This is a genomic window from Ornithinibacillus californiensis (assembly GCF_001038485.1).
Lineage (GTDB): Bacteria > Bacillota > Bacilli > Bacillales > Amphibacillaceae > Ornithinibacillus > Ornithinibacillus californiensis.
In genome coordinates, this window is the sequence record NZ_LDUE01000067.1 from 1 (window position 1) to 57671 (window position 57671).

63 protein-coding genes and 1 tRNA gene (1 of these 64 running past the window's edge) are annotated in these 57671 nt (G+C 38.3%); 9 read left to right on the top strand and 55 right to left on the bottom strand.

The window, feature by feature from the left end; genetic code table 11:
- Positions 1-511: 511 nt before the first annotated feature.
- The 17 genes from lysS to TE34_RS18245 all read right to left on the bottom strand — a co-directional run bounded on the left by lysS (position 512) and on the right by TE34_RS18245 (position 18769).
- Positions 512-1993 carry a lysine--tRNA ligase gene (lysS, locus tag TE34_RS18165; RefSeq protein ID WP_047986234.1) on the bottom strand — a complete coding sequence of 494 codons (1482 nt, stop codon included), beginning with the start codon at positions 1991-1993 and terminating at the stop codon, positions 512-514.
- Positions 1994-2137: 144 nt separating this feature from the next.
- Positions 2138-3127, bottom strand: a complete 990-nt coding sequence (gene dusB, locus TE34_RS18170; RefSeq protein WP_047986235.1) for a tRNA dihydrouridine synthase DusB — start codon at positions 3125-3127, stop codon at positions 2138-2140.
- Positions 3128-3130: 3 nt separating this feature from the next.
- Positions 3131-3343 (bottom strand): helix-turn-helix domain-containing protein, encoded by a 213-nt coding sequence (locus TE34_RS18175; RefSeq protein ID WP_047986236.1) that lies wholly within the window; start codon positions 3341-3343, stop codon positions 3131-3133.
- Positions 3313-3825, bottom strand: a complete 513-nt coding sequence (gene folK, locus TE34_RS18180) for a 2-amino-4-hydroxy-6-hydroxymethyldihydropteridine diphosphokinase (RefSeq protein WP_047986237.1) — start codon at positions 3823-3825, stop codon at positions 3313-3315. Before folK ends, TE34_RS18175 begins: the two co-directional genes overlap by 31 nt.
- A complete protein-coding gene (folB, locus tag TE34_RS18185; RefSeq protein ID WP_047986238.1) occupies positions 3822-4187 on the bottom strand; it encodes a dihydroneopterin aldolase in 366 nt (121 codons plus the stop codon). The genes folK and folB overlap by 4 nt, the downstream gene beginning before the upstream one ends.
- Positions 4187-5008 (bottom strand): dihydropteroate synthase, encoded by an 822-nt coding sequence (folP, locus tag TE34_RS18190; RefSeq protein ID WP_047986239.1) that lies wholly within the window; start codon positions 5006-5008, stop codon positions 4187-4189. The genes folB and folP overlap by 1 nt, the downstream gene beginning before the upstream one ends.
- A 336-nt stretch (positions 5009-5344) precedes the next feature.
- The gene (gene cysK / locus TE34_RS18195) at positions 5345-6271 is read right to left on the bottom strand and encodes a cysteine synthase A (protein ID WP_047986240.1); all 927 of its coding nucleotides are present in this window, start codon (positions 6269-6271) and stop codon (positions 5345-5347) included.
- A 219-nt stretch (positions 6272-6490) separates the two neighbouring features.
- On the bottom strand, positions 6491-7390 hold the full coding sequence (locus TE34_RS18200) for a peptidylprolyl isomerase (RefSeq protein WP_047986241.1): 900 nt from the start codon (positions 7388-7390) through the stop codon (positions 6491-6493).
- A 26-nt stretch (positions 7391-7416) separates the two neighbouring features.
- Positions 7417-8292 (bottom strand): Hsp33 family molecular chaperone HslO, encoded by an 876-nt coding sequence (gene hslO / locus TE34_RS18205; RefSeq protein ID WP_047986242.1) that lies wholly within the window; start codon positions 8290-8292, stop codon positions 7417-7419.
- 25 nt (positions 8293-8317) lie between these two features.
- Positions 8318-9088: a type III pantothenate kinase gene (locus tag TE34_RS18210; protein WP_047986243.1), complete on the bottom strand. Its 771-nt coding sequence runs from the start codon at positions 9086-9088 to the stop codon at positions 8318-8320.
- A gap of 397 nt (positions 9089-9485) precedes the next feature.
- Positions 9486-11468 carry an ATP-dependent zinc metalloprotease FtsH gene (gene ftsH / locus TE34_RS18215; protein ID WP_047986244.1) on the bottom strand — a complete coding sequence of 661 codons (1983 nt, stop codon included), beginning with the start codon at positions 11466-11468 and terminating at the stop codon, positions 9486-9488.
- A gap of 110 nt (positions 11469-11578) precedes the next feature.
- A complete protein-coding gene (gene hpt, locus TE34_RS18220; RefSeq protein WP_047986245.1) occupies positions 11579-12127 on the bottom strand; it encodes a hypoxanthine phosphoribosyltransferase in 549 nt (182 codons plus the stop codon).
- Between the two features lie 10 nt (positions 12128-12137).
- Complete coding sequence (gene tilS, locus TE34_RS18225; RefSeq protein WP_047986246.1) at positions 12138-13535, bottom strand: tRNA lysidine(34) synthetase TilS; 1398 nt, start codon at positions 13533-13535, stop codon at positions 12138-12140.
- Positions 13536-13596: 61 nt separating this feature from the next.
- On the bottom strand, positions 13597-14523 hold the full coding sequence (locus TE34_RS18230) for a protein kinase domain-containing protein (RefSeq protein ID WP_047986247.1): 927 nt from the start codon (positions 14521-14523) through the stop codon (positions 13597-13599).
- The gene (locus tag TE34_RS18235; RefSeq protein ID WP_047986248.1) at positions 14498-15232 is read right to left on the bottom strand and encodes a VWA domain-containing protein; all 735 of its coding nucleotides are present in this window, start codon (positions 15230-15232) and stop codon (positions 14498-14500) included. The genes TE34_RS18230 and TE34_RS18235 overlap by 26 nt, the downstream gene beginning before the upstream one ends.
- Before the next feature lie 85 nt (positions 15233-15317).
- Entirely contained in the window at positions 15318-17768 is a 2451-nt protein-coding gene (spoIIE, locus tag TE34_RS18240; RefSeq protein WP_047986249.1) for a stage II sporulation protein E, read from the bottom strand.
- Positions 17769-18292: 524 nt separating this feature from the next.
- Positions 18293-18769 carry a DinB family protein gene (locus TE34_RS18245; protein ID WP_047986250.1) on the bottom strand — a complete coding sequence of 159 codons (477 nt, stop codon included), beginning with the start codon at positions 18767-18769 and terminating at the stop codon, positions 18293-18295.
- Positions 18770-18920: 151 nt separating this feature from the next.
- Between TE34_RS18245 and TE34_RS18250 the strand changes: the two genes are divergently transcribed.
- Positions 18921-18994, top strand: a tRNA-Met gene (locus TE34_RS18250).
- Between the two features lie 640 nt (positions 18995-19634).
- Here TE34_RS18250 and TE34_RS18255 read toward each other — a convergent pair.
- From TE34_RS18255 to metG, 26 genes are all read right to left on the bottom strand, one after another.
- The gene (locus TE34_RS18255; protein ID WP_047986251.1) at positions 19635-20018 is read right to left on the bottom strand and encodes a S1 domain-containing RNA-binding protein; all 384 of its coding nucleotides are present in this window, start codon (positions 20016-20018) and stop codon (positions 19635-19637) included.
- A gap of 71 nt (positions 20019-20089) precedes the next feature.
- On the bottom strand, positions 20090-20467 hold the full coding sequence (locus tag TE34_RS18260; protein WP_047986252.1) for an FtsB family cell division protein: 378 nt from the start codon (positions 20465-20467) through the stop codon (positions 20090-20092).
- A 4-nt stretch (positions 20468-20471) separates the two neighbouring features.
- Entirely contained in the window at positions 20472-21071 is a 600-nt protein-coding gene (gene yabQ, locus TE34_RS18265) for a spore cortex biosynthesis protein YabQ (protein ID WP_047986253.1), read from the bottom strand.
- The gene (yabP, locus tag TE34_RS18270) at positions 21068-21370 is read right to left on the bottom strand and encodes a sporulation protein YabP (RefSeq protein WP_047986254.1); all 303 of its coding nucleotides are present in this window, start codon (positions 21368-21370) and stop codon (positions 21068-21070) included. The genes yabQ and yabP overlap by 4 nt, the downstream gene beginning before the upstream one ends.
- A 53-nt stretch (positions 21371-21423) precedes the next feature.
- Positions 21424-21687, bottom strand: coding sequence for an RNA-binding S4 domain-containing protein (locus TE34_RS18275; RefSeq protein WP_047986255.1), 264 nt, complete (start codon positions 21685-21687; stop codon positions 21424-21426).
- Positions 21688-21691: 4 nt separating this feature from the next.
- Entirely contained in the window at positions 21692-23140 is a 1449-nt protein-coding gene (yabN, locus tag TE34_RS18280; RefSeq protein WP_047986256.1) for a bifunctional methyltransferase/pyrophosphohydrolase YabN, read from the bottom strand.
- An 11-nt stretch (positions 23141-23151) separates the two neighbouring features.
- A complete protein-coding gene (locus TE34_RS18285; RefSeq protein ID WP_047986300.1) occupies positions 23152-24690 on the bottom strand; it encodes a putative polysaccharide biosynthesis protein in 1539 nt (512 codons plus the stop codon).
- A 141-nt stretch (positions 24691-24831) separates the two neighbouring features.
- Positions 24832-25368: a stage V sporulation protein T gene (gene spoVT / locus TE34_RS18290; protein WP_047986257.1), complete on the bottom strand. Its 537-nt coding sequence runs from the start codon at positions 25366-25368 to the stop codon at positions 24832-24834.
- A gap of 214 nt (positions 25369-25582) precedes the next feature.
- A complete protein-coding gene (gene mfd, locus TE34_RS18295) occupies positions 25583-29101 on the bottom strand; it encodes a transcription-repair coupling factor (protein WP_047986258.1) in 3519 nt (1172 codons plus the stop codon).
- Between the two features lie 413 nt (positions 29102-29514).
- Positions 29515-29745: an anti-sigma-F factor Fin family protein gene (locus TE34_RS18300; protein ID WP_047986259.1), complete on the bottom strand. Its 231-nt coding sequence runs from the start codon at positions 29743-29745 to the stop codon at positions 29515-29517.
- Positions 29746-29842: 97 nt separating this feature from the next.
- Positions 29843-30403 carry an aminoacyl-tRNA hydrolase gene (gene pth / locus TE34_RS18305; RefSeq protein ID WP_047986260.1) on the bottom strand — a complete coding sequence of 187 codons (561 nt, stop codon included), beginning with the start codon at positions 30401-30403 and terminating at the stop codon, positions 29843-29845.
- Positions 30404-30693: 290 nt separating this feature from the next.
- Positions 30694-31317, bottom strand: a complete 624-nt coding sequence (locus tag TE34_RS18310) for a 50S ribosomal protein L25/general stress protein Ctc (protein ID WP_047986261.1) — start codon at positions 31315-31317, stop codon at positions 30694-30696.
- A 130-nt stretch (positions 31318-31447) separates the two neighbouring features.
- On the bottom strand, positions 31448-32398 hold the full coding sequence (locus TE34_RS18315; protein WP_047986262.1) for a ribose-phosphate diphosphokinase: 951 nt from the start codon (positions 32396-32398) through the stop codon (positions 31448-31450).
- A gap of 15 nt (positions 32399-32413) precedes the next feature.
- Positions 32414-33799 (bottom strand): bifunctional UDP-N-acetylglucosamine diphosphorylase/glucosamine-1-phosphate N-acetyltransferase GlmU, encoded by a 1386-nt coding sequence (gene glmU / locus TE34_RS18320; RefSeq protein WP_047986263.1) that lies wholly within the window; start codon positions 33797-33799, stop codon positions 32414-32416.
- Positions 33800-34078: 279 nt separating this feature from the next.
- Positions 34079-34366 carry a septation regulator SpoVG gene (gene spoVG, locus TE34_RS18325; protein WP_047986264.1) on the bottom strand — a complete coding sequence of 96 codons (288 nt, stop codon included), beginning with the start codon at positions 34364-34366 and terminating at the stop codon, positions 34079-34081.
- A gap of 420 nt (positions 34367-34786) precedes the next feature.
- Positions 34787-35596, bottom strand: a complete 810-nt coding sequence (gene purR / locus TE34_RS18330) for a pur operon repressor (RefSeq protein ID WP_047986265.1) — start codon at positions 35594-35596, stop codon at positions 34787-34789.
- Positions 35597-35662: 66 nt separating this feature from the next.
- On the bottom strand, positions 35663-36514 hold the full coding sequence (gene ispE, locus TE34_RS18335) for a 4-(cytidine 5'-diphospho)-2-C-methyl-D-erythritol kinase (RefSeq protein ID WP_047986266.1): 852 nt from the start codon (positions 36512-36514) through the stop codon (positions 35663-35665).
- A gap of 393 nt (positions 36515-36907) precedes the next feature.
- Positions 36908-37081 (bottom strand): small, acid-soluble spore protein, alpha/beta type, encoded by a 174-nt coding sequence (locus TE34_RS18340; protein WP_047986267.1) that lies wholly within the window; start codon positions 37079-37081, stop codon positions 36908-36910.
- Between the two features lie 105 nt (positions 37082-37186).
- Positions 37187-37534, bottom strand: a complete 348-nt coding sequence (locus TE34_RS18345; RefSeq protein WP_047986268.1) for an SCP2 sterol-binding domain-containing protein — start codon at positions 37532-37534, stop codon at positions 37187-37189.
- Between the two features lie 362 nt (positions 37535-37896).
- Positions 37897-38163, bottom strand: a complete 267-nt coding sequence (gene veg / locus TE34_RS18350) for a biofilm formation stimulator Veg (RefSeq protein ID WP_047986269.1) — start codon at positions 38161-38163, stop codon at positions 37897-37899.
- 214 nt (positions 38164-38377) lie between these two features.
- The gene (gene yabG / locus TE34_RS18355; RefSeq protein WP_047986270.1) at positions 38378-39271 is read right to left on the bottom strand and encodes a sporulation peptidase YabG; all 894 of its coding nucleotides are present in this window, start codon (positions 39269-39271) and stop codon (positions 38378-38380) included.
- A 119-nt stretch (positions 39272-39390) separates the two neighbouring features.
- Positions 39391-40272 carry a 16S rRNA (adenine(1518)-N(6)/adenine(1519)-N(6))-dimethyltransferase RsmA gene (gene rsmA, locus TE34_RS18360; protein WP_047986271.1) on the bottom strand — a complete coding sequence of 294 codons (882 nt, stop codon included), beginning with the start codon at positions 40270-40272 and terminating at the stop codon, positions 39391-39393.
- A complete protein-coding gene (rnmV, locus tag TE34_RS18365; RefSeq protein WP_047986272.1) occupies positions 40265-40831 on the bottom strand; it encodes a ribonuclease M5 in 567 nt (188 codons plus the stop codon). The genes rsmA and rnmV overlap by 8 nt, the downstream gene beginning before the upstream one ends.
- 512 nt (positions 40832-41343) lie before the next feature.
- Positions 41344-42525, bottom strand: a complete 1182-nt coding sequence (locus TE34_RS18370) for a G5 and 3D domain-containing protein (protein WP_047986273.1) — start codon at positions 42523-42525, stop codon at positions 41344-41346.
- A gap of 248 nt (positions 42526-42773) precedes the next feature.
- Positions 42774-43544 carry a TatD family hydrolase gene (locus TE34_RS18375; RefSeq protein WP_047986274.1) on the bottom strand — a complete coding sequence of 257 codons (771 nt, stop codon included), beginning with the start codon at positions 43542-43544 and terminating at the stop codon, positions 42774-42776.
- A 266-nt stretch (positions 43545-43810) separates the two neighbouring features.
- Positions 43811-45763 carry a methionine--tRNA ligase gene (gene metG, locus TE34_RS18380; RefSeq protein ID WP_047986275.1) on the bottom strand — a complete coding sequence of 651 codons (1953 nt, stop codon included), beginning with the start codon at positions 45761-45763 and terminating at the stop codon, positions 43811-43813.
- A 365-nt stretch (positions 45764-46128) separates the two neighbouring features.
- Here metG and TE34_RS18385 point away from each other — a divergent pair, with 365 nt between their 5' ends.
- The gene (locus TE34_RS18385) at positions 46129-46404 is read left to right on the top strand and encodes an AbrB/MazE/SpoVT family DNA-binding domain-containing protein (protein WP_047986276.1); all 276 of its coding nucleotides are present in this window, start codon (positions 46129-46131) and stop codon (positions 46402-46404) included.
- 66 nt (positions 46405-46470) lie between these two features.
- On the opposite strand, the gene rsmI is transcribed toward TE34_RS18385, so the two are convergent.
- From rsmI to TE34_RS18445, 12 genes are all read right to left on the bottom strand, one after another.
- A complete protein-coding gene (gene rsmI / locus TE34_RS18390; RefSeq protein ID WP_047986277.1) occupies positions 46471-47340 on the bottom strand; it encodes a 16S rRNA (cytidine(1402)-2'-O)-methyltransferase in 870 nt (289 codons plus the stop codon).
- Complete coding sequence (locus tag TE34_RS18395; RefSeq protein WP_047986278.1) at positions 47318-47611, bottom strand: GIY-YIG nuclease family protein; 294 nt, start codon at positions 47609-47611, stop codon at positions 47318-47320. The genes rsmI and TE34_RS18395 overlap by 23 nt, the downstream gene beginning before the upstream one ends.
- Complete coding sequence (locus TE34_RS18400; protein ID WP_047986279.1) at positions 47604-48344, bottom strand: tRNA1(Val) (adenine(37)-N6)-methyltransferase; 741 nt, start codon at positions 48342-48344, stop codon at positions 47604-47606. The genes TE34_RS18395 and TE34_RS18400 overlap by 8 nt, the downstream gene beginning before the upstream one ends.
- Positions 48345-48610: 266 nt before the next feature.
- Positions 48611-48949: a DNA replication initiation control protein YabA gene (gene yabA, locus TE34_RS18405; protein WP_084710780.1), complete on the bottom strand. Its 339-nt coding sequence runs from the start codon at positions 48947-48949 to the stop codon at positions 48611-48613.
- A gap of 15 nt (positions 48950-48964) precedes the next feature.
- Positions 48965-49792 carry a PSP1 domain-containing protein gene (locus tag TE34_RS18410; RefSeq protein ID WP_047986280.1) on the bottom strand — a complete coding sequence of 276 codons (828 nt, stop codon included), beginning with the start codon at positions 49790-49792 and terminating at the stop codon, positions 48965-48967.
- 4 nt (positions 49793-49796) lie between these two features.
- Complete coding sequence (holB, locus tag TE34_RS18415; RefSeq protein WP_047986281.1) at positions 49797-50783, bottom strand: DNA polymerase III subunit delta'; 987 nt, start codon at positions 50781-50783, stop codon at positions 49797-49799.
- Positions 50784-51003: 220 nt separating this feature from the next.
- Positions 51004-51444 (bottom strand): YaaR family protein, encoded by a 441-nt coding sequence (locus tag TE34_RS18420; protein ID WP_047986282.1) that lies wholly within the window; start codon positions 51442-51444, stop codon positions 51004-51006.
- Positions 51445-51471: 27 nt separating this feature from the next.
- On the bottom strand, positions 51472-51801 hold the full coding sequence (locus tag TE34_RS18425) for a cyclic-di-AMP receptor (protein WP_047986283.1): 330 nt from the start codon (positions 51799-51801) through the stop codon (positions 51472-51474).
- A 13-nt stretch (positions 51802-51814) separates the two neighbouring features.
- Positions 51815-52450, bottom strand: coding sequence for a dTMP kinase (gene tmk / locus TE34_RS18430; RefSeq protein ID WP_047986284.1), 636 nt, complete (start codon positions 52448-52450; stop codon positions 51815-51817).
- Positions 52447-53874, bottom strand: a complete 1428-nt coding sequence (locus TE34_RS18435) for an aminotransferase class I/II-fold pyridoxal phosphate-dependent enzyme (protein ID WP_053075136.1) — start codon at positions 53872-53874, stop codon at positions 52447-52449. The genes tmk and TE34_RS18435 overlap by 4 nt, the downstream gene beginning before the upstream one ends.
- An 85-nt stretch (positions 53875-53959) precedes the next feature.
- Complete coding sequence (locus tag TE34_RS18440; protein WP_047986286.1) at positions 53960-54154, bottom strand: sigma factor G inhibitor Gin; 195 nt, start codon at positions 54152-54154, stop codon at positions 53960-53962.
- Positions 54155-54233: 79 nt separating this feature from the next.
- Complete coding sequence (locus TE34_RS18445) at positions 54234-54500, bottom strand: pro-sigmaK processing inhibitor BofA family protein (protein ID WP_047986287.1); 267 nt, start codon at positions 54498-54500, stop codon at positions 54234-54236.
- Positions 54501-54813: 313 nt separating this feature from the next.
- Between TE34_RS18445 and TE34_RS18450 the strand changes: the two genes are divergently transcribed.
- The 7 genes from TE34_RS18450 to TE34_RS18475 form a co-directional block, all read left to right on the top strand.
- The gene (locus tag TE34_RS18450; RefSeq protein WP_047986288.1) at positions 54814-55338 is read left to right on the top strand and encodes a hypothetical protein; all 525 of its coding nucleotides are present in this window, start codon (positions 54814-54816) and stop codon (positions 55336-55338) included.
- Between the two features lie 31 nt (positions 55339-55369).
- Positions 55370-55549: a hypothetical protein gene (locus tag TE34_RS18455; protein ID WP_047986289.1), complete on the top strand. Its 180-nt coding sequence runs from the start codon at positions 55370-55372 to the stop codon at positions 55547-55549.
- A 131-nt stretch (positions 55550-55680) separates the two neighbouring features.
- On the top strand, positions 55681-55812 hold the full coding sequence (locus TE34_RS21645; protein WP_269083199.1) for a hypothetical protein: 132 nt from the start codon (positions 55681-55683) through the stop codon (positions 55810-55812).
- A gap of 126 nt (positions 55813-55938) precedes the next feature.
- Positions 55939-56226 carry a hypothetical protein gene (locus TE34_RS18460; RefSeq protein WP_047986290.1) on the top strand — a complete coding sequence of 96 codons (288 nt, stop codon included), beginning with the start codon at positions 55939-55941 and terminating at the stop codon, positions 56224-56226.
- Entirely contained in the window at positions 56219-57031 is an 813-nt protein-coding gene (locus tag TE34_RS18465) for a nucleotidyltransferase domain-containing protein (protein ID WP_236687187.1), read from the top strand. The genes TE34_RS18460 and TE34_RS18465 overlap by 8 nt, the downstream gene beginning before the upstream one ends.
- Positions 57032-57105: 74 nt before the next feature.
- Entirely contained in the window at positions 57106-57486 is a 381-nt protein-coding gene (locus tag TE34_RS18470; RefSeq protein ID WP_047986291.1) for a hypothetical protein, read from the top strand.
- Positions 57487-57553: 67 nt separating this feature from the next.
- A protein-coding gene (locus TE34_RS18475) for a phosphotransferase enzyme family protein (RefSeq protein WP_047986292.1) crosses the window boundary here: on the top strand, positions 57554-57671 show its 5' end (the start). The gene runs 851 nt beyond the window's last position; 118 of the gene's 969 nt are visible here — the first part of the coding sequence; its start codon is at positions 57554-57556; the stop codon falls past the right edge of the window.

A 57671-nucleotide genomic window follows, 5' to 3' on the forward strand; every position in this document is an offset into this window, starting at 1 on the left:
GCACGCCGCCAGCGTTCGTCCTGAGCCAAGATCAAACTCTCCAAAAAAGTTTGTCTATGAATGACACCAATCATTCATAGGAAAGTTCTTAGCAAAGAAGCTGCTAGCTTCTGTATTTCATAATTTAAGAAAAAACAGGGTATGTTTCTTCTTGACATACTGGTTGTTTTGTTCAGTTTTCAAGGAGCAAATTCTTTGTTAGCTTTTTTTCGCGCCAACTCTTATATTATACTATTTTACATTTTTGATGTCAACAGTTTTTTATAAAAGATTTTTGCGATGTTTTGTCGTCTTTAAATCAGCGACTTTATTAATATAGCATGTTGAGATATGTAAGTCAACAACTTTCTTCTCAACTTTTTAAGTTCGTTTCATTCGATGTCACTCGCTTGAGCAACGTTTATTAATTTACCATGATTTTGCCCGTTAATCAAGAGAATATACTAGGAAATTTCTGGATGTAAAAAGAAGATGAATCCATCTGTAGGGACTCATCTTCTCGTTTCTTCTTTTACTTATTACGCATTTGCGGGAATAGTAATACGTCGCGAATAGATGGTGCATTGGTTAATAGCATTACCAAGCGATCGATACCAATTCCTAGTCCGCCTGTTGGAGGCATACCATACTCAAGTGCTTCTAGGAAGTCATCATCCATTAGATGGGCTTCGTCGTTACCTTCTTCTCTTTCTTTCACTTGCGCTTCAAAACGTTCACGTTGATCGATTGGGTCGTTGAGCTCACTAAATGCATTTGCATGTTCTCTGGCTACAATAAATAACTCAAAGCGATCTGTGAAACGCCCATCTTCTTCGTTCTTCTTCGCTAACGGTGAAATCTCTACTGGATGACCAAAGACAAATGTTGGTTGGATTAGTTTTTCTTCTACTTTTTGTTCAAAGAATTCATTAACAATATGACCAAATGTCATACTATCTTTAATCTCTACACCGTTCTCTTTAGCTAGTTCCTTAGCTTTCTCATCACTCATGTTTTCCCAGAAGTCTACACCCGTGTACTCTTTTACGGCATCAACCATGTGTAGTCTTTTCCATTTTGGCTTCAGATCTATCTCGTGTTCACCATAAGTTACAGTAGTTGTACCTAGTACTTCTTCTGCGATGTGTGCAACTAAGTTCTCGGTAAGTTCCATAATGTCATTGTAATCAGCGTATGCTTCATATAATTCTATCATTGTGAACTCTGGGTTGTGTCTTGTAGATACTCCTTCATTACGGAATACTCGTCCAATTTCATAAACCTTTTCCAGTCCACCTACTATTAAACGCTTCAAATGGAGCTCAATAGCAATACGCATATAAAGAGGAATATCTAGAGCATTATGATGCGTAATAAATGGTCTAGCTGATGCTCCACCAGGAATGCTATGCATCATCGGTGTTTCTACTTCAAGGAATCCTTGATTATCTAAATAGTTACGCATCGCACGAATAATCTTACTACGCGTTACAAATGTTTCTCTACTTTCCATATTAGTAATTAAGTCTAAGTAACGTTGACGATAACGTTGTTCAACATCTTTTAAACCATGGTATTTCTCTGGAAGTGGTCTTAATGACTTAGTTAATAGGTGGAATTCTGTTACTTTTATAGATAACTCGCCAACGTTCGTTTTAAACATGACACCTGTTACCCCAACAATATCCCCTAAATCTACTGTATTAAAGATTTCATAAGCTTCTTCTCCAATTGCATCTTTACGTACATACAATTGAATTTGCCCACTTAAATCTTGTATATGTGCGAAACCAGCTTTACCTTTGCCGCGTTTCGTCATTACTCTACCTGCAATCGTAACTTGGTGTTCTGCTTCTTCTAGTTCCTCTTTAGAGAATTGTTCATATTTTTCATGTAGCGCTTTCGCTAGATCTGACCGTACAAATTTGCCACCAAATGGGTCTAGGCCTTTTTCGCGATATGTATCTAGTTTTTCTAACCGTACACGCATATGTTCATTTAATTCTTCTGACATTAGTATCAACTCCATTAATCATTATCTCGGGCATTTCTCTCATTTTACACCTGAAAAGAACTTATCTTCAACTAATCATACTATATCTTGAAATAAAAGAAAAATCCGCTAGTTTACACTAGCAGATTCTCATATGCCTCTATTTTAGGAAGCTTGCATATCCGCTTCTACTTCTCTTACAAATTCAAATAGAATATTCATTAACTCATCACGAGTTTCTGCATGGTTGATTTGCTTTCTTGCATTTCCATTTCCTTTAATACCTTTTAGATACCATGCTGCATGTTTACGCATTTCCATGATAGCTACTTTTTCGCCTTTTATCTTAATGAGACGATCCATATGCAGGATACATACGTCAATTTTCTCCTGTGGTGTCGGGTCATCGATTAAGACACCCGTTTCTAGATATTTGACAATTTGATAGATAATCCAAGGATTCCCTAATGCTGCTCGGCCAATCATAACCGCGTCTACACCAGTTTCATCTAGGCGTTTCTTCGCCATTTCCGGACTATCGATATCGCCATTACCGATTACAGGAATGTTCACTGCTGCTTTAACGTCTTTAATAATATCCCAGTTTGCATAACCTTCGTACATTTGCTTTCTTGTACGACCATGAAGTCCAATGGCACTACCACCGGCAGCTTCTATCGCTTTTGCATTATCAATCGCATAGATATGATCGTCATCCCAACCGGTACGCATCTTGACAGTAACTGGCTTTTCTACATTTTCCACCACTGCTTTTACCATTTGATAAATCTTATCTGGGTCTAGCAACCAGCGAGATCCTGCATCGATTTTCGTAATCTTAGGTGCTGGACACCCCATATTAATATCAATAATAGAAGCATTCGTATTTTGATCGACATACTGAGCTGCTTGTACGAGGTTTTCTTTATCCCCACCGAAAATTTGAAGACTCATTGGCATTTCTTGCTCATCAATATATAACATACTCATCGTTTTTTGATTTCGATTTAAGATTCCTTTATCACTAACCATCTCGGCAGTGATAAGGCCGGCACCAAATTCCTTCACTGTTAAACGGAACGCCCAGTTACTTACTCCAGCCATTGGTGCAAGCGTTACGCGGTTCGGAATGGTGATGTCCCCAATATTCCACATTGTTTATTCTTCCTCCATTCCTACTAATTCTGCTTTATTTATTCCTAGCGTTTCCGCTATAAGTTCAATTAATTCGTCTGATACTTCGCGAGTACCTCGTTCTAACGCCCCAAGTGAATTGATCGATATATTTAGTTCTCTGGCAAACCCTACTTGAGTAAACCCTTTAAGTTTGCGAAAAGCTTTTACTCTTCTTCCGATTCGGCTCTTATCCATTTATAAATATCCTTCTTATCCTGTGCAGGAAGTTCCATAACCAATTCCCTGACACTTTTTCCTATTGTCGGTAGCGTTATCTCTGGGGCTATTTCATATAGAGGAATTAAGACAAATCCTCTTTCGTGCATTCTTGGATGCGGAATATTTAGCCGCTCCGAATTTCTATTTTCGTTATTATAGAGCAAAATGTCAAGGTCAATTGTTCTTGGTCCAAAACGAATAACTCGTTCCCGTCCTAGCTCTTCTTCTATTCCCTGACATACTTCCAACAACGCTTCTGGCGATAATATAGTCTCAATTTCTAGCACCATATTTAAAAAGTCCGCTTGATCGGTATAGCCGACTGGAGCCGTTTCATATATAGAAGACTGTTTATTCACCTGGATATCCTTTTGTTTTTGTATAAGAGCTATTGCTTGATCTAAATGCGTGTCTCTCGGTTCAATATTCGTTCCTAACGCAATAAATGCTTTGTTCATCTGCTTTTCTCCCGATAGATTACTACTGCGACAGATTGATAATGGCCTGGAATCGGTGGATCTGGCTTAATTATTTTCACTTTACAAGCTTCAAGCAATGAAAAAGAGCTAAGTAAATCAGTTGCGACTGTTTCAGCAACCGCTTCAATCAAGTTCAATGATTTTCCTTCGACGATTTTCTTCACATGGTTATACGCCTGACTGTAATCGATAGAATCATGCATATGATCACTCTTGCCAGCTTTGGCGGTATTTAAATATAATTCCAAATCCACTTGAAATCGTTGCCCTAATTTCTTTTCTTCTGGTAACAGTCCATGAAAACCATAAAATTGCAAATTCGTTAAAATTATCTTATCCATTAGTTATCCTCCGCACGTAACATGGCATCCATCATTTTTGCTAATTCTACCGTAACCTTTACATTATGAACTCGTACTAACTGGGCTCCTTTAACGATACCAAGACAAGTGGTTGCTCCTGTACCAATATCTCGCTCAGCAGGTGGCACATTTAATACATTGCCTATCATCCGTTTTCTTGAAGTCGCTAATAATAATGGATATCCCATGTTCGTTAGTTTTTCTAATTGATTCATGACGAGAAGGTTATCTTCCGCTGACTTAGCGAATCCGATTCCTGGATCGATGATGATATTCTCCTTAGGAACTCCCGCTTTTCTAGCAATCTCGATACTCTCTTCTAGATCGCGATGCATATCTTCTAGGAGTGATGTATAATTCTCATTCGTTCGATTGTGCATTAAAATAATCGGTACGTTGTTTTCCGCAGCAACAGAAGCAATTTCTGGTTCTCTTTTTGCTCCCCAGACATCATTGATAATATCTGCACCAGCCTCAACAGCTTGTCTCGCTGTTTCTGCCTTATACGTATCAATTGAGATTGGAATGCTGATATGTTCTTTAAGGGCTTTAATGATTGGTATTACACGAGAGAGCTCTTCTTCTAAAGAAACTGGGTCGTGATCTGGTCGGGTAGACTCCCCACCTATATCAATAATATCTGCACCTAATTGTTCCATTTTGACAGCTTGTTCAATTGCTTTATCGATATTCGTATAGTTTCCTCCATCGGAAAAGGAATCCGGTGTAACATTGAGAATGCCCATAATATGTGTTCTTGCTGATAAATCATATGTTTTGGATCTTGTTTTCAAAATCATATAGCCTCGCTACCTTTCCACGTCATACTTACGAACTATAATTAATATAGCTTTATCCTATCATAATAGAGAACCATTTTCTAAAAAGATTATTGTTTTCAGTAGCAAGTAAATTAGTACATCCTCTGAGCGGCCAGTATACACGGAGACTCCTTGAAGTTGCCTAGCTCACCAGCCGCCCGGCGGCAAGGTAGACACTGCGATGGTACTTTCGAGCAGATGTCGCCCCTGTACTGGAAGTGAAAGCGGATTGTATACTGGCCGCGGACTACGATTATCAGCCTAACAAAAAAGGCTAGCATCAAATCTGATACTAGCCCTTTAAATATTATCTTTTTAATTCTCTTCAAATTGGTAAAGTGGAGTGGATAGGTATCTTTCTCCATTATCCGGGAATACAGCTAGAACTTTCTTTCCTTTTCCTAGCTCTTTCGCAACTTTTTTAGCAGCAGCTACAGCAGCACCTGCTGATATACCGCCAAGGATTCCATTCGTTCTAGCGACTTCACGTGATGTTTCAAATGCTTCCTCATTCGTAATTTGAACAACTTCATCGTACGATTTCGTATCTAGTACACCAGGAACAAAACCTGCACCAAGACCTTGAATCTTATGTGGACCAGGGTTTCCGCCAGATAACACAGGCGAATCTGTTGGCTCTACTGCATAGATTTTCACGTCTTTAAAGTGATCCTTAATTACTTTTCCTGCACCTGTTACTGTTCCACCTGTTCCAACACCAGAAACAAATGCATCTAATCCGTCCTTCATTTGTTCAACGATTTCTTTACCAGTCGTCTTCGCGTGAACCTCTGGATTGGCGAAGTTCTCAAATTGTTGTGGCATGAAGTAACCTTTTTCTTCTGCAAGTTCTACTGCCTTTTTGATTGCACCTTTCATACCATCTGGTCCAGGAGTAAGTATTAATTCTGCACCATAAGCGCGTAAGATATTTCTACGCTCTTGACTCATTGTTTCTGGCATAACAATAACAGTACGATAACCTTTTGCAGCAGCTACCATCGCTAAACCAATACCCGTATTACCACTTGTCGGCTCAACAATTGTGCCACCTTCTTTTAACTTACCATCTTTTTCAGCAGCTTCAATCATTGCAAGTGCAATACGATCTTTTACTGAACTACCTGGATTAAAGAACTCCAATTTTACATATATGTCCGCACTATCTTCATCAGTAATTCGATTTAACTTTACGATTGGAGTTTCACCAATTAAACCAGTAATATTATCTGCAACTCTCATAAATAAATTACCTCCTCATAATTCCTACTAAACTGATAGGATTTATATATAATGTAATTGTTAGAGCGTTTAACTGTCAACCCAAATGCTTAGAAAAACTTGCATTCGTTGGTTTTTCGAATGTGTTAGTTTTCCTTATGCAGGCGGGAAAGATTGGTATGCTTTCCTATCTGCCTAAAAATGGGCTAATAAACTAGGAAATAACCCTCTAGTTTTATCTTATTCGCCATACACCCATTCTATATCTAATTCTTTCCATAATGGATCGGCAACTAAGTTTTGATTAGCTGATTGCAATGCTAGTTCATTTCGGATAAAGGGTTTTAGTTCTTCATAACTAAATGTTATATCAGGCAAGCTTTTATGAAGGTACAAGATCGCAACCCCATTACTTGTTACAAATGGTTCACTATAAGAGTATTCCTCAAGATCTTCAGCGATATCAAAATAGTTACTTGGTAAAAATTCCGTATGGACCGAGTTAAATCCTAAGTAGCCACCACTTTCCCGCGTATCCTCATCTATTGAATATTCTTTCGCAAGTAAAGAGAACGAGGCACCATCTTGCAGCTCCTTGTACGCCTTCTCTGCCGTATCCATTGTAGAAACTAAAATGTGAGAGAACTGCAACGACTCGGAGAACTGATATTGTTTATTGTATTTTGTATAATAAGCTTGCACTTCTGCTTCTGGAACATTAATATCCTTAGCTAGTAGTGCCTCCAGTTGGTAACGGTAGGTTATATCTTTTCTCCATTTTTCCTCTAGTTCCTTTAAATCTGCTTCAGAGGTTAATCCTTGCATCGTGGTAAGTAGTGCAATGTCACGTTCAATAACCTTCTCACTAATAGAGATGTTGTTTTCCTCAGCTAATTTACGTACCACTTCATGGTCGATTATATTTTTAAGTTCTTTCTTACCATAATTATTTTGCAGAGACTTCATCCATTCTTGATACGAAATCTCAGAGTCACCAAGTGTGGCAACTGGTTTATTCGTATCAATTTCTGCGTCATCAACAATATCTTCGTTCGTATCGTCATTTTTCCATAGTAGCATTGTCGCAACATTTGTTATGAGGAGTACAACAATGATGCTCAGTAGTAATTTTTTTGACATGGTTTACTCCTTCCAATTGCACAACTTTATATCTGCTGTAATAACTCCTTTAAATCTTCCTCCGTAAAGTGGTAATCTTCATTACAAAAATGACAAGATGCTTGTGCACCATGGTCTTCTTCAATCATTTCTTGGATTTCTTGCTTCCCTAATCCAATAATCGCATTGCCTAATCGTTCTTTAGAACATTTACACTTAAATTGAACTGGCATCTTTTCATGGATCTTTAATTCTTCACCTTCAAATAATTGTTCAAGAATTTCTTCTGGTGTCTTTCCTGCTTGTACAAGACTAGAAATGGGAGGGAAAGAAGTTACTCGTTGCTCTAATTTATCGATTACTTCATCATCTGCACCTGGCATTACTTGAACAATAAACCCACCACTCGCTAGGATTGTATGGTCCGGATTGACAAGTACACCCGCCCCCACGGCAGATGGAACCTGCTCTGATGTTGCAAAATAATACGTAAAGTCTTCACTAATCTCTCCAGAAACAATTGGCACTTGTCCTGTAAAGTATTCACGCATACCAAGGTCCTTTACGATACTCATGCTTCCTGTTGTACCAACAGCCCTAGCAACATCTAATTTTCCTTTCGCATTAAGTTCAAAATCAACATGCGGATTGGTTACATACGTTCTAACTTCACCTTTCGCATTGGCGTCCGCCACGATGGCGCCGATTGGACCACCACCTTCTACTTTGACGGTTAGGGAGTCATTTCCCTTTAACATTGCTCCCATCATTGTCGAAATAGTCATGGTGCGTCCCATTGCAGCGGAAGCAGTTGCCCACGTATCTTGTCTTCTTCTTGCTTCCTCTACCATATTCGTCGAACGAATCGCATACGCACGAACCATTCCGTTAAACGTTGTTGCTTTAATTAAGTAATCTGACATGATGTAAAGCTCCTTTTCATCTATATTAATAATGATTTAATTTATAAATTTCATATAAGCCCTTTAAGGTTAAATAGGGATCGACATGGTCAATTGTTTCTGAGGATTTACCAATTAGTGAAGCTAGTCCCCCTGTTGCAATAACCTTCGCTTCCTTACCAGTGTCTTGCTTAATACGTTTTACTATTCCATCAACTTGGCCAATATATCCGTAAAAGACACCAGATTGCATGGCTTCTACAGTTGACTTACCAACTACATTAGCAGGTGCTTCTATTTCTATTTTAGGAAGTTTAGATGCCCTTTGATACAATGCTTCCATAGAAATATTAATCCCTGGTGATATAATTCCACCGCAATATTCTTGGGATTCATTGATGTAGCAATAGGTTGTAGCTGTACCAAAATCAATAATGACAAGTGGTGCCTCGTGTTCTTTAATTGCTCCTACTGCGTTCACAATTCTATCAGCGCCAATTTCATTAGGATTTGGATAACACATCTTTAGATTTGTCTTAACAGTATCTTTACCAACAATAATTGGTTCCATATTGAAATATCGCTTGCACATTCTCTCTAGCGAAAACATGATTGGCGGTACAACAGATGAAATAATAACACCATCAATATCCGCTAACTTAATACCATCAAAATCAAACAGCGACTTAACCAATATGCCAAATTCATCTTCTGTTTTATACCGATCTGTCTTAATTCGCCAATGATATTTTAATTCATCCTCATCAAAAACACCTAAAACTGTATTAGTATTTCCAACATCTAGTACAAAAAGCATAGTAATAGTCCTTCCTACGATAGAATGGTTTATCTTATTGCCCGCGGTCCGAATACACTCCGCTTTCCGCGGGCGGCTGGTGAGCCAGGCTACTACTTGAGTAATCTTCTCTGTTGCCTTGCACCGAGGAAGCCTACTTCAAAGCAATGCTAGCAGACGCAGGTGCATCTGCGGGGTCTCACCTAGGCCTATCCTCCCGCAGGAGTCTCCGTGTATTCGGACCGCTCAGTGCATCGAATCAAATTTCGTATCGAAACCAAGATTTATTATACCTTCAATTACTATCTAAAAATCTCAAGTCTTTAATAATATATCAAAAACAAAAACGTAAGTGAAATATCATAACTGAACATATAAAAAGACAGCCTCACACGAAGGCTGTCTTTATTAAAGTAAATTACTCATTTTTATTCTTATCTTCTTCAATATCTTCCTTAAGTTTCTCATCAGCTTTTTCTTTTGCTTCTCCAAAAGAGTCTACTGTATCGTCTTCCTTTTTGGAATTGATATTTACTTTTACATCATTATCGGTTTCTTCCGCCGCTTCTAATTCCTCTGGTTCTGGAAGAACACCATCTTCAAACAACGACTTAATTTGTCTTGCGTCTAACGTTTCTACTTCAAGAAGCGTTTGAGCAACCAATTCAAGCTTGTCGCGGTTTTCTGTAAGGATTGTTTTGGCACGTTCATAACAGAAGTTAATAAAGTTTTGCATTTCTTGGTCGATGTCGTGAGCAATTGCATCACTATAATTCTGTTCGTTATTTATATCTCTTCCAAGGAAAACTTCTCCGCCACCACTACTATATTGTAGTGGTCCAAGTTTATCACTCATACCATACTCGGTAATCATCTTCCGTGCAATGTTAGTTGCACGTTGGAAGTCATTAGACGCACCAGTACTTACTTCACCGAAGACAATCTCTTCTGCTACTCGACCGCCTAATAAGCCGGTAATTTTATCGAATAGCTCTGGTTTGGTCATGAAGTAACGATCTTCTTTCGGAAGCATTACCGCATATCCACCAGCTTGACCACGAGGGACAATCGTAACTTTGTGAACGATATCTGCTTCATCCAGTACCATACCAATAATGGTATGCCCACTTTCATGATACGCAACGATATTACGTTCTTTTTCTGATATAACTCTTGTTTTCTTCGCCGGACCAGCAATAACTCGGTCAATAGCTTCGTCAACATCTAACATATCAATTTCTTTCTTATCCTGACGTGCTGCGACTAGAGCAGCTTCGTTTAGAAGATTCTCTAGGTCAGCCCCAGAGAAGCCTGGTGTACGCATCGCAATTGTTTTTAAATCAACAGATGCATTAAATGGTTTGTTCTTTGCATGTACCTTTAATACTTCTTGGCGACCTTTTACATCAGGGCGATCCACTGTAATTTGTCTGTCAAAACGTCCTGGACGTAGTAATGCAGGATCTAGAATATCTGGTCGGTTTGTCGCAGCAACGATGATAATTCCTTCGTTTGCTCCGAATCCATCCATTTCAACTAGTAATTGGTTTAGTGTTTGCTCACGCTCATCGTGACCTCCACCAAGACCGGCACCACGTTGACGACCTACCGCATCAATCTCATCAATAAAGATAATACAAGGTGCATTTTTCTTCGCGTTTTCGAATAAATCACGAACACGAGAAGCACCGACACCGACAAACATCTCAACAAAGTCTGAACCACTGATAGAGAAGAAAGGAACTCCTGCTTCACCAGCTACTGCTCTTGCTAGTAATGTTTTACCAGTACCTGGAGGTCCAACTAATAGAACCCCTTTAGGAATTCTCGCACCAATGGCAGAGAATTTACGTGGATCTTTTAAGAATTCCACGACTTCAACAAGTTCTTGTTTCTCTTCATCTGCACCAGCAACATCCGTGAAACGAACTTTTTTCTTTTCTTCACTGTACATTTTCGCCTTACTTTTACCAAAGTTCATGACACGGCCACCGCCGCCACCTTGTGCTTGACTAAGTAAGAAGAAGAATAAAAGTCCAATGATTAAGAATGGAATCATCGTAGTTAGGAGTGTCACCCAAATACTAGGCTGATCCATTGGCTTGGTATTTAATACACTTTGTTCTAATGCCTTATTCTTGATATCTGTAATAATATCGTTAGTATCCGGTACTTGTGCAACAAATTGTTTATCGTTGGTCAGTGTACCAGTAAGACGATATATTCCATTAACAGGCTGCATAGTCAGGTCTTTAACTTGGCCTGCTTCTAATGACTCCATAAACTCATTCACATTAAGTTCTTCAGCTTGTTCATGCTGACCACTTAATAAACTGATTACTGCGATAATAACCAGAAATATAATTAAGTAAAAAAATGCACTACGGAATACTCGGTTCATTGCCTACCTCCTCCCAGATGGGAAAAACTATTAACAATAGTATCATATAAAATTTAAATTTTTCAACTAATTGCTCCTTGCATATCAAACAATATTCGTCTGTCTTAGAATTATTCTTCTCCACCATATATTTCTGGTTTTAATACACCGATATATGGTAAGTTTCTATATTTCTCATCATAATCCAACCCATAACCTACAACAAATTCATCAGGAACTTCAAATCCAACTAAATCTGCTTTAATATCAGCCGTTCTTCCAGTTGGCTTATCAAGTAAGGTTACTATCTTAATTGAATTTGCTTTACGATATTTAAATAGGTCAACTAAGTAGCGTAATGTATTACCACTATCAATGATGTCTTCAATGATTAAAAGATCCCGGCCTTCCACTTTCGTATTCAAGTCTTTTAATATTTTAACTTCCCCTGAAGAAACCATATTCGTACCACCATAGCTAGATACATCCATAAAGTCCATTTCTAAGTGGGAATGGACTTGTCTCAAAACATCAGACATAAATGGTAGTGCGCCTTTTAATACGCCGATTGCTAATGGAAAACGCCCCTCATATTCCTTTGTTAGTTGTTCACCTATTTCCTTACACTTTGCTGCGATTTCTTCTTCTGTAATGAGTATTTTCTTAATATCGTTATGCACTATAATCCTCCTACAAATTACCTTGTTCATAATATAGTTGTATATATAAGGAATGATTTTGATTTGGGATAGGATCTCGTTTCTTTAATCCAATTAGCCAAATTATATCCCCTTTATTATCCGTTACTACTGGCCATCTATTCCGTTCTTTTAAAGGTATTTTTGCATCAATAAAAATATCTTTAATCTTTTTGCTCCCCGTTAATCCCTTCCAGGTCATTCGATCACCATCATGACGGGTTCTCACTGAAAGTGGAAATTCCACTTGGTTCTCCAAACAAATATATGTATGTTCATTTTGAAGTGATAGTTCACTCGTATAGGTCGCGATTATTTTACCACCATCTGGTAGTAAAACCTCTCCAGGAATTGGGATGGTTTCGTGAAATTCAGATTGCAAATCTTCACTTTGCCTAAAATAAAAGATAAGTTTATTATATGCTTTTTCTACTTTTAAATGACGGGGAAAATCAATTTGAACATTTCCTTTTTTATTGTTCATTAAAGCAAAGAATTGTTCTTGATGGACATAGGATAAATCCTTAGGCAAATCCTCATGATATAGATAATTTAATATTAGATGATAGGCACGCCTTTGTAAAGCAGATGCACGTGATTGAAACGCATCAATTGAAAATACAACTTTGCGAGGGTCTTCATCAGTTATTACTACATTTTCAACCATTTTCTTCGCTTCTAATTGTAGGAATTCCTCGTCAGCTTCCAGGGACTCACTTAAGTGCTGTACTGTCTTATGTAAATTACTGTTTTTCTCTTTTAATAGAGGTAATACGTTAATTCGAAAGTAGTTCCTTGTATAATCTGTACTTTCATTGGAAGGGTCGAGTCTCGGGTAAATGTTCGTCTCTTTACAATAGTGTTCAATCTGTTTCTTTGTTAAACATAAAAACGGACGAATAATGTATCCACCAGCAAATTCACGTTTTACTGGAATACCAGAAAGGGAGCTCGAATCCGCCATTCGAGTTAAACGCATAACCATCGTTTCGGCCTGATCGTCTCCATGATGACCCAACGCTAAATAATCAGCCTGAAATCTCTTCATCTGTTCGGCGAATACATCATAGCGCAAATTTCTAGCTGCTAGCTGAGTGCCTATATGCTCCTGCTTCTTATACCCATTAACATCGACTGACTCCCCAACAAATTCAATATCCCATTGTCTGCAGCAATCTGCTACATACTCCAAGTCTTGTTTGCTTTCTTCTCCACGTAACTGATGATCGACCGACACGGCTATGACTCGTAGTCTATATTCGTCACGAATAGACTTAAAATAATGTAATAAGGCCATTGAATCTGGTCCACCTGACACAGCAACTAGCACTGTAGCGCCATGAGAAAGTAGTTGATGTCTTTGAATAAAAGCGGTTACTTCACCGTTCACTTTACGTCCACCTTCTTACCCTTATGTATCTCTCTATCTTACCATAGAATTCCAGATCCTATTAAGGAATTATCAGAGACGATAGATAATACCCTAAAGCGATTAATAGAAAGCCAACGGACTCTACAGCGTAGGAAGGATTCTGCTGTTTTCTTTTGCCAGACACTAATTTTCTTTGTTGTAGGTCATAGATTACTGCGGAGATCTCTTGTTTCATTTCCTTACTTGTACGGTACTTCCCAATTAATGCCTTTTTCAAACACTGGCTATACGGATGGATAGCCTTTATATCATTCACTTTCTTGAAAAGAGTAGCTTGTGGATTGGAACCCTTTTGAAAATGATTGGGATAATAAACACTTAAAAACACCATGACTAAAGCAAATAAATCATAGCTTGGCTCCGCTTTCCTTGACCCTAGCCCCCAATATCCTCGATCATAAAATTCCGTATACTCCTTGATTGCTCGTCCGATTTGAGTCGTTCCACCAACATCAATCCAACGCAGTCTAGTCGGTGCGGAAGTAACCAATAGATTATCTACCTTCAAGTCTCCAAATACCCAACCGGATTGGTGCAAAGCTTCCAGGTCATCTAATAGTTGCATTAAAAAGACACCAATCCATTCCTGCCCGTGTTGTTTCATAAATTCAGGAAGCGTTCTGCCTTGTATATATTCCATGACATAAAATGAAAAAGTTTGACCTTGAGGAGTAACCCAATCATCCACATCCAACAAATAAGGCCCAAGACTTTTACCTTGGACCTTTCCTAGTGACTTTAGAACATTGACCTCCATCGTAATGGAGGAACCTTTATCACTAATTTTTAATGCAGCCTTTTTTCCACCTGCATCGCATAGATACACCGATCCAATAGCACCATTACCAAGCTTCCGAATGATGGTATAACGTTTATGGTGCCATTTACCGGTCATACTCATCCCAGGTCTTAGATAGGAATCATGCGTTTTCGACGTCTTGTTCATGGTCTTTTCTGAAGCTCCTTAACAAGCTTTTTTTACCAAACTGATACATTGCCTCTCGTATCGCTGGACCTGTTGGTGTAATTCCTCCACTTGTTAACTTTGGAAATACCGAAGACATGGAATCCAACTTCGGTGACCAATCTAGTACTTTATCAATGTCCTTTCGCTTACCTGGGAAATTATAAATTGCAAATCGATTTCTTCCAACCCTGGAATTGAGACTAATGGATAGATCCATTAACGCTTCCTTCACGGTTGGTAATTTATCATGCATACTTGCGCTTGTATCAATTAAAACAAGTACTTCTAAGTCACTCGTTTCACCTAAGTCTTCTACAACTTCCATAATTTCTCCACGTTTTTCTGGGTCTAAGTCTTCAATGGTTTGTTCTTTACCTAGAATTTGTTTGAGCTCCATATTCACGAAGCCTTGTAATGTTTGCGTCATTGCTTGCTTGGTAACCATTTGTACCGTTTGTGATAACGCCTGTTTATATACAAGCTGACTCACACCGCCACCAGACAATGCAATTTCTTCTACCTCTTGTAGTCCTTCCGGGTCTTCTGTTTGATCATCTTCCAATATACCAATAACATTAACCGTAATACCTTGTTGATAAGCAAGAGCTGCTGTTGCTGCTGGGTCTTCTCCCTTATTCGAGCACCCATCGGTAATTAATAGAATTTGCTTTAAAGTCCCCTTCTTCAATACGATACACCTCCATATTATTCCTTAACCATCATCGACAGAAATGCTAGGAAGTATACCTATTTTACGAAGGAATCTACTATTTTTAGACGGAAGCTTTTGATTGATAGATTGGAAAAGTAGCCCACTGAGGAATATTCTTTTGCACCTTAGCCACTAACACCGTCATATCATCTTCAATTTCACCTGCGCGCGTACGAATAACCTCTTCAAGTAATAAATCAGCAATCTCCTGCGGGTTATCGGTCTCCATCTCTCGAATTTTTCGTTTTAGCCAGACATCGGTATTCTCCACATGCTTCGGTCCATCAAAAATTCCATCACTCATCATTATCAAAATATCTTCCGACTGTAATTGTTCATTAACAATATCCACATCAAATTCACGGATAATTCCCATTGGTAGATTACTTGCTTCAATCTTCAGCAGTTGATCTCCTCTTTTTACAAAACTAGGTGTTGAACCAATCTTTAGAAAACGAACAAAAGCATTGTGCAAATTAATAACTGCTAAATCTAGTGTGGCAAACATCTCATCTGTTGTCCGTAATGCTAATATCGAGTTAATTGATTTGATCGCTACCTTCTCTGGTATCCCTGTTTGTAAAATTTGTTGAAGTAACCGTAACGTTTCTTTACTTTCTTCACTAGCGCGTACGCCATTCCCCATGCCATCACTGATAGCCATTGCATATTTTCCTTCTCCTAGTTCAATCATCGTATAACTATCGCCTGAGATGACACCTCCACCTTTAGCTGCATGGGCTACGCCGGTGTCGACCGTAAACTCTTTCGCCGAGCCAAATGCCAAAAATGAGTAACCATTTGGAAATGGTGATATCTCTTCCTCTTTCACAATGATGGTCTCATTTAAAATATCGGATAAAACAGGTGCAATTAACTTTTCACCCTCACCATGATAATTGTAGAAGGCTGCGGTCATTTCAATATCAACATTTCCTTTATCCAATCTGTAAATGTCCAATTTCTCTAGCTCAATACCAATTGATTTTAAGGCATGAATAATTTGGATTTCTTGCTTTTCATGGTGCTCTCTTTCCTTCAGGATTTCCTTTGCAAAATCCTCCATAACATCAGAGACACCTTGAAGCTGTTCCGCTACTAACTTCTTACTTTCGAATACTTGTCTCCTTAATTTTCGATTCGCTTCGAAATAGGAGATTTCTTCATTCATCGTGTCGATTACTTTTCTAGACTTGATACAATGGTTCTCAAACTCGCGCATGAGCTTACGATTGGGCTCGTGACCTTTTTCAATATCGTGCTTTAGTTCACCCATTAGCGAATAGGTTGCATCAAATTGTTGCTGCCAGCACCGTTCCTTCATAAAGCAGCTTTGACATGTTTTTTCGGTAACATTACTTAAGAAATAGTCTGTCTCTCGTTGTGTTTCCTCTTCTTCCATCGAATAATTCTCTGCTGAGCTAAAACTTTTCGATAAAGCTTCGAAGACTTCTGAGAATTGTTCCACTCGTTTTGCAGTTACATTACGAACCTTCTGCAAGTATTGCTGCTGCTCATCAGCATGTTCTTCTGTCCCTGGTATGTAGCGTGATAACTGTTTAAACCAACTAGCAGGTGTGATAAGGAATAATAGAATTGCTACAGAAGACTCGATTAGTGAAGGGATTAACGTGCTAGAATCCCCATAGATTCCAACTAAAAAAGTTCCTACTAATAAACCAGCACCGACACCAATCTTTCTGCCTTCTTTTAATAGACCACCCAATAACCCAGAAAATGCTAGTAAACTCATTTGATAGAGATTAGCCACATTTGCTAGTGATAAGATTAATCCTGCAACGACACCGACCGTTGATCCAATCGCCGCACCACCAACAAATGCAAATAACAACACGAAATATCGGGAAAGTACTTGTTCAATGGATGCCCCATACATCTCCCAACCGACAGTTCCCGTTAAAATTGAAGCGATCAAAATAATCATACATACGATTTCTTCGTTTTTTAATGTGGGGCGGTACCTGTTTTGGGATAGCAAGGGGACACTTTGCATGAATATCAACACTAACACCGTGCCCAATACACCTTCGACAAGTATTAACATCCATTCATAGGAAGTAAGTTGTCCATTAACCGAGTATAGAAAAATTCTTGGTCCAACCGTCGCTAAGAAAACAAAAATTGGGATTTTTGTTTGTATGGATTTTATATTTTTAAATATTGTAGATAGAATCAGGAAGAAAAACATCGCGATCCCAACAAATAAACCGTGAGATAATGAAATGGTGAATGCACCTATTAGTGTTGCTAGTAGTGTTTTGGCAGCTTTATCTTTAGCCATAAACCATAGAGTTGCGAGAAAAGCTACGGCAAAGGGCGAGACAACGGACAGTATAATAGCTCGTCCCAATAGAAAGCCTACGAAAACATATAGCCATCCACGATCTAGCAAAATCTTTTTACCTTGTGTGTATAGTTTTTCCCGTATGTTCTCCAAGAAAGTAACCTCTACATCGATCGTCTTCGTCTGGACTCTAGAAACAGATTCCATAAAACCACTCCTCTTTGACGGATTATTTATTTCAAAATAACTTTTTGTTCTAATTTACGGTTATCAGAGCATATACTATTTTGTTTGGACAATTACTCTTTCATAACAGTAAAACACAAAAGGTTATTTTTTTTTGTCAAAATAAGAGGAGAGATTTAAAAAATCGTTCGACTGAAATCTAGTAGGTGGTATGGATTTCTACATATTCCTTATTTTTATTTATAGTTTTTGTCATAAGCGTCATTATGTAAAAAAGCTTAATATAAGCTAAGATAAATGATATCTAATTAAATGTTAGTAGAAATAATACTTTAAAAGGCGCATCTAACCCGCTCCGGAAATATACTGCGCTTTTACTTCCAGCACAGGAGCAACATCTGCTCGAAAGTACCTCGCAGTGTTTCCCTTGCCGCGGGCGGCTGCTGAGCCTCCTCAGAGCTAAAGCTCTTGCGGGGTCTCACCTAGGCCTATCCTCCCGCAGGAGTCTTCGTATATTTCCGGAGCTAGTATTATGAATTAACCCTCTATTGTATATCCAACCTCTCAACAAACCGTTTTAGATATTGGATTGCAGCTGCGTGTAATCCTTCGTGATAGATTGTTCTTGTTAATACTTGTTCAATGGTGTGCATACCCATCTCGGTCGGTGGGAACTCTTCTTCTAGCCGATCACCGTATTTTTCTTTTATGTTTCGTATTTGGGTCTGCAGTAATTGTTTTAACTCTTCTAGTTCAGGTGTATCGTCCGTAAAGTTAATTGGACTAGTACCAAATCCAAACCATTGGGTAAAAGTTTTGGTAACATTTGATTTCTCTCTCGTTACAGCTTCGATCCATAGATATTGATCTAAATACATATGTCCAAGATTCCATCTAATATTATTGTTGAATCCTTCTGGTACGATTTCTGCTTCCTCTTTTGATATATGTTCTATGAGTTGCAGTGTTTCGTTTCGATAGGTTTCCAACTGAGTAAATAATACTTCGTGACGTCGATTCAAATTTCTCACCTACTTTACTTTAATCTCTCTTTTTAATTTCGACATTGTCTGAATATATCCTCTTTAAATTAAAATATTGACACAAATCATATCCTATTGTATGATAATTTTTGTGACTTAAAGGAAATACCTACGTAATTTCCTATTATATGGCGGCGTAGCTCAGCTGGCGAGAGCGTACGGTTCATACCCGTGAGGTCGTGGGTTCGATCCCCTCCGCCGCTATCATATAGAAACCCTGTTATCTAACTTAGATAGCAGGGTTTTTTGTGTCTAATACAGGGACCGCGGCCCGTATACACTACGCTTTTAATTCCAGCACAGGGACGAGCATCTGGTGAGCTTTATTCAAACAACCTTGTTCCAACCTTGTGTAACTATTTACTAAACAAAATAACAAGTCTTATGGTTTACTATTGGACAGCTTTCATGTCGGTAGAGCTGGTCTCTCAGACATTACATTCCACTTCTCTCACCTTTTTGTCCGAGAGAACCTTGCTCTCGGACATTACATTCCATTTCTCTCACCTTTTTGTCTGAGAGAACCTCGCTCTCGGACATTACATCCCACTTCTCTCACCTTTTTGTCCGAGAGAGCCTCGCTCTCGGACATTACATTCCATTTCTCTCACCTTTTTGTCCGAGAGAGCCTCGCTCTCGGACATTACATTCCATTTCTCTCACCTTTTTGTCCGAGAGAGCCTCGCTCTCGGACATTCCGCTCCATTTCTCTCACCTTTTTGTCCGAGAGATCATCCAGATGCGCAATTTTCTAAGCAATAAAAAAACAGCTATTCCAATAGGATAGCTGTTTTATATATCTATGATAAAAATTTTAGAGCATTATCCGGGTAGACAGCATCTACTATCCTCTTTTAGCACCTCGACCCCCACGTCTGGATTCGGTGTGTTTTTTCAATGAGGCTAAGCGATCTTCGGAATCTTTAAGAAAACGGCTCATTTTTTGATCAAATGTTTCTGTGCGTTCTCTTGGATTCTGACGGACTGGCTTTCTTTCTTTTGCTTTTTTAATGGATAAACCAATTTTGCCATCCTTTTCAACATTAATTACTTTAACCTCTACTTGGTCACCCACAGTAAGGTGTTCATTAATGTCTTTGACATAATTGTCGGCAACCTCACTAATATGAACTAGCCCTGTTGTGCCTTCGCCAAGCTCAACAAAAGCTCCGAAATTAGTAATACCAGTTACCTTACCTTGCAGCTTGCTGCCTACTTCAATTGACATAAAAAAAATGCTCCTCCTTAAGAAATTAAAATACTTTACTTATATATTATAGCGAAGCCTTTAAAAGTGTGTCAATATGACGAGCCATCATCTGGTGTTTTAAAGATAAGTTCGCCTTCTTTTGACAGGAAATATTTTGTACGAGCAATCTCTAGTATATACTCTTCATCATTTAATAATTCTATTTCCTCTTTATACTTTTCCTCTTCTTTTTCAAGGTTTGCTAGCTCTTCTTGCAGAAGTTTGTATTCTTCAGCCTTCTCAGCATGTAGTGCCCGTTGCCCGAAGTGATAAACCGCCATGCTACCAGCAGCGATTGTTACAATAATAGCACAAAGTAATAGACGACGGATGAGTCTCTGCTTTTTCCGCTTCTGTCTTTCCATATAAGCATCATATTTGTCTACATATTGCGAATTTAGTTTCGTTACTGTTTTTTTCTGCTGCATAGCGTCACCTCCTCTTGGATGAGATAAACTCGAAGCCTTTTCTACATATATTCTGTATTTTACTATAAAATCCTGCTAAATGGTGTAAAAATAATTGAAACTTTTTTGGAAGTAGGCGATATATCGTAACTAAGATCCATTTTAATGGAAAATAGATGCATTTTAAAACAAACCCAAGTACTACCATAATCATATTAAAAAGGAAGACAACACAGGCTATTAGTAGTTGAAAAATATAAACAATTGGTGTGACAATGAACGTTTTCACTAGTTTTTTTACTATTTGATAGACTCTAGAAGCAATTAAAATCATGCGTTCTAAAAGCCGTTTATAAAGGGTCGCTACAAAAACTTGATAGGTAGCAAACCCTAATAAACAGGCCGCGAAAACATAGAATCTTAACTCACCCGAATTCACTTGAAATAAGACAAAATATAAGATAAACATTTGGGTGAGCCAGAAGCTTACCTCCATCACGTACACTAAAAACACATTGTGTTTCCAGTGGCGGTGAAAGCGGCGAAACGTATCTAGAGCCATCCCTAGATATAGGCCTCCAGTAATCATGGAAACCATCGTTAAGAATTGGACACTAAGTGTCATCGGAATAACTTGCTAAAGAATCCTTTAGCCTTCTCCTGGTGTTGTTCATCAACATAGGAAACCTCATAGATCTTTCCTTTTATGGACACAACCCCTTCGCCGACGTCTAAATTTTTCAGCTGAAGATTTTGGCCACGAATAATGAGGTAGCCCATCACCGTCTCTAGCAAAAACTCTTCATTATCAAAACTATCGACTTCTTTCACACCTGTAATTTCTAGTAGTCTACGATTATTTAGTTTTAATTGGTGCTCTTTTTCAACCACTCTTGTACTATTTTCTTTTTCATAATAGTTCATATCCGCATCCTCCTTATCCATAATAATTTATGAAAGGAGGGACAAGTATAGAACTACTCTACTTCAATTTTCTCTTCTTTTACAATTTTATATAGCATGCTAGCTTCATCTTTTCGGACGGTTTCTTTCAACGATGTAACTTCCACTGTAACTAGCTTCTGACCGAACTTCACCTGAAGCGTATCCCCAACGGCAACCGTTGAAGAAGCCTTGGCCTGATTACCGTTAATGGTAATTCTCCCCTGATCCGCAACCTCTTTTGCTAATGTACGTCTTTTAATTAATCGAGATACTTTCAAAAATTTATCTAAACGCATATTCTCACTCTCTTTCCTTTGCTTGATTCCAATAAGCATCCATTTCTTCTAAATTGGACTGGTTGATATCTTTGCCCTTTTCCTGCAATTGTTCTTCGATAAACGTAAATCGATTGATGAATTTTTGATTGGTTAGGCCTAGTGCACTATCTGGATTAACTTTATAATATCTCGATAGATTTGCTAGGACAAATAAAACATCGCCAAATTCCTTTTCGATTTCATCTTCGTTACCAGCTTCAATCGCTTGTCGGACTTCTTTTATTTCTTCATCTAACTTAGCCCATATGTCTTCTACACGATCCCAATCAAAGCCTACTTTTGCTGCCTTTTTTTGTAATTTATATGCTTTTAGTAAGGAAGGTAGTCCTTTTGGTATTCCGTCTAAAATGGATTTTCTAGATTCACCTTTTTCTTCGCGTTTCAATGCCTCCCAATTGGTCATGACATCATCAACCGAGTCGACCGAAACGTTTGAAAAAACATGTGGATGTCGATGTATCATTTTATCCGTAATCGACCGGATGACATCATCAATTGTGAAGTATCCATCATCCTCACCAATTTGACTGTGAAGCATGATTTGAAGGAGTACATCCCCCAATTCTTCTACAATACCTTCATCATCTTGGTTATTAATCGCTTCCAGTAGTTCATACACTTCTTCTATCGCATATTCTTTTAATGATTCATGTGTTTGTTCCTGATCCCACGGACAGCCATTTGGACCTCTTAAAGTCGCAATTACTTCTCTTAATCGGTTAAACGTATGATGAAGAAATTGGTCTGGGACAGGTGGAATATAGACACTAGTCAAATTACTAACTTCCATGGAATGATCCAGTTCTTCCAGTGGAAGGGTAATGATTTTTTCCTGATTACTACCTGCTGCATCAATAATCGTGACTGGATAGTCTGCTGGTAGATCCTCTAGTAAAGCTAATTTCACTTCTGAAGCCGTAAAGCGGTCATACACCTGACAAAAGATGAGGTGATTCTGGTAATTAAGTTGATTTCGCTTAAATCCAGTTGCATCGATAAATTGAAAACCATCGATTGGGTCAATTTGTAAGGATGCGAATAAAGCATCTAAGTAGCTTTGTCCCCCAACAATCTCTACATCAACTTCTTCTTGCTCTAATAGTAACTGAACGGATTTCTCCGCTAACATGGGATGTCCTGGAACAGCATAAATGATTGTGGAATCTGCTGCTTTCTCTAATAAGAATTGGACGATATCTTGATAAACCGCTTCAAATTCTTTATTTTGCTCATATAAGTGATCAAATGAGGAGAATTCCACTCCTTCTTTTTGTAGTGCTTCAATCACTGGGTGGTCTAATGTACGTACATAAATGATCCCACTCGTGTTGGTTAACTTACGGTAAATACCCAAGGGCAGTTGCTCCAAATCACCTGCTCCTAAGCCGATTACCTCTATTCGATGCTTCATTACGCGACCTCCTACTTTCTGCCTGAGAATCTTTTTCCAAAAGGAATTAATTTCAATTCATTATGTGTAAATGCCTGTAATCGTATTAACAAGTATAAATAAATTCCTGCGCCAACTGTGGAAAGGAATAAAACCGTGAACAATAACGCTAGTCTAGAGAGTGATTCAGTAGGGAGAATAACATCAACAACCATTAGAAACCCTATCATTCCAAGGGTGGCTAGGGAAAATGCCCCCCAATGAATATGTAACTTCTTATCTGTATGTTTTTTTAATTTGACTACGGTTATGACAGTAAGACAAAACAAACTTAATACCGTTCCAATCGCACTACCAATAATCCCAAAGCTCGGCACTAATAGTATGTTCAATAACCACTTCAGTGCGAATGCTCCTAAAATAAAGATGGCTGTCCACTTAATATGTCCAAGTCCTTGTAAAATGGAAGTCGCTGTTATGACCATCGCACTTAATAATACAGCAATCATTAAAATCCTTAAGGCAACCTCACCTTGATTATCTTGATATAACAACCGGTTTACTTCTGGGAATAGCACAATTAATCCTATACATGCGCCCCATGCTAAATAAAAGCTTAGCTTCAGTGCGCTATTTAGATGCTCACTAATCTCCGACGAATAGGTACCGACAGACACCTTTGCTATATTTGGTAGTAGCGCTAATCCAAATGAAGAGCCCAGCACTGCTCCAACTTGAATAAGTGGCTGTCCACGGTCAAATATTCCTTTCGCCTCCATCGCTTCATACGGTGATAATCCAAAATCCATCAACCCTGGAACGACCGTGAATGCATCGGCAAATTGAATTATAAGTAATATCATATGATTCAGTGAAGCAACCAACCCAAAAACTAGGATAATCTTTGCATAATATAGCCAAGGAATCGGCTGTTGAATTTTTATCGTTGGTTTATTCTTCACGAAATAAGCAACAAGTATAATAAAGGCAACAAATGAACCCGTAATTGCTGCTATACCTGCAAAATTCCCTATCCAGTACACATCGAAACCATAAGTAGCAACACCATATGCAATAGCAATAATGACGACAACCCGTAATAGCTGCTCACCAATTTGAGAAAAGGCAGTTGGCTTCATATCTGTTTTCCCTTGAAACATTCCACGTAAAAGAGCGGTAAAAGGGATAACTAGTAATAATCCAGCAGCTATCTGATACGCTTGGGTAAGATGCTCATCGCCGACAAACCGCGCGATGTCATCGGCAAATACATATAACATGATCGCAAAAGCAAAACAAATGATAAATAAAATACTAAAAATCGGTGCCAGAAAATATTTGATAGAAATGTTTTCTTTCTCGGCTGTTAATTTAGAGATAGCAGCTGGAAAACCATATAACGCTAGAACAAGTACAATTCCAAGAATCGGGTAAATCTGTTGATAAACATAAAAACCAATATCACCAGTAAGGTTCTGTAATGGAATGCGATATCCCGCACTGAGCATCTTACTAATAATTCCTGCTAATGTAAGGACTAAAGCTCCCTTAACTAATTTGTTTGACTCCATATGTAACGCCCTTTGCAAGGAAAAATCCTCATTAAAATTCCACTACATTATACCATACTAGAAAGCGTAAAGCGCCTGGAGCTAGACTCCATAAAAAAAGGGCAAAAATTAGTGTAAGAGAACTAATTTTCACCCTAACGTTTATTCCATTTGCTTTGCTAAAAAGCTTGCTGCTGTTTCTAACGACTTTTGCTCCACTTCACTAAGCTTATCTCCTTCTCTTGCATACATGACGACACATCCAATAGGATCTCCATTAGCGATAATCGTACTGATACAGTAAGAGTTCACTTCTTCCTCTTTACCTGGCAGTATTTCTAATGTGGTGACGTCTGTTTCCAAGGTTTGGAGTCTACTCTCAATTGCCTTTTCTATTTTGGAACCAATGCTTTTATTTAAATAATCTTTTTTGGATTCACCAGCTACTGCAATAATCTCATCACGGTCACATATGAGAACTGGGTGATGAAGGGAATCGAACAGAGCTTGCGCGTATTCCGTTGCGAAGTTACCTAATTCATTAATTGGCGAGTATTTCTTTAAGATAACTTCTCCCTCGCGGTCGATAAATATCTCGAGTGGGTCTCCTTCACGGATTCGTAGCGTTCTTCTGATTTCTTTCGGGATGACTACTCTACCTAAATCATCAATCCGTCGTACAATTCCTGTTGCTTTCATGTATGAAGCCTCGCTTTCTTATGATGATTTTTGGGTGCCAAAATTTAGAAGCTAAGCCTTATTATGTGATTCATTTTTGGTTAGGATGCATAAGAACCGTAACCTAAGTACTTACACAACTTTATTTTCTTTATTTTTTTGTGTAAACTCCAGTTGTGTTTTAGTAGTATAAATCATCTTGGAAGAACTATACATGAAATACCATTTATTGTACTTACCGATTAATTTTATCCATTTTTCCAATAAAATCTTTTATCGTGTCATACCGTGTGAATTTCGTATCTCTAGAGAACCGGTAGACGACTTTTAGTTTCGTTTGCTCTGTTCCTAGCATAATATCTCTACCATATTCATTTGCTAATTCAAATATTTTCGCACCATCAATGATCTGACTTCTCTCCTCAGCTACGAGCAATTCAATCTTATTATTTTTTTCTGTAATGGATTCCACTCGTTCCCGTTTAGCAAGCCACCTTAGTTCTGAAACGATAAAGAGATTTTCAACCTCTGTAGGGAAATCACCAAAACGATCGAGTAGTTCATCTTGTAAATCTTGAATATCCTCTTTAGAAGTGATCGTTTGGAACTGTTTATACATATCGATTTTTTGTCGTTCATCTTCTATATACGAATCAGGAATATAGGCGTCAATGGAAAGATTAAGCTCTGGGTCAAATGGTTTAATCTCCTCAATTTCCTTACCTTGCTTCCTTGCTTCAATTGCTTCACTTAACATTTGGTTATACATATCAAATCCAACAGAATCAATAAATCCATGCTGTTGTGCTCCAAGCAGGTTACCAGCACCACGTATCGATAAGTCACGCATGGCAATTTTAAATCCAGACCCTAATTCCGTAAATTCTTTTATCGCCTGTAATCGTTTTTCAGCAACTTCATTTAACACTTTGTCTTTCTTGTACGTGAAGTAAGCGTAAGCAACCCGATTCGAGCGTCCAACTCTTCCTCGCAACTGATAGAGCTGACTTAGTCCCATACGGTCTGCATCATAGACAATTAACGTATTTACATTCGGAATATCCACGCCTGTCTCGATAATGGTCGTACTGACGAGGACATCGAATTCTCCTTCTAAAAATCCAAACATGACATTCTCTAGCTCTGATTCATTCATCTGACCATGTGCAAATGCGACACGAGCTTCTGGTACAAGCATACCAATATCCCGCGCCATTTTATCAATGTTCTCCACCCGGTTAAATAAGAAAAATACTTGCCCATCTCGAGCCATCTCCCGCTCAATGGCCTCACGAATTAATACTGGATTATATTCCAATACATACGTTTGTATCGGGAAACGATTCTCTGGTGGCGTTTCAATAACGGATAGATCACGGACTCCTAGCATCGACATATGAAGGGTACGTGGTATCGGTGTAGCAGTTAATGTTAATACATCAACATTAGACTTCATTTGCTTAATTTTTTCCTTATGTTTCACACCAAAACGCTGTTCCTCATCGACAATTAACAGGCCGAGATCAAGATATTCAACATCCTTAGATAGCACACGATGCGTACCAATAACGACATCGACTAATCCACGCTTTAATCCATCAATGGTTTCTTTTTGCTGCTTCGCTGTACGGAACCTACTCAACAACCCAATATTAATCGGATAATCTTGGAATCGTTCACGTACGGTTTCATAGTGTTGCTGCGCTAAGATCGTCGTCGGGACCAGAATGGCTACTTGCTTACCATCTGCTACTGCTTTAAATGCAGCACGAATAGCAACCTCTGTCTTGCCATATCCAACATCTCCACAAAGCAAGCGGTCCATTGGCCGTTCTTTTTCCATATCTTGTTTAATTTCTTCAATACAGCGCAGTTGGTCTTCTGTTTCCTGATAAGGGAACGATGCCTCAAATTCTTGCTGCATATCACTTTCTGGCGAGAAGGCGAATCCTTTACGAGACTCTCTTTCTGCATAAAGCTTGATTAAGTCATCGGCAATATCCTCAACAGAACTCTGGACTTTACGTTTGACCTTTGTCCAATCACTACCACCTAATTTATATAACTTTGGTTCCTTTCCTTCTGAACCAACATATTTTTTCACTAAATCAATTTGCTCAATCGGTACAAATAATTTGTCATCGCCTGAGTATTTAATAAGCATATAGTCTTTATGCTTCCCTTGTACCTCTAGGGTTTCGATGCCTAAATACCGACCGACCCCGTGATTCGTATGAACAACATAGTCGCCAACTTTTAATTCCTGGTAGTTTTGAATTCGTTCCGCATTCGATATATTTTGTTTCTTTCTTGTACGTTTCGTTCGTTTTTTAAATAATTCATTCTCTGTTATGATCGCGAGCTTATGCATTGGTAGTTCAATACCACTAGAAATATTACCAACAACAATAGTCGGTATTTCTACTGGAAACTGTATGTTATCCGCAAGAGCTGCTTCAATTTCATAATCTTCCAAAATAGAATGAACTTTTTCTGCCCTGTTTTTATTTGGGACAACAATGACGACAGAAAAGTCCCCCTTCTGCCACCGCTTTAACTCATTTTTAAACAGGTGCATTTGCCCATGGAAATCTTGCATCGCTCTTGATGAAAGATTGACGATGTTTTGTGGGCTTGTATTCGGAATATGACGTAAGAATACAGACATATAGATTCGGGTTGTATTCATTTGCCCCCAAACAGAATGCCAATCAAAAGAGAAACGGCTATCGATCACCATTTTGTTTCCTTCCAATAGGCTACTATACCATTCCGCTTCCTCTTGATCTAAATTGGTTGCCGTCTCCTGAATTCTACTCATTTCATCTAGTATCATTAAGCCATTAGCTGGTAAATAATCTAATAGACTAGCAGGATTATCATAATAAAACCCAATGTATTTATGCATTTCTGGATAATGCTCCAGGTTATTAAGGCGTTCGATATCGCCTTCAATGACTTCTACTAATGATTCCTTCGCTTCGTTTGATTTCAATTTTTTCAAAGATGCCGCTAATTTCTCCTCTAATCGATTGGCACCTCTTAAAATATCTTCATTTGTCAGTAATAATTCCGTTGCTGGTCCAACTGTTACTTCTTTTAATCGGTCTAAGGAACGTTGAGAATCCGCATCAAAATACCGGATGGAGTCAACCTCTTCGTCAAATAATTCAATACGAATTGGATGCGCTTCCGTGACCGGATAAATATCAATAATTCCTCCACGTCTACTGAATTCACCTGGGGCTGTTACCATCGAAGCATGTTCATATCCTGCATCTACTAATGCACTGAGATAGGAATCAATTTCTATTTCTTCCCCTTCTCTAAATACGAGTTGATACTTACTCCAATAATCTACTGGGGGTAATATGCGTTTTAATGCCGCGACAGGTGCAATTAGAATACCCGACTTTTGATTGGACCATTTCGTTAGCGCATCGATTCTTCCACTTCGTAGCTCCGGACTGGACACCGCTATTTCCGAGGCAATTAATTCATTCACTGGATATAGATGAACAAATTCCTCATCTAAGAAAGCAGTTAAATCATCATATAACTGCTGCGCTTGTACTAATTGATATGTAACTAATAGAATTGGGCGATCCGTAGCCTGCTCAATAGCAGAAACTAGCATACTTCTAGCAGATCCTGATAATCCAGCAACGAGCTGTTCTTTCAAGCCACCGTCAATTCCATCTATAATCGTTTGAACGTCTTTCTGTGATCCTAAATATTGATTAAACGCTTCCACAACAAAACCCCCATTATGACTTCCCCTTCAAGCAATATATAATACTAAATTGATTTTTTAATCTCTCGCTAACTTCGTAAACTTGATGTGACACCTAGTCCGCAGCCAGTATACACTTCGCTTTCCGCGGGCGGCTGGTAAGCCTCCTCGTGCTGGCGCACTGCGGGGTCTCACCTATGCCTTTTCTCCCGCAGGAGTCTACGTGTATACTGGCTGCTCTGCGGGTGTACCCAATGCGAATTTCTTTTAAAAAACAATAATCTTTTAAAATACATTCAAAATCTATTAGAAAAACTCATACATTCCCATATTTTTACGAAGTATGTTAGTTTTCATAATCAGTGAAGAAGAATTTAATCTTCCTGTCTAGAAAAAGTGAAAAAACGCCTTGGTTTAGAACCAAAGCTTTTTATCTATTGTATGAAATAATCTAATTCATGATATTCGGGATGGGTTCCTAGTGTCTCCTCGCAATTCTCGCATATTGCTTGGATTTCGACATCACCATTTGATTTATATTGTATCATTTCCCGTTTTTCCTCATCTGTTAGCTTATTCCAACCTAGTAACGTGGTATCGACAACAATATCTTTTATTTCGCCGATTTCCTTCCCACAATGTCTACATGAATAGACGATGGACATAGAAAAACCTCCTCGGATAAACTCGGTTTATTAGTTAATAGGTTTATCCGAAAAGTTATATTTTATACGATGTAGTCCAATTTGTTTATCTTCTGCTTTATGCATTAAATTCATTCATGACTTCTACAAACGGCTTTTCTAACCATCGTTCGCAGGCATCGGCAGCTTTCTCGATGCTTTCTTGAACTAAGTCCTGCTCTTCTTTTGGAAAAGCTCCTAATACATAATCTACTACTGGAATAGGGTTCGTTGGACGTCCTACACCAAGGCGTACTCGTTTAAAGTCTTTTGTACCTAGGTGGTCAATGATGGAGCGAATGCCGTTATGGCCGCCATGGCCACCTTTTTGGCGTAGTCTTATTTTACCTGTTGGTAGGTCTAAGTCATCGTAAATCACGGCCACGTCTTCTATATCAACATCGTAATAGTCCATTAATGGTCTAAGAGATTCTCCTGATAGGTTCATATAGGTTTGTGGTTCAAGAAGTATGACTTTTTCGTTGTTAATGGTGCCGAGGGCATAGTTGCCTTTGAATTTGTCTTTATTTAGATCTAAGTTGTGTCGTTTGCTTAGTTCGTCTATTACCATAAAACCGATGTTATGGCGGGTGTGTTGATATTTCTTCCCCGGGTTTCCTAGTCCTACAATACATTTCATTTTCTTTCTTCCTTTGTTTTTATGTAGTTAGCTATATACGTGACCCGCGGTACGAATACACTCCGCTTTCCGCGGGCGGCTGGTGAGCCTCCTCAGAGCTAACGCTCTTGCGGGGTCTCACCGATGCCTTTCCTCCCGCAGGAGTCTCCGTGTATTCGTACCGCTCAGAGCATCTACTCCAAAATCACATTTAATACAATAAAGTCAATAAACAAATACAACAATCCCTCCATTATAAATAGATTTATATGGAGGGTTGTGGTTTTTATTCTTGAAATTTGGGTTGTTGGTTAATCTTCGTTTCTGTCTGTTTGGGCTTCTCCTGTGAATTCTGGCTCTTCACCGGTTTCTTGTTGACCTTCCATGTCTGCATTTGTGTTTGGTGCTAGGACGCTAGCCACAACTGTTTCTGGATCATCAACCACTTCATAGGAGCCTGTACTACCAATCTCAGCTACTGTTATAATATCCCCGATACTCTTATTCGAGATGTCGACTGTTATTTCATTCGGGAAATTATTCGGGGTAGCTCGTACGTTCACCTCATATAGAGGTTGTTGAACAACACCATTTTCAGGTTCTCCAACTAAACGTACAGGTACTGTCGTTTCCATTTCTTGTGTCATATTCACCATATAAAAGTCTGCATGTAATATGTGATCTTTTATATTATCTGTTTGGTAATCATGCAACATGACATTGACTGGAGATTCCCCTTGAACTTGTAGAGAGATAATGGCATTTTTACCTTCATCTCTTACTGTTTTAAGTAGTTCAATACTATCTACTGAAATCGATTTAGACTCTTTTTCACTACCGTAGACAACTGCTGGGATTTTCCCACTATTTCTAAGTAGTTTTGTTGCCGACTTTGCATGATCTTCTCGTTTCATTGCAGTTAATGTTACTGGCATACGTATCATCCTTCCAATTGTAAACTCTAGTATCATCCAAGTTTTAAGACAACTTTCTCGTATATAGCTTGTCTATCTAAATCTGCTTACATAATATAGTATGTTCCCCTTAATTCAGCTCGATTAAACATTAATCAAATAAAATACTAACAGACTGTTCTTCGTGTACACGGATAATCGCTTCCCCAATAAGTGGAGCAACGGAGAGCTGTGTAATCTTGTCAATCATCTTGTCCTCAGGTAGTGGAATTGAATTCGTAATGACTAACTCTTTAATTTTTGAGTTTTGAATTCGTTCAATTGCAGGACCTGATAATACAGGATGTGTACAGCATGCATACACTTCTTTTGCACCATTTTCAATTAGTGCATTGGCAGCTAATGTGATGGTACCAGCTGTATCGATAATATCATCGATTAAGATTGCTGTTTTTCCTTCGATATTACCAACAATATTCATAACCTCTGCAACATTTGGACGAGGTCTTCTCTTATCAATAATACCAATTGGTGCTTTTAGACGGTCTGCCATTTTTCTAGCTCTCGTTACACCACCATGGTCAGGAGAGACGATGATAATATCATCAATATTCTTTGCTTCGAAGTAATCAGATAGTAATGGTACACCTTGTAAATGGTCAATAGGGCCGTCAAAGAACCCTTGAATTTGTGGAGCATGTAAATCAAGTGTAATCACTCGATCTGCCCCTGCTGCTTCAATTAAGTCAGCAACAAGTTTTGCGGTAATTGGTTCTCTAGCACGTGCTTTACGATCTTGTCTAGCATAACCATAGTACGGCATAACAACATTGATTGTTTTAGCAGAAGCTCGCTTTAATGCATCAAGCATAATTAATAGTTCCATTAGATGTTGGTTCACCGGTGAACTTGTCGATTGTACAACATAGACATCAGAGCCACGAACACTTTCCTCAATGTTGATTTGTATCTCTCCATCACTGAAAGTTGTTACCGTACACTTTCCAAGAGAAATTCCAATATGATCGACAATTTCCTGTGCTAGCTTTCGGTTCGAATTAAGTGAAAATACTTTTATGTTTGAATTCTGGTATTGAGACATGTTATGACCCCTCCGTTAATTTTTATCCTGTAATCTGTTTTTTAGTTTAGACGCATACCCTTCTTTATTCGATTGTCTTGCTCGAGCGACAGACAATGCGTCAGAAGGTACATCTTTCGTGATGGTCGAACCTGCAGCAACATAGGATCCTTTTCCGATTATTACTGGAGCAATTAAATTCGAATTACAGCCAATAAAGGCATCATCTTCAATTGTAGTTAGGTGTTTATTTTTACCATCATAGTTCACTGTAATTGTACCACAACCGATATTAACATTGCTTCCAACTTGTGCATCACCAATGTAACTTAAATGGGATACTTTACTTCCTTTGCCTAACTCGGCTTTTTTAATCTCCACAAAGTTTCCGACCTTCGCTTCGTCACCGATATTAGCATCTGGTCTAATATGAGCAAATGGGCCAATATTAACTCGTTTACCAATTTTACTATCCGTTGCTACACTTTGTTTAACGACAGAATCTTCACCGATTTCACAGTTCTGAATTTCTGTATTAGGTCCAATAATGGCATTTTCACGGATGATAGAATTGCCACCAATGGTCGTACCAGGGTAAATGACTACATCCGGTTCAATGACAACGTCTGCGTGAATATACGTGTTTTCCGGGTCCATTATCGTTACACCGTTACGCATATGTTGCTCATTAATACGTAGCTTCATGACTTTTTCTGCTTGTGATAGTGCAACACGGTCATTTACACCAAGTGTCTCATCAACGTTTAGGATTTGAAAACCACTAACTTTTTCTGACTTGTTTTTTAAGATTTCAATGACGTCAGGTAGATAATATTCTCCTTGTGAATTATTATTGGAAACACCTTTTAATGCTTCAAATAATGCTTCGTTGTCAAAGCAATACGTACCGGTATTAATTTCATCCACTAATTGTTCCTCAGGACTTGCATCCTTCTGTTCTACAATTCGTTCTACTTCATTCTTGTCATTACGGATCACGCGTCCATATCCAAATGGATTCGGTGCCTTAGCTGTAAGGATCGTAGCTTTAGCCCCTTCTTGCTCATGGTGCTCAAAGAGCTTCTCGAAAGTTTCCTGCGTAATTAATGGGGTGTCACCACAAACGACGATTGTTGTACCTTTTTTATCCTTCATTAATTCTTCTGCTTGCATAACTGCGTGTCCCGTACCGAGTTGTTCTTCTTGCAGTACAAATTTCGTATTGTCACCTAGAAGATCCTTTACTTGATCCGAACCAAAACCAACAACCGTTACAACATCCTCTAAGTCAACAGCCTTTACCTGTTCTAGCACATGCTGTACCATTGGTTTGCCCAATACAGGATGAAGTACTTTATATAGCTTCGATTTCATTCGCGTACCTTGCCCAGCAGCAAGAATAATAGCATATCGTTTTTTCATGAGGATACCCTCCACTATTTAAGATAATTTCTTTATTATCGTTACTTTATAAATATCCATTATGACTATATCCTAAAAAACGGCTGATTTCAACCAATTGGAAGCAAAAGAAAGCGTGGCAATTTAGTGACTTTGTACGATACGGAGTGGGATTTGGAGGGATGGAGGAATTTACAAATTAGTCTATGAAATTGAATTGCTGGGCAAATGATGGAAAGGCACAAAAAAAGAAGGCTAATCTTTGTTAGATTAGACCTCTAGTTGTAAAGGGTTTCATTTTTAGGATGCTCCAGCTTCCTCAAATTCTACTTCTTCACCTGCACGGCGATATTCTTCTAATACTGCATCTTGTATCTTAGCTCTTGTATTAGAGTTTATCGGATGTGCGATATCTCTGAATTCACCATCAGGAGTGCGTTTAGATGGCATTGCTACGAATAATCCATTGTTTCCGTCAATAACTCGGATATCATGAACTACAAATTCCTGATCTAACGTAATAGATGCGATTGCACGCATTCTACCTTCCGTGTTTACACGGCGTAATCTAACGTCAGTTACTTCCATGCTGATTCACCACCTTTGTACTTATGAGTTATTTAATTAAATTCTACAAATATTTCTAAAATCCTTCTTAAATTTGAAAAAAATTTAATAATTTACACAAAAAGGTAATTTTGATAGTTTTTTGATTAAAAAAATAAGACCTTTTCTAGTGAAAAGGTCTTAGCTTTCTGGCCGGATCCGTGTCCAGAATACACTTCGCTTTCCGCGGGCGGCTGGTAAGCCAGGCTACTACTTGAGTATACTTCTTCGCTGCCTTGCACCGAGGAAGCCTGCTTCGTAGCGATGCTAGTAGACGCAGGTGCATCACCGGGGTCTTACCTAGGCCTGTCCTCCCGCAGGAGTCTACGTGTATTCTGGACACTCAGAGCGTAAATTTTTTTCAATACTTTTTTATCCATTTCATACAGAAATAGTTTTATATTAAATAAAATTACCTCGTTGTACAGAAATAAAGTTTTGTTTGATGTCTACATCTGAAATTTTTACTAGTGATGTGTAGTTGTTGACTACTCGTTCTTCTTCTTCGTCGTCTGCTTCTGCTAGTACGCCGATTGCTTTTACGTTGGCGTTGAATTCTTGTAGTAGGCTAACGATGCCGTTAATGGTTCCTCCGGCTTTCATGAAGTCGTCAATGATACATACGTTGGAACCTTCCGCTAGGTTACGCTTTGGTAGTACCATGGTTTGTATTTTTTTGGACGAACCGGAAACGTAATTAATACTTACCGATGAGCCTTCTGTTACTTTTGGATCTCTCCGCACAATGATTACTGGAACATTTAAGAACGATGCCACTGCGTATGCGAGTGGAATCCCTTTTGTAGCAACAGTTACAACGACATCGATATCTAACTTCGCAAAGTTAGATGCGAAGATTCTACCAATCTCACGTACTGTATTTGGTTCACCTAAAATATCACTCATATATAAATAGCCACCAGGAAGAATACGATTTGGGTCCTTAAGACGTTCACACAGCTGATCTACAAATTCCATTCCCTTTTCCATGGATGACTCCGGAATATACATAACACCGCCAGCAGAACCTGCAATACGTTTTAAATATCCTAATCCTTCTTCTCGGAACATCTCATCAATAATATCTAAGTCCTCACTGATGGAGGCCTTTGCTGCATTATACTTGTCCGCAAATGATGGTAAGTTTTTGTGAACTCTAGGGTTTTCTAGAAAAAAGTTTGTTAATGCAACTAACCGTCCACTTCTTTTCATGCTTTCACCTCAAAAACCGAATTATTTTATCTAAACATACCACCATCATACGAGTTTATCAAGTAACTAGCCAATTAAACGGACCAAATATACTTCTTGGCAAAAGCCTTTCATCCCGTTGTATATTCGTTGTGCCTTACTTTGCTGTTCGACTAATCCATATACGGTTGGGCCGCTGCCACTCATTAACACACCACTTGCACCAGCTTGTCTCATTTTTTCTTTGATTCGCAGTACTTCTGGATGAAGTGAGGCGGTAATTGCTTCTAACGAATTACCGATATTATCACAAAGCTTGTCAAAGTCCTTTTCATACAAAGCCTCAATCACCGCGTTTGTATTAGGATGAGCAATTTCATCCATTTTTACGCGCTGAAAAATAGTCCTAGTGGACACGCCGATATCCGGCTTCGCTAGAACAACCCAAAAAGGCGGTGGCGAAGGTAATTTTTCCACGATCTCACCGAATCCTTTTGCAATTCCCGTAGAGCCGTATACACAAAATGGAATATCTGAACCTAAGGTTGACCCGAGTTCTGCAAGTTCGTCTAGAGGAATATTCATATTCCACAATTGATTTAGACCTCGTAAAACTGCTGCTGCATCCGTACTACCGCCACCTAAACCAGCAGAAACAGGAATAACCTTTTCGATTTTAATGTGTACACCTTTTGTTATATTATATTTCTGTTTAAAGGCTATCGCTGCCTTATATGCTAAATTCCTCTCATCATTGGGAACATATCTACTCCATAATGAAACCTCAACTCTGTCTTCCTCTAAGGTATTTAACTCAATTCGGTCTGCTAAATCAACCGTCGTCATTATCATTTCCACATCATGATAACCATCATGTCGTTTTCTTAAAACATCAAGAGATAGATTGATTTTCGCAGGCGCTTTCTCAAAGTGAGTCATCTCCGTCACCTACTTTTTTCATGTATGGAAATTGTAACACATATTAAAAGCAGACGCGACTTGAAATATTAGTTCTCGTACTTGTGACCGCAGTCCGTATACACTTCGCTTTCACTTCCAGTACAGGGGCGACATCTGCTCGAAAGTACCATCGCAGTGTCTACCTTGCCGCCGGGCGGCTGGTAAGCCTCCTCAGAGCTAACGCTCTTGCGGGGTCTCACCTAGGCCTATCCTCCCGCAGGACAAGGAAGACTTCGACAGCGATACATCGCACGCAGAAAAAAGCGATTTTCTTTTTCAAGGAGTCTACGTGTATACGGACTGCTAAGTGATAGAACCAATATTGTTCCCCTTTAAAAATTCACTTATAAAAACAAAAAAAGAGCAGACCGGTTATGATCTGCTCTGCATATTTTGCTCGGCTATTTCAATGGCTCGCTTTACCATGTTCCCGGCATCCCTTGCCTTTATTCCGCCCCAGCCTTCTTTTTGCACGGTGTCGTAAAAGCCTAACTCCTTTGCAATTTCTTCTTTCAGTTGGTCGGACATAATCCCACGTCTACCCAAAGAAGAACAACCCCTTTCGTGTTAACACTTGTTACGACATTCTTAGTCTTTACCTTAATCTCGGGCGTAAACGAGTTATATCTAGGGAATTAAGGAAAAATATTGCTAAAACTGGTATTCCTTTAAGACAGATTCTAATTTAAGTGCTAAACCAATATTGCCATCCACTTTTAGTTTTCCAGTCATAAATGCGGTCATACTATTTAGATTACCTGCTAAAAATTTTCTAAAAGTAGCGTTTTTCATTTTTAGTGTGCAATCTGGTTTTTCTGTTTCACTAGCCAAAATAGAGAAGGTGCCATTTTCAAAACGTAACTGATAGCTAGCCTCTTCGTCGGTAATCTGAATTTCATATGTAGCTTTCATTGTTGCATAGGGATTTGGATTCTCTGATAATTTGACTTCTATTTCTTTCCATATTTCTTCCATTGTGCCGTTTGCTAGTAAGTCCATGGTCTTCCCCCTAAAATTTAGCTTATTTCTTATCTTAAAATAGTTGTTAAGCCAAGTCCGCAGCCAGAATACACTCCGCTTTCCGCGGGCGGCTGGTGAGCCAGGCTACTACTTGAATATGCTTCTTTGTAGCCTTGCACCGAGGAAGCCTGCTTCGTAGCAATACTTGCAGACGCAGGTGCATCAACGGGGTCTCACCGATGCCTATCCTCCCGCTGGAGTCTCCGTGTATACTGGCTGCTTAATGGTCACAACGAATTTTCCACTTTTTCATAAACACAACAAAATCACCAGAAATAGCTAAAAGTTATAATTATCAAATAATTATAAACAAAAAAATAAAGATCAGTAAACCATTATGGTTACTGATCTATGAACATTGCGGTTCGTTCGTCGCTGTTGAAGTTTAGTTCTACTGTTTCTGTTAGTACGTCTGCATAGCTGTATGAAACACGTTCGAAAGCATTTTCATCTTGGTCAAGTTCAACAATAAATACAGAGGGATACGTTTCTGCTAGTACTCCGGTTCTTTCTATCGTTTTCCTTCTGCCACCGTTAGCTTTTAGAGTTAATCGCTTGCCAATCTGACACTCAAGACCTTGCTTAATTTCTATTAATGTTTTAGCCAATACACTCCACCTCACTGTAGTTAAACTATAACATATGCTTGTTTAAAAGTCAAATAAAATCTTATATTATAACAAGATACGTTTTTTGCTGTCAACAACTAAATTCTACTTATAAGGGTTATTATTACAAAATGTTGACATAATATGTATTTTTTTTTACTTTTATTAAAACAAGACCCGACCCATGAGATGGATGAGTCGAGTTCATCATCATTCATTCCACATTTGTAGACTCACTAGATTCCTCATCATCTTCGGTTAAATAAGGCAATCCAGTTCGAAGTAATCCTTTCGTTTCTACGCCACCCATTCCTTTTTCACCAGTCATCGTATTTCGCAATGCATCCCACACATTAACCTTTTCCATAAACGGCGTATAAGCGATTTTTGCGGCAATATATACTGGATCCAGCGCATGGATATTAATTCGATGTGGTGAGCTTGCAAAGTTAGCTCCCGCACGTATTAATGATTCAAAATGAGATTGGCAGGCTCCTGCAAAAATGACTAGCTGATCAAGATGAGGCACTAGTTTCCTAGCCTCTCTAACCGTTTCACCAAAATACTTCGAATGGCGGTATGCTCGTATATCGTTTTTTGTTCCTTTACTTTTTGAAAAAGCATCATGGCCGGTAATTACAATAATATCAGGTTGGATCTTTTCAATAAGCGAGCTTATATGAAAAGGCATCTCTTTCTCGTTTAAATGAACACCATGAACTTGCAAGCCTAATCGTTGATAGAGTGAGATACATTTTCGTAAGTATGTTGGATCACCATCAAGATGCAGCACCTTTGCGGGGATTTGAAAATAATCTGCATATTGATACCCATCGGTTGATTGATAATCTCGCTTCTCTTTCATTAGTTGATAATCCTGGCGAAAAAGACGATAAGAAAACTCCTCTTGCTCCTTTTCCTTTTTCCTTCGCTTTTCCAGATCCCTTTCTTCTACGGTTACTAAGTCTTTCAACGGCGCATCTGCTTCTAAACGAATATCCTCACCATGTAAAATGGCTCTATCCTGCTTAATGGATGAAATCCGAAATAATAAATCATGATGATATGAGATCCTTGTTACTAGTTCGCCAATAGCTCTACGTTCCATATACACACCTCACAGCCTTCATCAGACATGAAAGCAATCTCCTCTATAGACTATGAGTAAAACGCCTTATACGTGCTTTAAAACAACATAAAAAGGATGCCCTTTAAAAGGACATCCTGCTAGTTATGTTGTAATTCATAAAATGCATTTGCTAAAATACTAAATTCTTCCATATCTAATGATTCACCACGTCTAGTGCCATCAATACCAATCGATTCTAGTTGTTCATTGATCACATCTTTATCGTAAACACCTTTAAAGTGACTAGTTAGGTTATTGCGTAATGTTTTTCTTCTTTGTGCAAAACAAGCTTGGACGATGGTGAAAAAGTAATCCTCATCCGTAACATGAACAGGTGGCTCACTTCGGTTCACAAGCTTCAAAATACTAGAGTCTACATTTGGCTGTGGCATGAATACTGTTTTTGGAACATTCATCACAACCTTAGCCTCTGTATAATACTGCACCGCAATTGTCAACGAACCATAACTCTTCGTATTCGGCTTTGCTGCCATACGATCTGCAACTTCCTTTTGAATCATGACTGTAATGCTACCAACAGGCAACCGTTCACGTAATAGTTTCATCAAGATTGGAGTCGTAATATAGTACGGGAGATTGGCAACAATGTGTATCGGTTGATCATCTTTAAAATTTTCTTCAATAACTTGATGGACATTCGCTTTTAATATATCTTCATGGACAATACGAATATTGTCATATTCCGATAAGGTGTCCTCCAAAATCGGTAAAAGACGTCCGTCAATTTCAAAAGCTACGACCTTCTCAGAATGAATTGCAAGCTGTTCGGTTAGTGCACCAATTCCAGGGCCGATTTCAATCGTTCCTGATTCCTCATTAATCCCTGCATGACCAATGATGTTTTTGAGCACATTCGCATCAATTAGAAAATTTTGTCCCAGACTTTTTTTGAATGTAAAATGATATTTTTTTAGTATTTCTTTTGTTCGCATTGGTGTAGCGATATATTTCTTATCCATGAATGTCCTCCTGCTCAATCTTCTGCATCGTCTCTTCTAATTGTGCTTTTGAAATTTGAAACATCGTTAGTCTCTTCAAAAGTTGCTTTCCGTTCGTGTGGCCAATTTGCAGTAGCTCACCAAGACGTTCCCGCTTTTTACTAGCGCTAGATGTGCCGATTAGCTGATAATTGATTAAATCTTCTTGTGTAATATCAGTTTGCACGACATCCGCTACTTCATATACGTCTTTTAACGCCTTTCTAATCGCTTCTACCGATGCATGCTCTATTCCTAGGCTTTTGTTGTTAGAATGCTTTGCACGGGCGTTATCTCTCGTTAAAAAGGCATGTTTGCAGCCTGGTACTGCTTGGTCGATAATATGTCTAATCCGATCGCCTGGATAATCTGGGTCAGTAAATATGATGACTCCGCGTTTTTCTTTGGCGTGTTTAATTTGCTGTAGGGTTTTTTTATTTATAGCAGATCCGTTCGTTTCGATTGTGTCAGCGTCAACTGCTAATTTTATCTTTACGGTGTCGTCTTTTCCTTCTACAACGATTACTTCTTTTATTTTCAATGATTGTTCCTCGCTTTATACAAGAATATTACTTTATGATAGCCGGTGAGTTAGTGAGTGGTGGTTTATTGTTCATTTTGGAACGTTATTCTTACCGAATTGAAGTTTGGCGGTCTTCTATTATTCATTTTGGACCATTAACCTTATCAATTTGATGATTGGTTGCCTTCTATTCTTCATTTTGGCATATTAACCTTATCAATTTGGTGATTAGCAGCCTTCTATTATTCATTTCAGCACATAATCGTTATCAAAATGTAGATTGGTGGCCTTTCATTCTTCATTTTGGCATATTAACCTTATCAATTTGGTGATTAGCAGCCTTCTATTATTCATTTCAGCACATAATCGTTATCAAAATGTAGATTGGTGGCCTTTCATTCTTCATCATCTCTGGACTCTCTATGTATTCTACCCGCTCACTTCGATAATTGGAGGGGTGAACTATAAAATTAACTTCACTAAACAAAATATGCTCTTACCACTATACCATGGTAAGAGCATTGATTTCATTAATCTAAAATTTTCACTCTAACTTTTCTTACGCCCCATTTGTATGCGTCGGCTTTTGTTGGGACGTGGATGTCGATACGGTTTCCTTTTATTGCGCCACCTGTATCTCCAGCGATTGCTTCTCCATAGCCTTCTACCCATACTCTGGTACCAAGAGGTATAACATTTGGGTCTACTGCGATGACTTTCATGTCTGGATTAGCTTTTAGATTGATCCCTGTTGTTGTATAACCAGAACACCCACTACAATAAGCCGTGAAAGCACTAGCTGTCATTGTAAATTCTTTGCCACTGCCAGCTGATAATGTAACAAGATTTTGGGGTTCCTTTGTACCAACTGCTACAATACGGTTTTTACTTTCTTTCGTTACTTCTTCTTTTACTAATTCTCGGTTAACTTCTTCACCGTTTTCATATGTAACTTCATATGTTTTTACAACGGTTCCTTCTTCGCCATTAGCGATAACTTGCTGCTTACCCTTAGCAAGTGAGCTATCTTCCCTTGTTTCTGTTTGGAAAGCAACAGAATCGGTTACGTCTTCTGTTTTCTTCTCAACTCGAACGATGGAGACTTTTGTATCCTCGGTAATTGTTTCATCAAGAGCTGGTTCTATCTTATCAAGCTCTGTGAGACTGATACTGCGAGAATCCAATAATTCTTGAACAGAACCACCTGTTGTCCACGCCTTCACTTCTTTTCCACCATCAGCTATCGTTACCTGGAAAGCTTGCTTGATCGAAACGTTCAGGCCATCTTTGATTGACTCATCTAGTTGATGGGACAACTCGTCATGCTCAGAGACGGTTAGACTTTTTTCTTTTAGGAAATCTCCTACTGTATCTGCAACTGTATAGTATTCTTTTTCTTCATCGCCAATTGTTACAACAATTTTACTAGCTTTTTTATAATTTATTTTCATACCGTCTGCAATCTCTGCACTTAAGTCATGTGATAATGCATCATGCACTCCGACTTTAATTCCTACTTCTTCTAGTAGCTCTGCTACCGTATTAGCATGTGTATCAATTGTTCTATCTTCGCCATTCTCAGCAAAAACTACTTCTTTTTGTGTTGCTTGAAATAGTATTACACTGGTAAATGCTAATAGCGCAATTATACCAATACTTGAAATAACCAGCATCCGTTTCGAGGCCGGCAATAGCTTTGAAAGAATTCGCATGCATCTTGCCTCCTTATTCGAATTGATTATATAGACACTATTATGTAAATGTAAATATTTATAGGATTACGGTTCCTTTACAATTTCATTACAAAGTAGATAATAGAATGTTTCATTCATTTAATGGAAGTAGGTTAAAGCCTTGCTACTACAATCTTTCAATCCAAAAAAATAGACTAGAATTATTCTAGTCTATTTGGTCTAAAACTTTGAACAAATTATGATTTTTATAGTTAATTTTAACTAATTTAACCATTTATTCGAAAAATGTTAAAAGCATTTTCCGTTGTTTTTGCGCTTAATTCATCTAATGACATTTCTCTTATTTCTGCTATTTTTTCTGCTACTAACTTTACAAATGCTGGTTCATTTCGCTTGCCACGGTTAGGATGTGGTGCAAGATAGGGGGCATCAGTTTCTATAAGGAGTCGATCCATAGGGACTTCTGCAGCAACCTCTTTCGGTAAGTGTGCATTTTTAAATGTAACAGGTCCCCCTAGAGAAATATAAAAATTCATATCGAGACAAGCTGGCACGTATTCCATGGAGTCATTATAACAATGCATGATTCCTCCTACTTCGCTAGCATTCTCTTCCTGAAGAATCTCTATAATATCTTTTGTTGCTTCTCGGTTATGGATAATAATTGGCATCTTAACTTTCTTCGCTAATCGTAATTGCTTACGAAAGACTTCTTTTTGAACATCTTTGGGTGATTTATCCCAATGATAATCTAGGCCCATTTCGCCGATTGCCACAACCTTGGGGTGCTGTGATAATTCCTCGATCCATGCTAAGTCTTCATCGGTCATGTCGATTGCGTCTACAGGGTGCCAGCCAACTGCTGCGTATATCGTTTCGTATTCCTCTGCTATTTCGATTGCTAGTGGAATGGTTTCTCGGTCAAATCCGACGACGACCATATATTTTACGCCGGTGTCGAATGCTCGTTGGATGACTTCTTCTCGGTCTTCTAGGAATTGTCTGGCGTTCATGTGAACATGTGTGTCAAATAACATGCTATCGTCCTTTCTATGAGAAAAGGCCAACTGCTACAGATGTAGTATGCTGACCTCTTTTGTTTCTAATTGTTCGCCTCCAACTATAGCCCGCAGGCAGAATACACTTCGCTTTCCGCGGGCGGCTGGTAAGCCTCCTCGTGCTTACGCACTGCGGGGTCTTACCTATGCCTATCCTCCCGCTGGAGTCTCCGTGTATTCTGCCTGCTCAGTGCAATAATTGTCTGTAATTTCATCTACCAATAGTTATAATCTATAAACAATCTCTACTTCACAACTGACCCATTCGGTAATGATTGTTCTACGGTTGCTAGGGATAGTTTGCCGTCTTGGTCTTCTCCGGAGAGGATCATTCCTTCTGACATTTCGCCGCGAAGTTTGACAGGTTTTAGGTTTGTTACACAGATTACTTTTTTACCTATCATTTCTTCTGGTGAATAATGCTCGGCGATTCCTGAGATGACTTGGCGTTTTTCATTTCCTAGATCTAGTTGCAGTTTTAGTAGTTTATCTGCTTTTTTCATTTTTTCTGCATGGATAACTTCTGCCACTCGCATATCTAGTTTCATGAAATCATCATAAATGATCTCAGCTTTTTTATCCGCTTCTTTTGTTTCTTCTTTTTCCTCTACTGCTGGACCTTGCATCATTGCCTTGATAGCCGCTACTTCTTCTTCAACCTCTAATCGAGGGAATATTGGAGCACCTTTTTCTACCTTTGTGCCAGCTTTTATTTGTCCAAGTTCATAGATACTTTCCCACTCTTTTAGTGCCTCATCTTGAACACCTAATTGTTTAAAGATTTCATTAGGTGATTTGGTTAAGAATGGTTGTAGCATGACCCCAACAATACGAAGAGAATCTGCTAGATGAGCCATAACATTACCTAGTCTAGCTTTTTTCTCCTCATCCTTCGCTAGAACCCAAGGAGTCGTTTCGTCAATATATTTATTCGTTCTACTAATTAGCTGCCAAATAGAAGATAACGCAACAGAGAACTGCATATTTTCTAAAGCATCTTCTACATTTTTAATCGTTTCCTTCGTCATTGATTCTAGTGATTCATCTACTTCTGTTTCCGCAAGACGATATGCAGGAAGCTCACCATCGAAGTATTTTTCAATCATTGCTACCGTACGATTTAGAAGATTTCCTAAATCATTAGCTAGGTCGAAGTTCGTACGCTCGACAAATCCCTCTGGTGTAAATACACCATCAGAGCCAAATGGAACTTCACGTAGTAAATAATAACGTAATGCGTCTAGACCATAACGATCGATTAGGCTTACTGGGTCGACAACATTCCCTTTTGATTTCGACATTTTACCGTCTTTCATCAAAATCCAACCATGAGCAAATACCTTCTTCGGTAATGGTAAATCTAGTGCCATTAGCATAATTGGCCAATAAATCGTATGGAAACGGACAATTTCTTTACTCATTAAATGCACATCTGCCGGCCAATACTTCTTATACTTCTCATCATTATCTGTACCGTAACCAAGCGCCGTAATATAGTTACTTAACGCGTCAATCCATACATAAATAACATGCTTTGGATCCCCTGGTACTTTTACTCCCCAGTCAAAAGTCGTTCTGGAAACAGCCAAATCTTCTAGTCCTGGCTTAATGAAATTATTTAGCATTTCATTTTTACGACTTTCTGGTTGGATAAACTCCGGATGCTCATCATAGTACTGAACAAGACGATCGACATACTTACTCATCTTAAAGAAGTATGACTCCTCTTTTACCATCTCTACTTTTCCGCCACAATCTGGACAATGACCATCTTCTAGTTGACGCTCCGTAAAGAAGGACTCATCAGACGTACAATACCAGCCTTCGTACTGGTCCAAGTAAATATCGCCTTGTTTTACTAACTGATCAAAAATCTTGGCTACAATTTTCTTATGACGTTCTTGTGTCGTACGAATAAAATCATCATTCGTAATTTCTAATCGTTTCCACAAGTCTTGAATGCCACTTACAATGTCATCCACATATGCTTGTGGGGTAACACCTTGTTCTTCTGCTTTTCGTTGAATCTTTTGTCCATGTTCATCTGTACCTGTTAAATACATTACATCATAGCCACGCATACGTTTATAACGGGAAATAGCATCCCCAGCAACAGTGGAATAAGCATGTCCAATATGTAATTTACCACTTGGGTAATAAATAGGTGTTGTTATATAAAATGTTTTCTTTTCACTCATCAGATGGCCTCCTCACAACCTTTTATGATTCTTCTATTGTATCGATTTTAACAATAGATTTCCATTTTTTCATATCCAAAGTATAACTCCTATGTTGAATTATTAGCGTTATATCGATGTTTTAGACAAAAACAAGCTAGACAACCTTACTTTTTATCACTTTAATGGAATTATTTTAAAGTTTTTTTCAAAATTTTGGTTTAGCCCTCCAAAGGAATGGGTAATAAAGGAAGGAATATTAATTCGTAAAATTTTCCTATTATTACGTCAACAAGATTGACATCAATAGGAATCGTTTGCTAATATAGCAAAGAAAAGTGTCGAAATATGACGAAATTGGGCCTGATAGGAGGAGGGGAAGTTTAATGAAATCTACTGGTATAGTTAGAAAAGTAGATGAACTTGGAAGAGTAGTAATTCCAATTGAACTGCGCAGAACATTAGATATTAATATTAAAGATCCACTTGAAATCTATGTGGATAATGACAAAGTAGTATTAAAAAAGTATCAGCCAAATATGGCATGCCAAATTACTGGGGAATCCTCTGACGAAAATATCTCTCTAGCAAATGGAAAGATAGTCTTGAGCCCAGAAGGAGCAAAACAACTCATAGAGGAAATTCAATCACAGTTTAAATAAGTAGTAGGATTAAAAAAGAGCCGCAACACCAGGTACCGACTCCCACATGTTGAGCTCTTTTTTATTTCATTCAATATGGTAGGCTTGATATACTTCTCGCTTCGGAAGGTCTCTATCTTTTGCAACCTGTTTGATAGCATCTTTACTTGAAAGACCATCCTGAACGTAATGCTCCACATGGTCAGCAAGTTCTAATTCTTCCCACCAAGAGGCGGTTTCTATCTCCAGCGTCTCGGAACGTCCTTCCACTACAATACAAAACTCACCCTTCGGTTCGTTTTCTTTCGACCATTCTACTAGCTCATCCACTGTTCCACGTACGTATTCTTCAAAACGCTTCGTTAATTCACGGGCAATGGCAATATTGCGGTTACCCAGTTGTTTTTGAATCGTCTTCAACGTGTCTTTAATGCGGTATGGTGACTCATAAAATAGTAGTGTTGCTTGTAGTCTTCCTAACCGTTCTAATTCCGCTTCCTTATCTTTTTGCTTTCGAGGGAGGAAGCCATAAAATAAAAACTCTTCATTCGGTAGCCCTGATCCGACTAATGCACATAATGCCGCATTTGCGCCTGGTAGAACGACAACCGGGAACTCTTTTTCGGTAGCTGCTTTAACGATTTCATATCCAGGGTCAGATATTGCTGGCATTCCTGCATCACTAACTAATGCAATCGATTCTCCATTTGCCAACTTTTCTAGTAGCTGGTCTTCGCGTCCTATTTTGTTATGTTCATGATAGCTAATAAGTGGTGTTGAAATCTCAAAATGGTTTAATAGCTTAATGGTATTTCTCGTATCCTCTGCAGCAATGACCGATACAGACTTTAATATTGAAAGCGCTCGGTAAGTAATATCTTCTAGATTCCCAATAGGGGTTGGAACCACATATATCGATCCTACTTCACGAGTTTCAAAGCTCTTTTGAATGATCATTCTGCATAACCTCTTTCAATTTATCCCGAATTAATTCGAATTTACCTTTTCGGGTTAATTGCTTAATCTCATACTCTCGTTTCATGGCCGCTTCTTTCGTAGAAAACTTTTCAACAAACATCACTTGAAATGGCCCGCGACCTCGCGTATATTTGGCACCTTTACCCGATTCATGTACGTTAAGCCGATTTTCTAAATCATTCGTATAGCCAGTATATAGTGAACCATCACCACATTTTAAAATATAAACAATATGTTCTTCTTCAGTCATAAATAATCTCACTCGCTTCCTCTGTATATGTACCATCTTCATTATAAATATATAACGGGGGTAAAATATGTAAATCTGCTTTTCCGTCACGGATACCTTCTACGAGCAACATATTCGCCTCTCGCCCTTTTTTAGGATAGACCAGTCGTAATCGTTTTGGTTCTAGTTTATATGCACGAAATGTCGCTAGGATATCAACTAGTCTTCCCGGCCGATGCACCATCGCTACTTTTCCACCAGGTCTGACATGTAATTTACATGCTTTAACAGCATCATCTAATGTACAGAGAACCTCGTGTCTGGCAATAGTTAAATGTTCATTTTGATTATGCTCCGTACTAGAAGGTGTTTTAAAATATGGTGGGTTACAGGTCACGACATCAAAGCTAGAATGGCCTAACTCCCCTTTTAGATTACGAAGATCACCATGTATCATCCTAATTTGATCCGTCAGTTGGTTAAGCTCCACACTCCGCTCGGCCATATTGAAAATACGATCCTGTATCTCAACACCAACAATATTGCCCTTCGTTTTCCTGGAAAGCAAAAGCGGAATAACCCCATTCCCACTACACAAATCCAAAATACTCCCCCTCTTAATCGGTATAGACGCAAAATTAGCTAATAATACCGCATCCAACGAAAAAGAAAAAGCACTCGGACTCTGAATAATCTGCAACCCCTCATCCATCGTCAAATAATCAAGTCTCTCGTCATCATATAATTGAATCATTTCCATAAATCCTTTCTATATGAAAGATTATATAATTGTTACATTGGGAAAGTGAATTTATTGGTTTATTGCACTGAGCAGCCCGTATACACGAAGACTCCTGCGGGAGGACAGGCCTAGGTGAGACCCCGCAAGAGCGTTAGCTCTGAGGAGGCTCACCAGCCGCCCGCGGAAAGCGAAGTGTATACGGGCTGCGGGTCAGGCAAGAAAATTAAATAAAGAAAAGCTGTCTGGGCTTAATCTACACCAGACAGCTATATTATATGTTATTTCTTTTTACTAAGAAAATCTAGACAAAACATACAATCCTCGTTTCTTCTTGGACTACCAAATTCTAAATTACAAATATGAAAGCCTTCTTCATATAACCGCGCCAAGTTATCATAACCCTCACTTGGTAACTTAGTAAATTCCTCACCAGTTGATTCTTGGTCTGGCTCCCAACCATCCAGTCGGTTACGCAAATGATGATTCTCCATGGAAAGACGGTGATTTTCCTCTAACAAATCACTCAGCTTCCCTTTTAAATCACCTAGCTGTTCATATAATTCTCCAATTTGTTTTTCCATGTCAGATACTTGGTCAAATATTTTTCTCTTCTGCAATTTCGACTCACTCCATTATTCTTGGCCCTGAGCTGTCACAATTCCTTCTTCGATGAGTTCATCCAAGGTATATTCGATTACACGTTCTTTAGCTGGAATATCAATTTGAATCACGCGATCAAGAATATTTAGACCAACAACATGCCCTGCTCCATGTGGAGTTTTCACATGTTGACCTAGATCTGGAAGCTCTCGCTTAGCTTCTTCATATTCATCATTTTCATATTTTAAGCAACACATTAATCTTCCACATAAACCAGATATTTTAGCCGGATTTAGTGATAAATTTTGATCTTTTGCCATTTTAATAGAAACAGGTTCAAAATCTCCTAAAAAAGTAGAACAACATAACATTCTACCACAAGGTCCTATTCCACCAAGCATCTTCGCTTCATCGCGGACACCAATTTGTCTCAGCTCAATACGTGTTTTAAACATTGCTGCTAAATCTTTTACTAACTCACGGAAGTCAACACGACCATCCGCGGTAAAATAAAAAATAATCTTATTGCGATCAAATGTATATTCTACATCAACCAAACTCATATCAAGATTATGCTCGATAATTTTATCTGTACAAGCTGTAAATGCTTGTTCCGCATATTCCTTATTTTGCATAACAGTAAGTTTATCATTCTCCGTTGCAACACGAAGAACCTTCTTCAATGGAAGCACGACGTCTTCCTCGTCTACTGTTTTATTTGCGATCACAACTTTACCAAACTCAATTCCCCTTACCGTTTCAACAATAACATAGCTATCTAATTCTATATCATGTTCGGCTGGGTCAAAATAATATATTTTACCCGCTTTTTTAAAACGGACTCCTATTACCCCTATCATGCTTTCACCTCTCTATTTGAAGTGTTACCTGTTCCATCACAAGTGTCGGATGGACATTTTGCTTTAATTTCCGTTTGGCGCCTAGTAAATCATGTAGTATAGTTACTAGTTTCTCCTGTGAGAAAGCCATTCCTAAGCGTTCCAACCGTTCATCAACTTGGAAGAAGACAAATGACTCTTCATTTCCAAGGTGATAATAAAGTATATCCTTAAATGCTAGAAGCAATAGATCGAATCCTTGTTCTAGCTGGTTTCTCTCTTTAAAATGCGGTAACCAATGATTATGTATAAACAAATACACATCATTTGAATTATCTGTAAATGCTTCAATTAATTGTACCACTAACTTTCTCGCTTCGGCAAACCACTCATCTTGACTCCACTCAATTGCTTCATCCAGATTATTCGTAAGCCCACTCATTAATCGTGCCGTGGCATCATCTAACCCCGCTTCGACTAGTCTTTGCTGAAAATGTAGGGGATTTAATGGTTGTAAATCAATGATTTGGCACCGAGACCGAATCGTAGGCAAAATCGACTGACTATTCTCCGTCAGCATAATCGCCGTTGTTTGCTTACTTGGTTCCTCTAAGAACTTAAGAATTCGATTCGCAGCATTCGCTGTTAAAGTTTCGGCACCTTTTATTATATAAACTTTCTGGTCTGATTCTAGGCCAGAATAAGTAAATTCCTTTTGTAAGTTTTTAATCTGCTCAATCTTAATCGATTGACCATCCGGTTCAATCCAATGGACATCCGGATGATTTCGTGAATCAATTCGTTTACAGTCCACGCAGGTTAAACAAGGATTAACACCAGACTTTTGCTTACAAAACAAAACCTTAGCAACCAAAACAGCAATAGCCTCTTTCCCCGTCCCACGTGCACCCTGAATCAAATACGCATGTGAAATACGATCCTTCATAATACTATTCGTAATAACCTTACTAGCCAACGGCTGTATCCCACCAACATCAATCCAAGTCTTCATAAAAACCTTCCTCATTAAAAATAATGCATGTCCACCTTGCTCACCTACCGAGTCCGCGGGTCGAATACACTCCGCTTTCCGCGGGCGGCTGGTGAGCCTCCTCGTGCTAACGCACTGCGGGGTCTCACCTAGGCCTATCCTCCCGCAGGAGTCTCCGTGTATTCGACCCGCTCAGAGCATAGATTATTTTTATCTAAATGATTATCCAACACATATAATCTCAAGTATATAAATTAACCAGCAGACCTTTAATCTCACCAATAAGACCTAATAAATCCACTGTCTTTTTTTCCTGATTCATAATCTCTTCCGTTAATTCCATCAACTTCTCATCTATCTCTTTAACTAACGTCATATTCCGACTACTTCCTGTATAACTAAAACTCAATGACTGCTGTAAATCCAATCCATTCGATACAGATTCCTCTAAAAATCGTTTAATTAGCCGCTTAAATTTTACTAAGTCCTTAAACGATCGATACCGTGCTAAACGGTCACCTTGCAGTGAAATATCACTCATTAATCTTTGTAGCTCGGATGTGTTCATCTTTTGGGCTTGGGACTGAACAATTGACGCAAAGGATGGTTGATTTTGCTTGGTTGTACGATTGTTTTGCTGCGACGTATCGATTTGCTTAAGTATATCTTGGCTTATCTTCATCTGCTCAGCCCCTTTCCAAGGTTTTAATTAAAATTGGAAAAATGATTCGATTGGTAATACGAAGACCGTTGCTCCACCAACCTCAACCTTAACAGGTCTTGGAATATACGAATCGGCATTTCCGCCCATCGGAGAAATTGGGGCAACCATTTGCTCACGTTGCGAACAATTTTCTTTAATGATTTGCATTACATCATTCACTTGCTCGTCTTCACAGCCGATAATCAACGTCGTATTACCTTCTTTTAAGAATCCACCCGTTGTTGCCAGCTTTGTAGACTTATAGTTGTTTTTTCCAAGTGCATCCGTTAATCGATTGGAATCCTTATCCTGAATAACTGCCATAACTAGTTTCATACGCTAACCCCCTTTACTCTATTGTATTTAGATATTGGGTTATTAATGATAGGCTGTCTTCTTCAACTCTCTCGATTGTCTGATCTGCATTAATAACGTTAATTCTTTCAGGGAACCGCTTCACTAAAAGCTGATATGCTTCATAGACCTTCTCATGAAAATCTAGATTTTCTAAATCGAGGCGATTTCTTTCTCGATCTTTATTCACAGCAATTCGCTCTAAACCTTTTCGAGGCTCAATATCAAAAAATAACGTTAAATCCGGCATCGCATTCTGAATGGCGAATTGATTTATTGTGAAGACTTCATCAATGCCAAGTTCTCTTGCATAACCTTGGTAGGCAAGACTACTATCAATAAAGCGATCACATAGTACAATTTTTCCCTGTTCTAATGCAGGAAAAACCTTTTCTACTAAATGTTGTCTTCTTGCTGCGGCATAGAGTAGTGCTTCTGTTCTTCCATCCATTGCTGTATGTAATGGATTAAGGATAATATTGCGGATCTTTTCTGCAATATCAATGCCACCTGGTTCGCGTGTTGTTATGACATCAAACCCTTGTTTTTCAAGCTTCTTTGCGATGGAATGAAGAATCGAAGTTTTACCTGCTCCTTCCCCACCTTCAAACGTTATAAAATAACCACTCACGTATTATTCTCCTTTAGAAAAACCTGGATGCCTTGTTCGATATCCTGGTGCTGAATTGTTGCCCCTTGCTGTATTAAATGCTGAATTAGCTTTGTTTGTTCATCGGTAATCCGTTCTCCCTTTAATATAATCGGAATTCCAGGTGGATAAGGGATGATGGCTTCAGCAGCAATCAAGCCGATAGCCTGATTAATCTGAACTTTCTTCTTCGGTAAATAAAGCATTTCATGATAGCTAACAGCTAGTTCCTGTATGGGCTCCTTAAATAGTTTACTTATCTCTATTGTAGCATGATTTGACTTATATTTATATTGTTCATTGATGGATTTTACTATTTTCTCCACAAGTGAAAACTCTTGAAAAACGTGAAGTCCATGAATGAATAAGACTTGTTTTTCCGTTGCTAGCTCTGGGTAAACGTGATGCTTCTCAAAATGCTTTGCTACCTCATATCCAGATAGTCCGTCTACTACATGTAACGTAATCTTTAACGGGTCATCTCCCTGCAATACTCTCCAATGCATTCCTAATTGAAAGGTTTGCTTAAGTTTCGTAGTACTTTCGGATATAGCATTCAATTCTTCATTAGATAGATTTGCTAGATAATGCCTTGCCACATCCAGTGAAGCCATTAATGGATAGGATGGACTGCTTGATTGGATGAGTTGTAGATAATGTGCAATAGAATCCTTCGATATTAGGTCTGACTGGATATGCAAGAGTGAAGCCATTGTCATCGCCGGTGCCATCTTATGTGCAGACTGTACGACAACGTCTGCTCCAAGTGCTAGTGCCGATTTTGGTAAAGGATCTCCAAGAGAAAAATGTACGCCATGCGCTTCATCCACTAAAACAGGGATTTGGTGTTGATGGGAAAAGTCAATAATCTGTTTGATATCATATGTATTTCCAAAGTAATCCGGATAAGTCAACACTAATCCTTTTGCTTCAGGGTGATTGCATATTGCTTGTTGGATAGTTTGAAAACTAGGTGCCGTATAACGATGAACGCTACTATCGTATTCTGGACTAATAAAAATAGGCTTTGCACCACTTAACTCCAAGCCATTCATAATCGACTTATGACTATTACGCTGAACGATAATTTTATCTCCCGGTTTGCAAGCCGCTAGTATCATGGCAAGATTACCTGCCGTACTTCCGCCAACTAAGAAAAAGGTATGCGCTGCTCCGAAATAATCGGCTGCGAGATCTTGAGCATCTTTGATAACTCCTTGTGGAGCATGCAAATCATCTAGCCCCGTTATCTCTGTTAAATCTATCGGTAATATGGACTTGAAATAAGGTTTAGCCACTTCAGAAAAGATTTCTCCACTTTTATGTCCCGGGACATGAAAAGAAACTGGCTTATGATTTTTTACATCGACTAACTGCTGCAGTAGAGGCATTGCTTGATGATTCATGTTCATTTCCCTTTCAAGACTGATACCAATATCATAACAACAAAAAAGGCCTTTGCAAGAAAATATGCAAAGACCATGTCTGAATCTATGAAAACAATGTCGGTTGATTAATATTTTTTAATTTTTGTAGATAATAATTATATTTTTCCTCACGGGGTTCGGTATGAATCATGTTGTACTCGCACTCCGTACAGATAAACATATGGTATAAATGAATACCTCTGTGCTTCTTTTCCTCACATATTCCACAATGATTTAATTCTATTACTCTTTCTTCCATTTTCCCCACCTCCGTTAAACTAATAACTAGTTTGTCCACGTTTAACGAAAGGTATACTATAAATCTTTGAAACTTTTAACTATGGAAGAATAATCATATGAATCGCTGCAAGAGAAGCGACACCAAATAGCCCTAAAAATCCAGAAACAACGGCAGTAAATAAATTGATTGGAATATGTAACCCAAACGAACCACCGATGACATTAAAAAAGAATAAAAATAAAATACCAATGCCTAACTTGACTGTTCCATTAACAAGAAAACGCATTGGTTTAAATGATGTCCCAACAAATAGTAGCAGCACAATAACAGCAACCATAATAGAAATAACGATAGTAGGATCCAACTAAAATCAACTCCTTTAAACTTGTCCCTTATAAGTAATTATGCTTTGGGAGGTAGAAAAAGAACTGATTTTAATTAATAATCGGATTCTCAATCACATCCCTAAGTCTGGAGGAAATTTCATGATAATTTTGATCTGATTTGTTTATTATAGAAAAATAAAATTATTCAGATTGATATGTTAGGATATATATTAGGATAGTAGAAGTGTACTTAAATTAACGAGGCAATAGAGTTGAAGAGCAACAAGCGAATAATATTACTTTTGAAACCCATTAACATAATTTGCCGTATTACTAATAGGGGGACTTTAGATGAAAAAAACAACGCATAAATTATTAGCAATCGTTTTATTCGCTTCACTTATTCTTTTGATAGCAGGTTGTACTGATAATACAGAACAGGAAACACAGGATGAAAACATAAAGACAATGGAATCTGTTTTACAGAATGCACTTTCGGGTCCAAATGATGAATTAAAGGAAATAATTAATAAGGAAGGATCTATTATCGATGATCTACTCCAATATGAAAGGGAACATTTTGAAGATTATTTTGCAAATGAAACAGCCTTTGAGGAATTTGTAATGAGCAATCAAAGTTCAAGAATATTGATTGAAGCAATCAAAAAAGATTACAACTTTAAGATAAAAAATATCGAATTTGACAAAACAGAATCGGAAGAAATTATTTATGATTTCACCGTAGAATTACAGTATCAAAATGAAGGCAGTGAAAAATCAGAAGTTGAACTAGTAACTGGAGAAGCAAACTTAAATGAAGAACATAAAGTAGAAGTTATGTTAATACGTATTGGTGATTTTTTAGGTTCCTTGTAATAACAGCGATTCATTAACGGGGGTGAAAACAATGGGTTCTTTCAGTGGATTTGGTATTTTGGCATCACTAATCACAGTACTATTGCCATTTGTGATAGGGATTCTAGTTTTAATATGGGTGAGCCAAATTAAAAACAATAGTGAAATTCAAGTTAAACAGAACAAAAGAATTATAGAGCTATTAGAACAATCAAATGAAAAAGGACAATAAGTTGTAATTTCACTGACAGTGCGTTAATTCAAGTAGGATTAGCGCTATTTTTGCAGAACTTATTGTACTAAAGGGGAAAAAGAGTTTAATAAGGATTATTAGGTACAATTGGGGTTAGGGGGGAAATAGCAGTGAATATCTTTATCGCAATAGTGTTAGTAGTGTTTTTATACGATTTTACGGCAATTAGAAAGCAAAATAATACTATTATAAAACAAAATGAAAAAGTAATTTCTTTATTAGAAGAAATCAAGGATAAATAAAATACTCTTTATCCAATTTGTGCAATAACAAGATAAGGGAAGTAGCGTTAGATTGATACTAACAATTAAAGGCAGTTTAATTCAATAAGATCCAGAAGTTATTTATTTATTTTAGGAGGATGAGCGGTGAAATCTATATCAAGAGATAGTATCAACCTCGGTTTTAGTTTTGTCCTGTTATTTGGAATTACATTTGTTGCTGGATTTTATTATTGGATATTGTTTATTTTTTCAGGAATCTTTCTGCTATCCTATATCATCTTGGATAAGAAGAAGTTACGTTGTCCTGAATGCGGTGGATATGAAAACCTTGATCGACTAATGTATGCAAAAAATCATGTATATCATTGTAAACAATGTGGTGAAAGGCTAATCATTCGTATAACGCTTAATGAGCTAAAAGGCGGTGATTGAAATAAAGGATTTAAAAGTTGGTCATGGTTTAGACGCTAATGGGTTTATTGTTAGTGATGTTAGCAGAGACAAAATTGATGAAGTTTATGTTCCATGCATTCAAGATTCTGTTGAAAGTCTTAAAATCTTGTTTCCTGAACAACTACATAGTGTTTACTTGTATGGAAGCGTAGCTAGAGGAGATGCGATTGTAAAGAAATCGGATCTAGACCTTATTGCTATGTTTCACACCCAACTCAGTACGGAAGAGTTAGCCGAGTTAAAAAAACTTGCTAGTGAGCTGTCACTAAAGTATTGTTCGCTTGTTAGTGATGTTGGTATAGCTGTAGCAGATTACAACTATACGACCGCCCCTTCAAATTATTACGAAAATGCATTTCTTAAGGAAATCAGCGTTTGTATATATGGAGAAGATTTAGGAGAACGATTTGGTCCGTATAAACTCACCTCAGAAATAGCAATTAGTTTTAATGGTGATATTCATGAAGTTCTTACTAGAACATTGAAAAGGTTAGAAACAGCTTCTGCGGAAGATTTTAAAAAAATCACACAAGGCTTTGCTCGTAAACTTATTCGAACCTATTATTCAATGGTAATGGCACGTTCTCAAATTTGGACGACGCGACTTCATGAGCAGTCTGAAGTCTTTATCCACTACTTCCCAGATAAAGAATCGACTATTCGGACACTACTTCATTGGATAGATGAACCGCCGACTGACCGTGAGACTGTGTACAGTTTGTTTAAGAGTAATGGGGAATGGGCTAGTACCAATTTCTTAGACGAAGCCAAAATTGCTAAATAGAAAACGGGGTAGTTTAGTGAAAAAGAAGGGTTTACTTCTAGTCTGTAAATTTGAATAGTCGAGGTGAATATATCTTGAATATTATAGTGAAAATCCTTTCACCGATCCTTAGTGCTATTGTTTTAGGCATACTTTTAACTTCAGGTTCCGAGTACTTTTTATCCGCATTATGGGTTTCGTTACCTGTTTTTATCGTTATAGGAACTTTGTTTTCCGTTACAATTGATTACAAATTAGATAAAAGAAAGCTGAATAACAAATTTAATAAGTATCTTATTTCATTCGGTTTGTACGGACTTGGTGGGATGGTTATCATCACTGTATTTTCACTAATTCAAGGAAGCATTTCAGAAATCTCACTTCTTCCTATTCTTTTACTTGGAGCCGTCCCTGGGTTGATATATTTTCATATCAGTTTGTTATTAACTACTTTATTGAAGCGAATTGCTAATTAGATGTCAGTAAAATTGTTATTGAACAAACGTGTTCGTTACTTAAAAAGTCGATCAGGGGGGAGAGAAATTGGATAAATCTATTGTATCTAAAGGTGCAGAGAGATTTGATGCTGATAGATTGGATTTAAAACTACTTGGTGGATTTTCAAATAATGTATTTGAATGCAATAGAAATGGTGAGAGTT

Bases quoted from the DNA above. Each gene is read 5' to 3' on its own strand.
- lysS (WP_047986234.1), bottom strand. From the start codon at position 1,993: ATGTCAGAAGAATTAAATGAACATATGCGTGTACGGTTAGAAAAACTA.
- dusB (WP_047986235.1), bottom strand. From the start codon at position 3,127: ATGTGGAATATTGGGGACATCACCATTCCGAACCGCGTAACGCTTGCA.
- TE34_RS18175 (WP_047986236.1), bottom strand. From the start codon at position 3,343: ATGGATAAGAGCCGAATCGGAAGAAGAGTAAAAGCTTTTCGCAAACTT.
- folK (WP_047986237.1), bottom strand. From the start codon at position 3,825: ATGAACAAAGCATTTATTGCGTTAGGAACGAATATTGAACCGAGAGAC.
- folB (WP_047986238.1), bottom strand. From the start codon at position 4,187: ATGGATAAGATAATTTTAACGAATTTGCAATTTTATGGTTTTCATGGA.
- folP (WP_047986239.1), bottom strand. From the start codon at position 5,008: ATGATTTTGAAAACAAGATCCAAAACATATGATTTATCAGCAAGAACA.
- cysK (WP_047986240.1), bottom strand. From the start codon at position 6,271: ATGAGAGTTGCAGATAATATTACTGGTTTAATTGGTGAAACTCCAATC.
- TE34_RS18200 (WP_047986241.1), bottom strand. From the start codon at position 7,390: ATGTCAAAAAAATTACTACTGAGCATCATTGTTGTACTCCTCATAACA.
- hslO (WP_047986242.1), bottom strand. From the start codon at position 8,292: ATGTCAGATTACTTAATTAAAGCAACAACGTTTAACGGAATGGTTCGT.
- TE34_RS18210 (WP_047986243.1), bottom strand. From the start codon at position 9,088: ATGCTTTTTGTACTAGATGTTGGAAATACTAATACAGTTTTAGGTGTT.
- ftsH (WP_047986244.1), bottom strand. From the start codon at position 11,468: ATGAACCGAGTATTCCGTAGTGCATTTTTTTACTTAATTATATTTCTG.
- TE34_RS18230 (WP_047986247.1), bottom strand. From the start codon at position 14,523: ATGAACAAGACGTCGAAAACGCATGATTCCTATCTAAGACCTGGGATG.
- spoIIE (WP_047986249.1), bottom strand. From the start codon at position 17,768: ATGGAATCTGTTTCTAGAGTCCAGACGAAGACGATCGATGTAGAGGTT.
- TE34_RS18255 (WP_047986251.1), bottom strand. From the start codon at position 20,018: ATGTCAATTGAAGTAGGCAGCAAGCTGCAAGGTAAGGTAACTGGTATT.
- TE34_RS18260 (WP_047986252.1), bottom strand. From the start codon at position 20,467: ATGCAGCAGAAAAAAACAGTAACGAAACTAAATTCGCAATATGTAGAC.
- yabQ (WP_047986253.1), bottom strand. From the start codon at position 21,071: ATGACACTTAGTGTCCAATTCTTAACGATGGTTTCCATGATTACTGGA.
- yabP (WP_047986254.1), bottom strand. From the start codon at position 21,370: ATGAACTATTATGAAAAAGAAAATAGTACAAGAGTGGTTGAAAAAGAG.
- TE34_RS18275 (WP_047986255.1), bottom strand. From the start codon at position 21,687: ATGCGTTTAGATAAATTTTTGAAAGTATCTCGATTAATTAAAAGACGT.
- yabN (WP_047986256.1), bottom strand. From the start codon at position 23,140: ATGAAGCATCGAATAGAGGTAATCGGCTTAGGAGCAGGTGATTTGGAG.
- TE34_RS18285 (WP_047986300.1), bottom strand. From the start codon at position 24,690: ATGGAGTCAAACAAATTAGTTAAGGGAGCTTTAGTCCTTACATTAGCA.
- spoVT (WP_047986257.1), bottom strand. From the start codon at position 25,368: ATGAAAGCAACAGGAATTGTACGACGGATTGATGATTTAGGTAGAGTA.
- TE34_RS18300 (WP_047986259.1), bottom strand. From the start codon at position 29,745: ATGTCCATCGTCTATTCATGTAGACATTGTGGGAAGGAAATCGGCGAA.
- pth (WP_047986260.1), bottom strand. From the start codon at position 30,403: ATGAAATGTATTGTAGGACTAGGAAACCCGGGGAAGAAATATCAACAC.
- TE34_RS18310 (WP_047986261.1), bottom strand. From the start codon at position 31,317: ATGCCAGTAACATTAACTGCAATGAAACGAGAAGATCATGCAAAGTCG.
- TE34_RS18315 (WP_047986262.1), bottom strand. From the start codon at position 32,398: ATGTCTCAATACCAGAATTCAAACATAAAAGTATTTTCACTTAATTCG.
- glmU (WP_047986263.1), bottom strand. From the start codon at position 33,799: ATGAAAAAACGATATGCTATTATTCTTGCTGCTGGGCAAGGTACGCGA.
- spoVG (WP_047986264.1), bottom strand. From the start codon at position 34,366: ATGGAAGTAACTGACGTTAGATTACGCCGTGTAAACACGGAAGGTAGA.
- purR (WP_047986265.1), bottom strand. From the start codon at position 35,596: ATGAAAAGAAGTGGACGGTTAGTTGCATTAACAAACTTTTTTCTAGAA.
- ispE (WP_047986266.1), bottom strand. From the start codon at position 36,514: ATGACTCACTTTGAGAAAGCGCCTGCGAAAATCAATCTATCTCTTGAT.
- TE34_RS18345 (WP_047986268.1), bottom strand. From the start codon at position 37,534: ATGGACTTACTAGCAAACGGCACAATGGAAGAAATATGGAAAGAAATA.
- yabG (WP_047986270.1), bottom strand. From the start codon at position 39,271: ATGGAACGTAGAGCTATTGGCGAACTAGTAACAAGGATCTCATATCAT.
- rsmA (WP_047986271.1), bottom strand. From the start codon at position 40,272: ATGGATAAGAAATATATCGCTACACCAATGCGAACAAAAGAAATACTA.
- TE34_RS18370 (WP_047986273.1), bottom strand. From the start codon at position 42,525: ATGCGAATTCTTTCAAAGCTATTGCCGGCCTCGAAACGGATGCTGGTT.
- TE34_RS18375 (WP_047986274.1), bottom strand. From the start codon at position 43,544: ATGTTATTTGACACACATGTTCACATGAACGCCAGACAATTCCTAGAA.
- metG (WP_047986275.1), bottom strand. From the start codon at position 45,763: ATGAGTGAAAAGAAAACATTTTATATAACAACACCTATTTATTACCCA.
- TE34_RS18385 (WP_047986276.1), top strand. From the start codon at position 46,129: ATGAAATCTACTGGTATAGTTAGAAAAGTAGATGAACTTGGAAGAGTA.
- rsmI (WP_047986277.1), bottom strand. From the start codon at position 47,340: ATGATCATTCAAAAGAGCTTTGAAACTCGTGAAGTAGGATCGATATAT.
- TE34_RS18395 (WP_047986278.1), bottom strand. From the start codon at position 47,611: ATGACTGAAGAAGAACATATTGTTTATATTTTAAAATGTGGTGATGGT.
- TE34_RS18400 (WP_047986279.1), bottom strand. From the start codon at position 48,344: ATGATTCAATTATATGATGACGAGAGACTTGATTATTTGACGATGGAT.
- TE34_RS18410 (WP_047986280.1), bottom strand. From the start codon at position 49,792: ATGATAGGGGTAATAGGAGTCCGTTTTAAAAAAGCGGGTAAAATATAT.
- holB (WP_047986281.1), bottom strand. From the start codon at position 50,783: ATGAAGACTTGGATTGATGTTGGTGGGATACAGCCGTTGGCTAGTAAG.
- TE34_RS18420 (WP_047986282.1), bottom strand. From the start codon at position 51,444: ATGAAGATAAGCCAAGATATACTTAAGCAAATCGATACGTCGCAGCAA.
- TE34_RS18425 (WP_047986283.1), bottom strand. From the start codon at position 51,801: ATGAAACTAGTTATGGCAGTTATTCAGGATAAGGATTCCAATCGATTA.
- TE34_RS18435 (WP_053075136.1), bottom strand. From the start codon at position 53,874: ATGAATCATCAAGCAATGCCTCTACTGCAGCAGTTAGTCGATGTAAAA.
- TE34_RS18440 (WP_047986286.1), bottom strand. From the start codon at position 54,154: ATGGAAGAAAGAGTAATAGAATTAAATCATTGTGGAATATGTGAGGAA.
- TE34_RS18450 (WP_047986288.1), top strand. From the start codon at position 54,814: ATGAAAAAAACAACGCATAAATTATTAGCAATCGTTTTATTCGCTTCA.
- TE34_RS18455 (WP_047986289.1), top strand. From the start codon at position 55,370: ATGGGTTCTTTCAGTGGATTTGGTATTTTGGCATCACTAATCACAGTA.